The 45,279-nt window shown below is 70.9% G+C and carries 40 protein-coding genes; 26 read left to right on the top strand and 14 right to left on the bottom strand.

Going from position 1 to position 45,279, the window contains the following annotated elements; translation table 11 throughout:
• Positions 1-109 precede the first annotated feature (109 nt).
• Positions 110-1,657 carry an MFS transporter gene (locus ACFWXQ_RS46695; protein ID WP_383953823.1) on the bottom strand — a complete coding sequence of 516 codons (1,548 nt, stop codon included), beginning with the start codon at positions 1,655-1,657 and terminating at the stop codon, positions 110-112.
• 417 nt (positions 1,658-2,074) lie between these two features.
• Entirely contained in the window at positions 2,075-2,560 is a 486-nt protein-coding gene (locus tag ACFWXQ_RS46690; RefSeq protein ID WP_383953825.1) for a hypothetical protein, read from the bottom strand.
• A gap of 418 nt (positions 2,561-2,978) precedes the next feature.
• Here ACFWXQ_RS46690 and ACFWXQ_RS46685 point away from each other — a divergent pair, with 418 nt between their 5' ends.
• Complete coding sequence (locus ACFWXQ_RS46685) at positions 2,979-4,043, top strand: sugar ABC transporter substrate-binding protein (RefSeq protein ID WP_383953841.1); 1,065 nt, start codon at positions 2,979-2,981, stop codon at positions 4,041-4,043.
• On the opposite strand, the gene ACFWXQ_RS46680 is transcribed toward ACFWXQ_RS46685, so the two are convergent.
• Positions 3,961-4,473 carry a circularly permuted type 2 ATP-grasp protein gene (locus tag ACFWXQ_RS46680; protein WP_383953827.1) on the bottom strand — a complete coding sequence of 171 codons (513 nt, stop codon included), beginning with the start codon at positions 4,471-4,473 and terminating at the stop codon, positions 3,961-3,963. The genes ACFWXQ_RS46685 and ACFWXQ_RS46680 overlap by 83 nt on opposite strands.
• Complete coding sequence (locus tag ACFWXQ_RS46675; RefSeq protein WP_386270368.1) at positions 4,370-4,621, bottom strand: hypothetical protein; 252 nt, start codon at positions 4,619-4,621, stop codon at positions 4,370-4,372. Before ACFWXQ_RS46675 ends, ACFWXQ_RS46680 begins: the two co-directional genes overlap by 104 nt.
• A 489-nt stretch (positions 4,622-5,110) precedes the next feature.
• On the opposite strand from ACFWXQ_RS46675, the gene ACFWXQ_RS46670 reads away from it, so the two are divergent.
• Positions 5,111-6,154, top strand: coding sequence for a LuxR C-terminal-related transcriptional regulator (locus ACFWXQ_RS46670; RefSeq protein WP_383953831.1), 1,044 nt, complete (start codon positions 5,111-5,113; stop codon positions 6,152-6,154).
• Here ACFWXQ_RS46670 and ACFWXQ_RS46665 read toward each other — a convergent pair.
• Together ACFWXQ_RS46665 and ACFWXQ_RS46660 are read right to left on the bottom strand one after the other, a co-directional pair.
• Positions 6,108-7,103 (bottom strand): helix-turn-helix transcriptional regulator, encoded by a 996-nt coding sequence (locus ACFWXQ_RS46665; RefSeq protein WP_383953833.1) that lies wholly within the window; start codon positions 7,101-7,103, stop codon positions 6,108-6,110. The two genes, ACFWXQ_RS46670 and ACFWXQ_RS46665, sit on opposite strands and share 47 nt — an antisense overlap.
• Positions 7,104-8,114: a helix-turn-helix transcriptional regulator gene (locus ACFWXQ_RS46660; RefSeq protein ID WP_383953835.1), complete on the bottom strand. Its 1,011-nt coding sequence runs from the start codon at positions 8,112-8,114 to the stop codon at positions 7,104-7,106. It abuts the gene before it with no gap.
• 343 nt (positions 8,115-8,457) lie between these two features.
• On the opposite strand from ACFWXQ_RS46660, the gene ACFWXQ_RS46655 reads away from it, so the two are divergent.
• Positions 8,458-8,793: a hypothetical protein gene (locus ACFWXQ_RS46655; RefSeq protein ID WP_383953837.1), complete on the top strand. Its 336-nt coding sequence runs from the start codon at positions 8,458-8,460 to the stop codon at positions 8,791-8,793.
• 190 nt (positions 8,794-8,983) lie between these two features.
• On the opposite strand, the gene ACFWXQ_RS46650 is transcribed toward ACFWXQ_RS46655, so the two are convergent.
• A complete protein-coding gene (locus ACFWXQ_RS46650) occupies positions 8,984-9,397 on the bottom strand; it encodes a pyridoxamine 5'-phosphate oxidase family protein (protein ID WP_383953839.1) in 414 nt (137 codons plus the stop codon).
• A 113-nt stretch (positions 9,398-9,510) separates the two neighbouring features.
• Here ACFWXQ_RS46650 and clpB point away from each other — a divergent pair, with 113 nt between their 5' ends.
• Complete coding sequence (gene clpB / locus ACFWXQ_RS46645; protein ID WP_383953843.1) at positions 9,511-12,117, top strand: ATP-dependent chaperone ClpB; 2,607 nt, start codon at positions 9,511-9,513, stop codon at positions 12,115-12,117.
• Positions 12,118-12,323: 206 nt separating this feature from the next.
• Here clpB and ACFWXQ_RS46640 read toward each other — a convergent pair whose 3' ends face one another.
• Together ACFWXQ_RS46640 and ACFWXQ_RS46635 are read right to left on the bottom strand one after the other, a co-directional pair.
• A complete protein-coding gene (locus ACFWXQ_RS46640; protein WP_189843293.1) occupies positions 12,324-12,842 on the bottom strand; it encodes a DUF2617 family protein in 519 nt (172 codons plus the stop codon).
• Between the two features lie 520 nt (positions 12,843-13,362).
• Positions 13,363-13,620, bottom strand: a complete 258-nt coding sequence (locus ACFWXQ_RS46635) for a hypothetical protein (RefSeq protein ID WP_383952661.1) — start codon at positions 13,618-13,620, stop codon at positions 13,363-13,365.
• Between the two features lie 187 nt (positions 13,621-13,807).
• On the opposite strand from ACFWXQ_RS46635, the gene ACFWXQ_RS46630 reads away from it, so the two are divergent.
• Positions 13,808-15,025: a pyridoxal phosphate-dependent aminotransferase gene (locus tag ACFWXQ_RS46630; RefSeq protein ID WP_383952659.1), complete on the top strand. Its 1,218-nt coding sequence runs from the start codon at positions 13,808-13,810 to the stop codon at positions 15,023-15,025.
• Between the two features lie 142 nt (positions 15,026-15,167).
• On the top strand, positions 15,168-16,367 hold the full coding sequence (locus ACFWXQ_RS46625) for a hypothetical protein (protein WP_383952657.1): 1,200 nt from the start codon (positions 15,168-15,170) through the stop codon (positions 16,365-16,367).
• Positions 16,368-16,412: 45 nt separating this feature from the next.
• On the opposite strand, the gene ACFWXQ_RS46620 is transcribed toward ACFWXQ_RS46625, so the two are convergent.
• A complete protein-coding gene (locus tag ACFWXQ_RS46620) occupies positions 16,413-16,940 on the bottom strand; it encodes a YbjN domain-containing protein (protein ID WP_200397317.1) in 528 nt (175 codons plus the stop codon).
• Between the two features lie 299 nt (positions 16,941-17,239).
• Here ACFWXQ_RS46620 and ACFWXQ_RS46615 point away from each other — a divergent pair, with 299 nt between their 5' ends.
• From ACFWXQ_RS46615 to kynU, 9 genes are all read left to right on the top strand, one after another.
• Complete coding sequence (locus tag ACFWXQ_RS46615) at positions 17,240-18,907, top strand: polyamine aminopropyltransferase (protein ID WP_383952655.1); 1,668 nt, start codon at positions 17,240-17,242, stop codon at positions 18,905-18,907.
• Between the two features lie 87 nt (positions 18,908-18,994).
• Positions 18,995-19,837, top strand: a complete 843-nt coding sequence (locus ACFWXQ_RS46610) for an SRPBCC domain-containing protein (RefSeq protein WP_383952653.1) — start codon at positions 18,995-18,997, stop codon at positions 19,835-19,837.
• A 336-nt stretch (positions 19,838-20,173) separates the two neighbouring features.
• Complete coding sequence (locus ACFWXQ_RS46605) at positions 20,174-20,974, top strand: aldose 1-epimerase (protein WP_383952651.1); 801 nt, start codon at positions 20,174-20,176, stop codon at positions 20,972-20,974.
• Positions 20,975-20,984: 10 nt separating this feature from the next.
• Positions 20,985-21,533: an orotate phosphoribosyltransferase gene (gene pyrE / locus ACFWXQ_RS46600; protein WP_383952649.1), complete on the top strand. Its 549-nt coding sequence runs from the start codon at positions 20,985-20,987 to the stop codon at positions 21,531-21,533.
• A 195-nt stretch (positions 21,534-21,728) separates the two neighbouring features.
• Positions 21,729-22,751 carry a class II fructose-bisphosphate aldolase gene (gene fbaA / locus ACFWXQ_RS46595; protein WP_055618173.1) on the top strand — a complete coding sequence of 341 codons (1,023 nt, stop codon included), beginning with the start codon at positions 21,729-21,731 and terminating at the stop codon, positions 22,749-22,751.
• A gap of 76 nt (positions 22,752-22,827) precedes the next feature.
• A complete protein-coding gene (locus ACFWXQ_RS46590) occupies positions 22,828-24,321 on the top strand; it encodes an MFS transporter (protein WP_383952647.1) in 1,494 nt (497 codons plus the stop codon).
• Positions 24,322-24,466: 145 nt separating this feature from the next.
• Positions 24,467-24,880 carry a DUF3151 domain-containing protein gene (locus ACFWXQ_RS46585; protein WP_307523418.1) on the top strand — a complete coding sequence of 138 codons (414 nt, stop codon included), beginning with the start codon at positions 24,467-24,469 and terminating at the stop codon, positions 24,878-24,880.
• A gap of 232 nt (positions 24,881-25,112) precedes the next feature.
• Positions 25,113-25,958 carry a tryptophan 2,3-dioxygenase family protein gene (locus ACFWXQ_RS46580; RefSeq protein WP_383952645.1) on the top strand — a complete coding sequence of 282 codons (846 nt, stop codon included), beginning with the start codon at positions 25,113-25,115 and terminating at the stop codon, positions 25,956-25,958.
• Positions 25,951-27,156, top strand: a complete 1,206-nt coding sequence (gene kynU / locus ACFWXQ_RS46575) for a kynureninase (RefSeq protein WP_383952643.1) — start codon at positions 25,951-25,953, stop codon at positions 27,154-27,156. Before ACFWXQ_RS46580 ends, kynU begins: the two co-directional genes overlap by 8 nt.
• Before the next feature lie 293 nt (positions 27,157-27,449).
• On the opposite strand, the gene ACFWXQ_RS46570 is transcribed toward kynU, so the two are convergent.
• Complete coding sequence (locus ACFWXQ_RS46570; RefSeq protein ID WP_383951881.1) at positions 27,450-28,058, bottom strand: TetR/AcrR family transcriptional regulator; 609 nt, start codon at positions 28,056-28,058, stop codon at positions 27,450-27,452.
• A 247-nt stretch (positions 28,059-28,305) separates the two neighbouring features.
• Between ACFWXQ_RS46570 and ACFWXQ_RS46565 the strand changes: the two genes are divergently transcribed.
• The 8 genes from ACFWXQ_RS46565 to ACFWXQ_RS46530 all read left to right on the top strand — a co-directional run bounded on the left by ACFWXQ_RS46565 (position 28,306) and on the right by ACFWXQ_RS46530 (position 37,827).
• A complete protein-coding gene (locus ACFWXQ_RS46565; RefSeq protein WP_383951883.1) occupies positions 28,306-29,172 on the top strand; it encodes an alpha/beta hydrolase in 867 nt (288 codons plus the stop codon).
• Between the two features lie 815 nt (positions 29,173-29,987).
• On the top strand, positions 29,988-30,914 hold the full coding sequence (locus ACFWXQ_RS46560) for an alpha/beta hydrolase (RefSeq protein ID WP_383951906.1): 927 nt from the start codon (positions 29,988-29,990) through the stop codon (positions 30,912-30,914).
• Positions 30,907-32,124: an acyltransferase gene (locus tag ACFWXQ_RS46555; RefSeq protein WP_383951885.1), complete on the top strand. Its 1,218-nt coding sequence runs from the start codon at positions 30,907-30,909 to the stop codon at positions 32,122-32,124. Before ACFWXQ_RS46560 ends, ACFWXQ_RS46555 begins: the two co-directional genes overlap by 8 nt.
• Positions 32,125-32,407: 283 nt before the next feature.
• Complete coding sequence (locus ACFWXQ_RS46550) at positions 32,408-33,694, top strand: sensor histidine kinase (protein ID WP_383951908.1); 1,287 nt, start codon at positions 32,408-32,410, stop codon at positions 33,692-33,694.
• On the top strand, positions 33,691-34,365 hold the full coding sequence (locus tag ACFWXQ_RS46545) for a response regulator (RefSeq protein ID WP_383951887.1): 675 nt from the start codon (positions 33,691-33,693) through the stop codon (positions 34,363-34,365). Before ACFWXQ_RS46550 ends, ACFWXQ_RS46545 begins: the two co-directional genes overlap by 4 nt.
• A 131-nt stretch (positions 34,366-34,496) precedes the next feature.
• A complete protein-coding gene (locus ACFWXQ_RS46540) occupies positions 34,497-35,846 on the top strand; it encodes a sensor histidine kinase (RefSeq protein ID WP_383951890.1) in 1,350 nt (449 codons plus the stop codon).
• Positions 35,843-36,508 carry a response regulator gene (locus tag ACFWXQ_RS46535; RefSeq protein WP_383951892.1) on the top strand — a complete coding sequence of 222 codons (666 nt, stop codon included), beginning with the start codon at positions 35,843-35,845 and terminating at the stop codon, positions 36,506-36,508. Before ACFWXQ_RS46540 ends, ACFWXQ_RS46535 begins: the two co-directional genes overlap by 4 nt.
• A 98-nt stretch (positions 36,509-36,606) precedes the next feature.
• Positions 36,607-37,827 (top strand): cytochrome P450, encoded by a 1,221-nt coding sequence (locus ACFWXQ_RS46530; protein ID WP_383951894.1) that lies wholly within the window; start codon positions 36,607-36,609, stop codon positions 37,825-37,827.
• Between the two features lie 125 nt (positions 37,828-37,952).
• Here ACFWXQ_RS46530 and ACFWXQ_RS46525 read toward each other — a convergent pair whose 3' ends face one another.
• Both ACFWXQ_RS46525 and ACFWXQ_RS46520 read right to left on the bottom strand, forming a co-directional pair.
• Positions 37,953-39,572 carry an ABC transporter permease gene (locus ACFWXQ_RS46525; RefSeq protein WP_383951896.1) on the bottom strand — a complete coding sequence of 540 codons (1,620 nt, stop codon included), beginning with the start codon at positions 39,570-39,572 and terminating at the stop codon, positions 37,953-37,955.
• A complete protein-coding gene (locus tag ACFWXQ_RS46520; RefSeq protein ID WP_383951898.1) occupies positions 39,569-40,477 on the bottom strand; it encodes an ATP-binding cassette domain-containing protein in 909 nt (302 codons plus the stop codon). The genes ACFWXQ_RS46525 and ACFWXQ_RS46520 overlap by 4 nt, the downstream gene beginning before the upstream one ends.
• 104 nt (positions 40,478-40,581) lie before the next feature.
• Here ACFWXQ_RS46520 and ACFWXQ_RS46515 point away from each other — a divergent pair, with 104 nt between their 5' ends.
• Positions 40,582-41,079, top strand: coding sequence for a GbsR/MarR family transcriptional regulator (locus ACFWXQ_RS46515; RefSeq protein ID WP_383951900.1), 498 nt, complete (start codon positions 40,582-40,584; stop codon positions 41,077-41,079).
• 99 nt (positions 41,080-41,178) lie between these two features.
• Here ACFWXQ_RS46515 and ACFWXQ_RS46510 read toward each other — a convergent pair whose 3' ends face one another.
• The gene (locus ACFWXQ_RS46510) at positions 41,179-42,690 is read right to left on the bottom strand and encodes an APC family permease (RefSeq protein WP_383951902.1); all 1,512 of its coding nucleotides are present in this window, start codon (positions 42,688-42,690) and stop codon (positions 41,179-41,181) included.
• A gap of 263 nt (positions 42,691-42,953) precedes the next feature.
• Here ACFWXQ_RS46510 and ACFWXQ_RS46505 point away from each other — a divergent pair, with 263 nt between their 5' ends.
• Positions 42,954-44,348 (top strand): ethanolamine ammonia-lyase subunit EutB, encoded by a 1,395-nt coding sequence (locus ACFWXQ_RS46505; protein ID WP_383951904.1) that lies wholly within the window; start codon positions 42,954-42,956, stop codon positions 44,346-44,348.
• 35 nt (positions 44,349-44,383) lie between these two features.
• Positions 44,384-45,163, top strand: coding sequence for an ethanolamine ammonia-lyase subunit EutC (eutC, locus tag ACFWXQ_RS46500; RefSeq protein ID WP_383951910.1), 780 nt, complete (start codon positions 44,384-44,386; stop codon positions 45,161-45,163).
• Positions 45,164-45,279 lie beyond the last annotated feature (116 nt).

Raw genomic sequence — 45,279 nt, 5'->3', positions numbered from 1 at the left:
CCCCTTAAAGGGGCGCGGGGAACTGCGCAGTCTTTTGGGGGTTCGGGGGCGTAGCCCCTGAGTCAGGGACGGGAATGGGTAGGGGCGGCGGGGGCGAGGGACTTCTGGGTCAGCCCATGTGGGCCGGGGTCGTGTCCCCGGTGTGCTGGCGGCCCGCGTTGACGGCGAAGGCCATCACGACGAGGCCCGCGAGGAACATCGCCGCCGCGGCGACGAACGCCATCGCGTAGCCGTGCGTCAGCGCCTCCCCGGCCCGGGCCACAAGCCCGAAGTCCCCCGTGGCAAGCCCCCGATAGAGGGACGCAGCCGCATCGGGCAGCTCCCCGTCGGCAGCAGACGTGGAGATCGTGGACAGCACAGCCAGCCCCAACGCCCCACCGACCTGCTGCGCGGTGTTCAGCAGCGCGGACGCGACCCCGGTGTCCAGGTGGTCCACCCCGCTCACCGCCCCGAGCGTCATCGGCACGAAGCTCAGGCCAAGACCGAGCGCGGTGACGAACATCGCCGGCATGAGATGGGCCGCGTACGAAGAGTCCGCCTCCAGCGTCGCGAACCACCCCATGCCCACCGCGGCGACCAGCAGCCCCGGCCCGGCGATCAGCCGAGGGGCGAAGCGCGCGACCAGCTTGGAACTGACCCCCGCCGCGGCGGCCATACCGAAGCTGAACGGCAGATACGCGAAGCCGGTCTTCACGGGGCTGTAGCCCAGGATGAGCTGCATGTAGAGGGTCAGGAAGTAGAACGTGGCGAACATGCCCGCACCGATGAACAGCATGGTGGCGTACGAGCCGGTGCGGTTCCGGTCGCGGAACAGCCGCAGCGGCATCATCGGATGCGAGCTGCGGGCCTGCAGGACGAGGAAGACCGCCAGCAGGACGACGGCCGCGGCGAAGGACGCGAGGGTCGGCCCGTTCGCCCAGCCGTGCTCGCCGCCACGGGTGATGCCGTAGACGAGGGCGATCAGACCACCGGTGCCGGTGACGGCGCCGGGCACGTCGAGGCGGCCGGGGTGGCGTTCGGCCTCGACGAGCGTGCGGGTGCCGGCCAGGACGGCCAGGCCGATGGGGATGTTGACGAAGAACACCCAGCGCCAGTCCAGCAGGTCGGTGAGCGTGCCGCCGAGCAGGAGACCGACGGTGGCGCCGACGCCGCCCATGGCCGCGTACACGCCCATCGCGGTGTTGCGGGGCTTGCCCGCCGGGAACGTGGTGGTGATCAGGGCCAGCGCGCTGGGCGCGGCGAGCGCGGCGCCGACGCCCTGCAGGATTCGGGCGCCGATCAACAGTCCCTCGTTCGGGGCCAGTCCGCCCAGCAGGGAGGCCAGGGTGAAGACGATGACGCCCGCCTGGAACATGCGTCGGCGGCCGAAGAGGTCGCCCGCCTTGCCGCCGAGCAGGAGCAGTCCGCCGAAGGCCAGCGCGTACGAGTTGACGATCCAGGCGAGGTTCGCGTCGGAGACGCCGAGGTCGGTCTGGATGGCGGGCAGGGCGATGTTCGTGATGGTGGCGTCGAGTACGACCATCAGCTGGGCCGCCGCGATGACGACCAGGGCGAGGCCGAGGTGGCGGCCCGGGGGTGGGGCATCGGTGCCGGTGCCGGTGCCGGTGCCGGTTTCCGGGCGTGCGGGAGTGGTGACAGCTGTGCTGTCCGCAGACATGGAGGAACTCCAAAGGGATGGGCTGAGAACCGAAGCGAAAAGGGCGCGCCGTGTCGACGGTGAACGAGAACACCCGCGATGCAATCCGAGCGGGGCTGCCGTCTGCGGCACGCCTGCCTGACTCGGGACGAAGCCCAAACGTAGCAGTCGATTTCCGCCGGGAGGGGCGAGAATCCGCATTCTCAGAATGTGGTTCTTCTCCCCCTTGACGGGCGATCACAATTGTGGGCACCGGGGAAATTGAATTCCGCCGTCAGTGCCCACACTTCGAGCCGTCCTGTCAAATTCGGACAGGCTTCAGCGCGGTGTCGTCCCTGGCCGGAAGGGGTGGGCGTTTCTCCGGAGGGAAACACCGCCCACCCCTTCCGCGATTCACGAACCCCTTTGCCGTGAACCCCCTTGCCGTGAACCCCGTTGTCAGGGGGCCGGGTTGACAGGGGCGGGGCTGCACACCGTCGGCTCGTCGAAGATCTCGGCGAGGTCGCAGGCCAGGTCGTCCTCCCAGTCGGCGGCGTCGGCGCCGGTCCAGTCCTCCACGGGGGTGACGCCCTGCTCCTTCGTCTCCGACGGCGCCACCTGAGCCATCTGTGCGTCCTGCGCTGCCTGTGCCATCTGTTCCACGGACGGTTTCGGCGGGGCCTGGAGCCAGCTGTCGAGGGGACGTTCCGTGTAGCTCTCGACGCAGGCGACGATCGCCTCGCGCAGAGTGCCGGTATCGGTGAGCCCGGCGAGCGAGGGCCAGTCGGCGGCACACGGGTCGGGAGTGGGCTCGGGTACGGGCAGGGGTGCGGCCGGTGCCACGGCACCGGCGTCGACCGCCGCGGCCATCGCGGGCGTACCGGCGGTCACGGCCAGGCAGCCCGCCGCCAGAAGAGGTATGAGGCATCGGGAGAGGGTGCGCATGGGGACTCCAGAGTGGGTGTGGACACGAGCGGGACGAGCTGCCTGGTTCTGGCAACTGCTCCCGGCACCTCCTCCCAGCAACTTCCGAGAGCCGCGCCACCGCAATCCGTACGCGGCCGAACAGGTGCCCGCACTGACCCGGACGTGGTGTTCTGGCCGCTTCCGCCCAGGTCCGCACCACCCTCGACCCCCTCGTCCGACGAGCGGGTGTACGCCTGCCCGACGGATTTCCCCCACATCACCCCGGTCTCTCCACAGACTTCTGTTGCGATCTCGTTAGCAGCTACTCCTTGACGCACCGGGAACCCCGACGTTGGCTTTGGTCACCTGGGCCCGCACGGTTGCGCCCTCGTCCGGAAGGCACCCGAAAGTGAACAGCGCCATACGTCGTACCGCCGTAGCCGTCTCGGCTTCCACGATGACCCTCATGCTCGCCGCATGCGGAGCACTGGACGGGAGCAGTGACGGCGGCGAAGCGAGCCCGACCAAGGGCGACGACATCACGGTGGGGCTGCTGCTGCCGGAGAAGTCGAACTCGCGCTACGAGAAGTTCGACTACCCGATCATCAAGGACAAGGTCTCCACGCTGACCAACGGCAAGGGGAAGGTCGTCTACGAGAACGCCGAGCAGGACGCGGCCGAGCAGAACAAGCAGCTCGCGCGGATGGTGGAGGACAAGGTCGACGTACTCCTCGTGGACGCGGTGGACTCCAAGGCCATCGCCTCCGGGGTGAGGCAGGCCAAGGAGGCGGGGATTCCCGTCATCGCGTACGACAGGCTGGCCGAGGGGCCGATCGACGCGTACGTCTCGTTCGACAACGAGGCGGTCGGCCAGGTGCAGGGCCGGGCCCTCGTCGACGACCTCGACGGCGGCAAGTCACAGAAGATCGTCATGATGAACGGCGCGGTGACGGACCCGAACGCCGCCCAGTTCAAGGCCGGCGCCCTCACCGAGCTCACCGGCAAGGTGACCATCGCCAAGTCGTACGACACCAAGGACTGGAAGCCGGCCAACGCCCGGGCCAACATGATGGCGGCGATCTCCGCCATCGGCGCCGACAACATCGCCGGGGTGTACTCCGCCAACGACGGCATGGCCGGCGGCATCATCTCGGCGCTGAAGGCGGCCGGGGTCACCGACCTGCCGCCGATCACCGGCCAGGACGCGGAGCTGGACGCGGTGCAGCGCGTGGTCATCGGCGACCAGTTCATGAGCGTCTACAAGCCGTACCCGCAGGAGGCCGAGACCGCCGCCGAGATGGCCGTGGCCGTCGTCCGCGGGTTCGGCATCGAGTTCGACTCCCTGACCCCGGACAAGGCCAACAGCCCCACGAAGAAGAACATCCCGGCCAACCTCCTCCAGGTCTCCAAGCTGACCAGGGACACCATCAAGTCGACGGTCATCCAGGACGGCATCTACACGGCCGACCAGATCTGCACGGCCAAGTACAAGGCGGCCTGCGACTCCCTGGGCATCGAGTAACACCTCGTCGGATCCCGTCCTGCCCCGAGTCGACGCGCGTAACCGGGACGGTCCAGGAACTTTCCCACATCTGTGGAAAACTCCTGGATCTCCTGGATCTCTTGGTCGCGGCCCCGGCCCAGTACTCGATCCAGGCGTGGCTCTGGCCGGCGAGCTGCTTGAGCCGCTGGGGCCGAGCACCCAGGTGTCCTTGGAGCCGCCGACCTGGCTGGAACAGGGCCACCGGCCGCTGGGCGATCCACCCGCGAGGATCGACGACGACTTCTTTGCGTACGCGATCGAGCGTCTGTTGGTCCGCGTGCGGTCCGATTACTAGGCCCGGCCCGTCAACTGGCTTCACGACGAGCTGGTCGAGCTGGTCGAGCTGGTCGAGGGCCGCCTCCAACTGTCCTGGCTCGTCGGGGCGGAGCGACTCTACATAGGAGAGCACCGGTTCCTCGGACAGGTGGTAACCGGATGAGATCGGGAACGTACGTGTAGAGCAGCTTGCCGTCCGTCACGCCGTTGCCCGCAGTGTTCGCGAGTGTGACGTTCCCGGCCTGGGCGGAGTTCAAGATAGGCCTCAAGGGCCCTCCCATTCCAGCGCGTCCAGCACACGCGGCACGAGGTCCGGCGGCCAGGGACGCTCCTCGCCAGCGAAGGCGTACGTCACGGCGGTTCGTGGACGACCGGGCCATCTGATCGGCCCTGAACGGAAGTTCGGCCGGTTCCATCGGTGCGGTGGCCATGAGCCGTTGGGCGCCGGCTCATATGCGGTCCCTCTTCAAGGCTCATCCGGCCGCTCAAACATCTCGTCCCACGCGTTACGCAACGCGACGACCACTCGGTGATTGCCGGCGGCTCACGCGGGCCGCGCGTTTGCTCACCGTCCTCATGCGTCGCACATGCGCCCCGCCGTCCGATTCGCGACCGGCATCAGCTTGTTGCAACGAGCCATGCTGTGGTGGGGATAAATCGGTATTCACTAGGTCGATAGGGGGCGGGGACGCGGCGAAGCCGTGTTGCGGAGGCGGTGGCAGCCGCGCATAGTTGCGCTCCGGAAGAGGCTTGAACCGGGGGTTGAGGAGATGGCCGGGCACGGGAAGGAAGCGCATCCGCACGGTGCTGACCGCCTGTGCGAGGCAGGGGACCGGGTGTACTCCCGGGCGGTACGACGCGGCCGGGTGTCCCGCGAGGACGCGGGGACCGTGCCCTGTCTGGTCGAGCTGGCGCTGCTGCATCCCGACCCCGACGACATGGGCTGGCTGGTGCCGACCTCTCCGCAGGAGGTCATGACACGGCTGCTGCGGGAGATGCACGAGCACGTCGTCGCGACGCAGTCGCGCATGGGATCGGCGGTGTCCGCCTTCGAGTGGTACGCGGCCCTGGGCGGCAACGCCCACTCGCGCGCCGAGGGCGTGGCGATCCGGGTGCTCGACGGACTGCCCCGGATCCGGGCCGCGATGGACGAGGCGACCGAGGCGTGCGCGTCCGAGGTGCTGGCTGTCCAGCCGGGCGGCATCCGCCGCGAGGACGAGCTCTCCGAGGGCCTGCACCGGGCGATGGCGCTGCGCCGCCGGGGTGTGCGCATGCGGGACCTGTACACGCATGTGGCCCGGCACGGGCAGGGCCTGCTGAACTACATGGAGCTGATGGGCGACGCGGCCGAGGCCCGCACCCTGGACGAGGTCACCGAGCGGCTCATCGTCTTCGACCGCACGGTCGCCTTCATCCCCGCCAGCTCGGACCGCACGATCGCCCTCGAACTGCGGCATCCGGCGCTGGTGGACTACCTGGTCACCGTCTTCGAACGGCTCTGGCGCCTGGCGATCCCCCTCACGGCGCCGCTCCCGGACACGGGCATCGAGGGCATCACGCACCGCGAGCGCTCCATCGCGGCGCTGCTGGCGGAGGGCCACCAAGATGCGGTCGTCGCCGAACGCCTCGGCATCAGCGTCCGCACCTGCCGCGCCCACATCGCCCGCCTCTCGGAAACCCTGGGCGCCGCCAGCCGCACCCAACTCGGCGTCCGCATAGCCCAGGCCGGCCTGGACGGCCCACCCCGCTCCCCGGAACTCCAGCCCCTCACGGCTCCCGGTCCCGGGATTCCAGAATCCCCGACCGACCGATGAGGTAGCCGAGTTGGGCGCGGCTTTCGCTGCCGAGGGTGGCGGCGAGTTTGGCGATATGGACGCGGGCGGTACGGACGTTCATGCCGAGGCGCTCGGCGATGACCGTGTCCGTGTGCCCCTCGACGAGAAGGCCGGCGATGGCGAGCTGACGGGTGGTGACGCCGTTCACCGAGGGCTGTTGGGCGGCCTGGGGATACATCGGCGTGGCGAGGCGCCAGAGGCGGTCGAAGGTGGTGGCGAGGTGGGTGACGAGGGCTGGATGCCGGATCTCCAGGGCGATGCTGCGGTCCTTGGCCGCGGGGATGAAGGCGACGGTCCGGTCCATGACGAAGAGACGCTCGGTGACCTCGTCCAGGGTGCGGACCTCGACATCGCCGTCGAGCTGCTCGAAATGAGCCACGACCGCGGACGAGTAGCGCGAGGTGTGCTGGTAGAGCGTGCGCATCCGGGCTCCCCGGGAGAGCAGCGCTCGCTCCCGCGGCAGCGCGTCGGCCAGGATTTCGGGCGGCCGGTTTCCGCCGGGCTGGATGGTCAGCATTTCCTGCGACGACTCGGCCACCGCCCGGTTGACGGCGGCGTTGATCCGAGGGAGTCCCTGAAGCGCGGTGACCAGGGCGGAGCCGGAGGAATGCGCGCCATGGGCGTTCAGGTTCAGAAGAGGCTCGAACGTCTCGGCCAGCCTCGCCGCCCGGCGGCGCTGCCGCACGACTTCCTCGTCAAAGGTGCGGAGCAGCCTCGGGAGGGCGACGGCGGGCGCGGTGGGTCTCAGCCATCGAACGTCCTCCGGGTCGGGCTGCAGGAGGCCGAAGTCGATCAGACAAGGTGACTTCAGGGCGTCCTGCTGCCGTACACGTCCCTCGCTCAGCGCGCGGCCGTACAGCAGCGACCCCGCCTCGCACAGCTCCTCGACCTGGTGCGTCCGATGCTCGGGAATCTCGTCGGTGGACATTCAGTGATCCTGCTCCAGGAGCCCTGACTGCGCTATGAGGAAACCGAGTTGGGCCCGGCTGCCGCTGCCGAGGGCGGAGGCCAGCTTCGCTATGTGGGCGCGGCAGGTGCGGACGTTCATACCCAGACGGCGTGCTATGGCCTCGTCGACGTACCCCTCGATGAGGAGTTTGGCGATGGAGCGCTGGACAGGGGTGATGCCATTGGGGTCGACGTCGTTCGGGACGTCCTCGGTCAGCGGGACCGCGCGCTGCCAGAGCTGTTCGAAGACCTTGCTGAGGTACATGACGAGTCCGGGGTGCCGGAGTTCGAGAGCGACCCGCCGGTCGTCGCTGGCGGGGATGAAGGCGACGGTCCGGTCGAAGATGATCAGGCGCTCTATGAGCTCTTCCAGCGTGCGGACCTGGATCCTGCCGCCGGATATTCGCTCCACGTAGGCGAGTGTTCCCTGGCTGTGCCTCGCCGTGTGCTGGTACAGCGTGCGGATACTGACCCCGCGGTCCGTGAGGGGCCGGTCCCGCTCCAGGGCCTGCATGAGAGCGTCCGCGGGGCGACCGCCGCCGGGCTGGATCGTCAGCATCTCCGTGTTGCACTCGGCGGTAGCCGAATTGAGTGCGGCGTTGATCCGGTCGAATCCCTCCAGGACGGTGATCGCGTGGATGCTCGTCTGCCCCTGCGTGCTGATCGCGATGAACGGATCGAAGGAATCGGTCAGCTCGATCGCCTGCCGCCGCCGCTCCTGGATCTCGCGTTCCAGGGGGTGAAGACGTTGTGCGAGCGCGACGGACGGGGGAACTGGGCGCAGCCACTTCTCGTCGTCCGGATCGGGGTGGAGCAGTGCGAACTCCAGGAGACAGGGAGCCGCCTCCACCTCGACCCGGGTGATGCGCCCGGAGTGCAATGCGCTGGCGTAAAGGCGCGCTCCTTCGTCACACAACGTCGTGACAGCATGGGGATGTGTCGGTTGTGAGTTATTTGTAGGCAAATCTCCACCCCCCAGGGTCCTGAACATGCAGGAACATGATGCATCGCTCCTGTGGCATTGACGTGCCTGAATGAGCCATCGTCTTGTGACGACGGGGGAGAAGATTCCATCAAGTGAGGACGAAGCCGACTATGCGAGCGAGATTGCTTGGTTCAGTGCTTGCCGCAGTCTTCTCTGTCGCTGTGGCCTTCGGCACGTCGGGGGGCTCGGGCCTCGACGTTGTGCACGCCGAGCAGTCGGTCCCACCGGACAGCGGTTGGACCGATGCTGAGGCGGCGCCGGCGGACAGTGGCTGGACCAAGGTACTGGCCGGGGCGGCGGAGGTTCCGCCGGACAGCGGTTGGACGAGCAGCCCCGCGGACGCAGAAGCATGACCACCCCTCCCGACGACCGTTCCTTCCGCCGAGAAATGGCCACCGCGTACCGCTCCGGCTGGCACTTCATCGATCTGGCCACCGCTGTCCCCCACAGCGGTGACTCATTGATGGTGACGGTGTTCGGGGAGCCGGTCGTGGTGACCCGGGACGAGGACGACGAAGTACGGGCGTACCGGTGTCTGCGACGGCCTCGGGGGGCGCCGCAGCCGGTACGGTGCGCCATTCGGTACGGAATGATCTTTGTGAACCTCGACCAGCGCGACCACCGGCTGGTCGAGCCGGAAGCCCCGGACGTACGAGCCATCTCAGCCACCCCCCGCAGTGCCTGACGCGATTCCCCCGTCGTTGTAAATCGCTCAGGCGCTTCCCCCCGCAGCGGCGTCACCGTGACCTGAACACGGTGACGCCGCTGCAGTTTCCAGGCATATTTCAGGTCATCGACCGGTTTCCACAAGGGCTGAAACCAGCCTGGTACGCGACTGGTGTCCCGCTGTGCGCGCACCTCGCACCGGTTTCCCGTCAGCCGTGCCCCAGCGCCGACGTCAGGGTGATCTCGACGACCGCCCTGGATGGGTTGGGGGACGGGGTCCGGCCGTAGCGCTCGGCGTACCGGCGTTCCGCCTCCGCGACCCGCTCGGGGTCCATGGAAACCGTCGCGCGCCCCTCCAGCGTCGCCCACCGCCGTCCGTCCACCTGGCAGACCGCGACGGGGATGCCGTCGGGCCCGCCGGCCTGCACGTTCCGCACCTTCGTGCTGGACTTGTTCGCGATCACCCGAGCGAGACCGGCCTCCGGATCGTATGTAACCCCGACGGGCACCACATGCGGCGTGCCGTCGGGACGGAGGGTGGTCAGGGTGCACAGGTGACGTTCCCGCCAGAAACCGAGGTACGAGTCGTCGGGATCGCGCGGGTTCACGGGGTACGAGGCCATGGACCGGAACTTAGCCGCTGCCCCTCGCCCGCATCTTCTTGAGTGGAATAGACTCAACTTTGTGTACGTTGGTTGGGTCAGCCAACCTGGAGCACGAGGAGGAGAACGGACACGTGGACGCCGAGCTGACCAACAGGAGCCGGGACGCGATCAACGCGGCCAGCAACCGGGCCGTGACCGGGGGTCACGCCGATCTCACCCCCGCACATCTGCTCCTCGCGCTCCTTGAGGGGCAGGAGAACGAGAACATCACCGACCTGCTGGCCGCCGTCGAGGCCGACCAGGCCGGCGTGCGCACCGGCGCGGAGCGCGTACTGAGCGCGTTGCCCAGCGTGACGGGCTCCACCGTCGCCCCGCCGCAGCCCAACCGCGAGCTGCTCGCCGTCATCGCCGACGCCGCCGAGCGCGCCAAGGAACTGGGCGACGAATACCTCTCCACCGAGCACCTGCTCATCGGGATCGCGGCGAAGGGCGGCCAGAGCGGGGACGTACTCTCCCAGCAGGGGGCCAGTGCGAAAAAGCTGCTTGAGGCCTTTCAGAAGAGCAGGGGAGGGCGCCGGGTGACCACCCCGGATCCCGAGGGCCAGTACAAGGCACTCGAAAAGTTCGGTACGGACTTCACCGCGGCCGCGCGTGAGGGCAAGCTCGACCCCGTCATCGGACGGGACCAGGAAATCCGCCGCGTCGTGCAGGTGCTCAGCCGCCGCACCAAGAACAACCCCGTCCTCATCGGCGAGCCCGGCGTCGGCAAGACCGCCGTCGTCGAGGGGCTCGCCCAGCGGATCGTGAAGGGTGACGTCCCGGAGTCGCTCAAGAACAAGCGGCTCGTCTCGCTCGACCTGGGCGCGATGGTGGCCGGCGCCAAGTACCGCGGTGAGTTCGAGGAGCGCCTGAAGACCGTCCTGGCCGAGATCAAGGACTCCGACGGCCAGATCATCACGTTCATCGACGAGCTGCACACCGTCGTGGGCGCGGGCGCCGGCGGCGACTCCTCCATGGACGCCGGCAACATGCTGAAGCCGATGCTGGCACGTGGCGAGCTGCGTATGGTCGGCGCGACCACCCTCGACGAGTATCGCGAGCGGATCGAGAAGGACCCCGCCCTGGAGCGCCGCTTCCAGCAGGTGCTGGTCGCCGAGCCGACCGTCGAGGACACCATCGCGATCCTGCGCGGACTCAAGGGACGGTACGAGGCACACCACAAGGTCGTGATCGCGGACAGCGCGCTCGTCGCCGCCGCCACGCTCTCCGACCGGTACATCACCTCCCGCTTCCTGCCCGACAAGGCCATCGACCTCGTCGACGAGTCCGCGTCCCGGCTGCGCATGGAGATCGACTCCTCCCCCGTCGAGATCGACGAACTCCAGCGCGCCGTCGACCGGTTGCGCATGGAGGAGCTCGCGCTCGACAAGGAGACCGACCCCGCCTCCAAGCAGCGCCTTGAGAAGCTGCGCCGCGACCTCGCCGACAAGGAGGAGGAGCTGCGCGGCCTCACCGCTCGCTGGGAGAAGGAGAAGCAGTCCCTCAACCGCGTCGGTGAGCTGAAGGAGAAGCTCGACGAACTGCGCGGCCAGGCCGAACGGGCCCAGCGCGACGGCGACTTCGACACCGCCTCCAAGCTGCTGTACGGCGAGATCCCCACCCTGGAAAGGGACTTGGAGGAAGCCTCGGAGGCCGAGGAGGAGGCCGCGAAGGGCACGATGGTCAAGGAGGAGGTCGGCCCGGACGACATCGCGGACGTGGTCGGCGCCTGGACCGGCATCCCCGCCGGACGCCTCCTGGAGGGCGAGACCCAGAAACTCCTGCGCATGGAGGAGGAGTTGGGCCGCAGGCTGATCGGTCAGACGGAGGCGGTCCAGGCCGTCTCGGACGCCGTACGCCGCACCCGCGCGGGCATCGCCGACCCGGACCGCCCGACCGGCTCGTTCCTCTTCCTCGGCCCCACCGGTGTCGGCAAGACCGAACTCGCCAAGGCCCTCGCGGACTTCCTCTTCGACGACGAGCGGGCCATGATCCGCATCGACATGTCGGAGTACGGCGAGAAGCACAGCGTGGCTCGGCTGGTCGGCGCGCCGCCCGGTTACATCGGCTACGAGGAGGGCGGCCAGCTGACCGAGGCGGTCCGCCGCCGCCCGTACAGCGTGGTGCTCCTCGACGAGGTGGAGAAGGCGCACCCGGAGGTCTTCGACATCCTGCTCCAGGTGCTGGACGACGGGCGCCTGACGGACGGCCAGGGGCGGACGGTCGACTTCCGCAACACCATCCTGGTCCTCACCTCGAACCTCGGCAGTCAGTACCTGGTCGAGCCGCTGACGTCCGAGGAGGAGAAGAAGCAGCAGGTTCTCGAAGTCGTACGGGCCTCCTTCAAGCCGGAGTTCCTGAACCGGCTCGACGATCTGGTGGTCTTCTCCGCGCTGAACAAGACGGAGCTTGAGCGGATCGCCAGGCTCCAGGTCGACCGGCTCGCGAAGCGGCTGGCCGAGCGGCGGCTGACCCTGGAGGTCACCGACGCGGCGCTGGCCTGGCTCGCCGACGAGGGCAACGACCCGGCGTACGGGGCGCGGCCGTTGCGGCGGCTCGTCCAGACCGCCATCGGTGACCGGCTCGCCAAGGAGATCCTCTCCGGCGAGGTCAACGACGGCGACACGGTTCGCGTCGACGCGTTCGGTGACGGCCTGATCGTCGGCCCGACGCCGGCTGCCTCCGGCAAGGAGCTGTAGGGGGGTTGCGGCCTGGTTTCGTCTGCGGCCCGGTGGGGGCTGATCGCGCAGTTCCCCGCGCCCCTTAACAGCAAGGGCTACCGCCCCCTGAAGACGAAAGCGCGGGGGCGCAGCCCCTGCCTTTCGTCTTCAGGGGCGCGGGGAACTGCGCGACAAGCCCCCACCGGGCCCGCACCCGCACAACCGAACCCCACCCACCCCTCACGTCACGCCGGCGCAGCCACCCGTACGCCAACCCGCGTGCGGGTGGCCACCAGCTGCCCGTCCTGCGGATACGCATGCCACGTGCGCCAGTGCACTTGCCCCTCGTGCCGCTGGGCGAGCATCGCCGTGAAGGCGTGCGGGCTGCCGGGGAAGACCCCCGCCAGACCGTTCGGATGGTCGGCCACCAGCGCGAGCAACTCCTGCGCGCGCCCCGCGAACGAGCCCCGCGACAACGTCTCCACCCGCGCGGCGAACTCGTACTCCCAGTCGCCCACCCGCTTGGCGACGCCGAGCGGCAACGGCGTGCTGCTGCCCGGAATGCAGGCGACCGTCTCCGAACAACTGCCCCGCTCCTCCTCCAATAGCACCTGGTGGGACGCCCCGAGCAGTCTCAACTGGAGCTTCGAACCCGAGAGTTCGAGATCGAGCGTGGCGAGCGCGGGCAGCGGTTCGCGACCGAGGGCCCAGGCGAGATCGGCCGCACGCGTGTCGGTGTAGGCGGTGTTGAGGGTCGTGAGCATGGGTCGGCTCCGCTGCACGCAAAAGGGTGGGGTTGGTGTCTGTGAAGGGTGACGGTGAGTCGGTCCGTCGCACCCCGGTCGGCGCCGGGCGGGAATTGGGCCCGGGCGGCCAGGTCAGAAGGATGTTCCGGGGTCTGCGTCGGCGATTACGAGGGAATCATGAACGGCGCGTCCGCCACAGCGTTTTTACCCAACTTCGTAGGGTTTCCATCCCCCCGAGGGCTCCTCAGCTCAACTGTTCAGCCAAGAAGTGCGCCATTGGCTCACACGTGCGCCTTCACGCCCCCCGCTCTCTCAACGCCCCTCAACGTCCCTCAACACTCCTCGACACCCGCTCGGCTCTCCTCGCACGCCGAAGCGCCCCGCCAGGCAGAGGAATCCCGGCACACGGCGAAGCGCCCCCGCGGGCGGCGAATCCCGGCACGCGGCGAAGCGCCCGCCGGGAGACGACTCCCGACGGGCGCTCGTGGTGCCGGACGGTCCGGACGCGGTTCCCCGTCCGGAGCTCGGCTGCCCCGTGTCAGCTGCCTCCGCCGCATCCGCCCCCACCGCCCCCGCCCCCGCAGGACGACGACCCGCCTCCGCAGGACGAGCCGCCACTGCAGGAAGAACTCCCCGTCGAACAGCCGCCGCCCGCGCCCGAACCCGAACCCGAGCCGCCGGCCCACCAGCTGTGCCTGGACCGGCGCGAACGCCGCCTGCTGCCGCTCGTCGCGACGGACACGACTCCGATGACGACCAGTACGACGAACACCGCCAGGATGATGCCTACGATCATGGCGCCACCCTCCTTCCGTTCCCCCGAAGCGGCCCCCCGTGGGCTCTGCTTCTAGCCAGTACTTTTGTCTGCGTTTCTGCCTGTTCCTCTTGCTGCTTTCCCGTGTGTGCTTCTTGTGTGAAAGGGGGATGCCCCCGCGTCTCGCGGACCAAAGCAGAGTTGAGCAACTCCAGAGGTTGAGCGCAGGATGGCGGTCATGACCTCCAGCGCACGCCGCCCGCTTCTCAACCGCCGCCTCGCAGAGTTCGGCACGACGATCTTCGCCGAGATGTCGGCCCTGGCCCTGAGTACCGGCTCGATCAACCTCGGCCAGGGCTTCCCCGACACCGACGGCCCCGAGGAGATCCGCGAGGCGGCGGTGCGGGCGCTGCGCGACGGCCGCGGCAACCAGTACCCGCCGGGCCCCGGCGTGCCCGAGCTGCGCACCGCGATCACCGCCCACCAGGAGCGCCGCTACGGCCTCACCTTCGACCCGGACACCGAGGTCCTGGTCACGGCGGGCGCCACGGAGGCCATCGCCGCGGCCCTGCTGGCCCTCGTCGAACCGGGCGACGAGGTGATCGCCCTGGAGCCGTACTACGACTCGTACGCCGCCTGTATCGCGATGGCGGGCGGTACGCGCGTACCGGTCACCCTGCGCCCGCACGAGGACGTCCACGACGGGGTCGTACGCCGGCGCTTCCGTCTGGACCTGGACGAGCTGCGCGACGCGGTCACCGACAACACCCGGCTGCTGCTGATCAACACCCCGCACAACCCGACCGGTACGGTCCTCACCCGCGAGGAGCTCACCGCGATCGCCGAGCTGGCCGTCGAGCGGGACCTGCTGGTCGTCACCGACGAGGTGTACGAGCACCTGGTCTTCGACGAGGCCGAGCACATCCCGCTCGCGACACTGCCCGGCATGCGCGGGCGCACGGTCACCATCGGGAGCGCGGGCAAGAGCTTCTCGTTCACCGGCTGGAAGGTCGGCTGGGTGACGGCCGCGCCCGAACTGGTGGCGGCGGTGCGCTCGGCCAAGCAGTTCCTGACGTACGTGGCCTCGGGGCCCTTCCAGTACGCGGTCGCCGAGGCGCTGGCGCTGCCCGACACGTACTTCGAGGCATTCGGTGCGGACATGCGGGCCAAGCGGGACCTGCTCGGCGCGGGGCTGGCGGAGGCGGGCTTCACGGTGTTCAGGCCGGCCGGAACGTACTTCATCACCACCGACATCCGGCCGCTCGGCGAGAGCGACGGGTTCGCGTTCTGCCGCGCGCTGCCCGAACGCGCGGGCGTGGTCGCCATCCCGAACGCCGTCTTCTACGACCACCGCGAGGCCGGGGCACCCTTCGTCCGCTTCGCCTTCTGCAAGCAGACGTCGGTCCTGGAGGAGGCGGTGAAGCGCCTCAAGACGTTCGCCGGCTGAGGCATCGGCACCCGGCGCTGTCGCAGCGGGGCCCGGGCGCTGTCACGGTGACGCGCCCGGAACGACGGAGAAGCGGGGGAATTCGCGCTCGCCCAGCCGCGCGTTGCTCGCAAATGATACGAATTGCCAGCAATCTTCCAGTGTGACCCAAGCAAGTACCCTCGCGCCCCCGCCCCCCGCCGTCACGGAGCCCGCCACCGAGGGCCGTGCCCGTCCGCGTCCGTCCCCGGCGGCCGCGATGGGCACGGCCCTCGGACTGTTCGCCGCCGCCCGGCTGCTGGGCGCCGCCGCGGTGGCCATGGCCGCCTGGGCGACCGGCGGGCACCCGGTGCTGCTGCTCGGCCGGTCCTGGGACTCCGTCTGGTATCTGCGGATCGCGGGCGACGGCTACGGGCGCAGCCTGCACTTCCGCCCCACCGTCGTCCACAGCGACCTGGCGTTCTTCCCGCTCTACCCGGGGCTGCTGCGGTCCGTCACCGAGCTGACCCCGCTCAGCGGCCCCGGCGCCGGCCTGCTGATCTCGTGGACGGCCGCCGCGGTCGCCGCCTGCGGGATCTACGCGATCGGCGCCCGGCTGCACGACCGTGCCGTCGGCACCGCCCTGGTCCTCCTGTGGGGCCTGCTGCCGCACTCCGTCGTGCTCTCGATGGCGTACACGGAACCGGTCCTCACCGCCTTCGCCGCCTGGTCGCTGTACGCCGTCCTCACCGGCCGCTGGGTGTGGGCGGGCGCCCTCGCGGCCTGCGCGGGACTGGCCCGGCCGAACGGCTTCGCCGTGGCGGCGGCGGTGCTCGCGGCGGCGGCGTACGAGATCTTCAGGCGGCGCGGAAAGGTTTCCCACAGGCTGTGGACGGGCGCGGCGCTCGCACCCCTCGGGTGGGCGGGGTTCTTCCTGTGGGTCGGGCGACGCAAGGGTGATCTGCTCGGCGGGTACTTCGAGGTGCAGCGGCTGTGGGGCTCACGTTTCGACTTCGGCCTCGGCGCCCTGCGCTTCGTCAAGCATCTGCTGCTGCACGGCGACCGGCTGGTCTTCCCCATGTCGATGGTGATCGTGGCGGCCGGTCTGCTGCTGTACGGGCTGCTGATCGCCGACCGCGCGCCCCTGCCGCTGCTGGTCTACGCGGGCGCGCTGCTGCTCGTCGCGGTCGGCGGCGCCGGCTTCTTCGAGTGCAAGCCGCGGTTCCTGCTGCCCGCGTTCCCGCTGCTGCTGCCGCTGGCGTGCGCGCTGGTACGGACGGCGAGAGCCCGACCATGGCACGCGACCCTGGTGGTCGGCGCCCTGGCCGGGCTCTCGTTCGCGTACGGGGCGTACCTCGTCGTGCTCGCCCACAAGCCGCTGTGAGCCGCCGCGGGGCCGTGGCCCGCGGGGCTCGTGCCCGAGTGAGTCCTACTCGTCCTCTTCGGGCTTGTCGGCCTCGTCGATCTCCTGCTCAAGGCCGAGCTGCTCGACGAGCCACTTGTCGAACTCGATGGCGGCCCGCACCCAGCTGACCGTGGACGACACGAAGTGCTCCAGGCTGACGCCCGTGCCGATCAGCATCTGCGCCTCGCCGATCAGGCGGACGGTGCCGTCGTCGTGCGTGTGGCTGTAGACCTTCGGCCACAGGGTGCGCCGGTTCCAGTCGTCGATCGACTCGAGGATCTGGGGCTTCTCCTCGATCTGGTGCGGCCGGTCGTAGAACGTCCGCACCGAGAAGACCTGCTGGTCACCTTCGCCGCGGAACATGAAATACGTGCGGAACTGCTCCCACGGCGCCGCGAGGTCACCCTCGTCGTCGACGACATACTTCAGCTCCATTTGGTCCAGGAGCTGCTTCACAAGGTCCTGATCAGGGACGACGGGGCCCGCCGGTCCGCCGGGGTTCGGCTCGGGCTGGCCCCCGAAGTTCGGAATCGAGGACGGGTCGATAGACATTCGGTGGGTACTCCTGAGGATTGCACGTGGTTACCTGACTTCGACCCTAGCTCTGATCGGCGTTCAGTAGTCCTTTGGCCCCAGGAGAATCGGACAGAGCGGCGAGGCAAGCCCCCGTAAGGGGCGCGGGGAACTGCGCGCTCAGCCCAAACGGACCCGCAGCCGAAAACGCGACCGGGAAAGACGGAACCACCCCGTTCACGGCCCGTACGCGCCCTGGCCAAAGTATGCGTTCAGGCCCGAGTTTCCACACGTGTGGGTGACAGGACGCAGTTGTTCGGTGACGTACCGTTCGCTGGGTGATCGAGCCGCACGCCACCGCCCAGCCCGGCACGGCCACGGCCCCCGCCCAGCCAGGCACGGCCACGGACCGGGCGGGCACGGCCAAGGCCCCGCCGCCCCGGAGCGGCCAGGGCCCGGCGCGCCTGCCGGTCAGCACGGCCACCGGGCGGTTCCTCGTCCTGGCCGGCGTCTTCATCTGCGCGGCCTGCGGACTCGTGTACGAACTCGAACTCGTCGCCCTCGCCTCGTACCTGATCGGCGACTCGGTCACCCAGGCCTCCGTCGTGCTGTCCGTGATGGTCTTCGCGATGGGCCTCGGCTCGCTCGTCGCCAAGCGCCTGCGCGGACGCGCCGCGGCCGGCTTCGGCGCCGTCGAGGCCCTGCTCGCGCTCGTCGGCGGCTGCAGCGCGATGGCCCTGTACGCCGTCTTCGCCTGGACCGGCGACTGGGGCGGCGCCTGGGAGGGCGGCTCCAGCTACGTCCTGGTCGCCTTCTCCCTGGCCATTGGACTGCTCATCGGCGCCGAGGTCCCCCTGCTGATGGAGCTGATCCAGCGCATCCGCAGACAGGACGCGGGCGGCGCGGTCGCGGACCTGTTCGCCGCGGACTACGTGGGCGCGCTGGTCGGCGGACTCGCCTTCCCCTTCCTTCTCCTGCCCCTGCTCGGCCAGTTGACCGCGACCCTCATCACCGGAACCGTCAACGCCATCGCGGGCGGCGCCCTCGTCCTCGGCCTGTTCCGGCACGACCTGACCAGGCGCGCCCGCTGGCTGCTGGTCGTAGCCAACCTCGTCGTGCTCGCGCTGCTCGCCTCCGCCGCCGTCCTGGTCGACGACTTCGAACGGGCCGCGCGGCACGCGGTGTACGGCAAGGACGTACGCGTGGCGATGCACACCGACGTCCAGGAGGTCGTCCTCACCGGCGGCACGGACGGCCGCCCCCTCGACCTCTACCTCGACGGACGCCTGCGGGTCAGCGGCAGCGACGAACACCGCTACCACGCGGCCCTCGTCCACCCCGCGATGAACGGCCCGCACGCGCGCGTGCTCGTCCTCGGCGGCGGCGACGGGCTCGCCGTGCGCGAGGTGCTGCGGCACGGCGGCGTACGGCGGGTCGACGTCGTCGAACTCGACACCCGGCTCGTGGAACTGGCCCGCACCGACCGGGCGCTGTCCGAACTGAACGGACACGTCTACGGGGACCCGAGGGTGCGGGTGGTCGCCGCGGACGCCTTCGGCTGGCTGCGCCGGGCCCCGCGTGGCGCGTACGACGTCGTGGTCTCCGATCTGCCCGATCCCGGGATCACGTCCAGTACGAAGCTGTACTCGCAGGAGTTCTACGGGCTCGCGCGGGGCGTGCTCGCGGGAGGCGGGCGGCTCGTCGTGCACGCCGGGCCCGTGGCGTCGCGGCCGCGCGCCTTCTGGACGGTCGACACGACCGTACGGGCGGCCGGCCTGCGGACCGTTCCGTACTCCGTGGCCGGACGCGACCCGGCGGCGGCGAGCCGGTCCCGGGCCCCGCAGGACTGGGGGTTCGTCCTCGCCTCCCGTGCCCGGCCGCAGCTGCGTACGCCGGCGGGCACCCCGTACGTACCGTCCCTGCGCGCGGGCGTGCGGGAGGCCGAACGCAGCCGGCTCACCGGCCTTCCGCCGTCCACGCTGGTGCATCCGAGGTACGCGGACTGACTCCGACCGAGTCCTCTGCCGGGGGATACGGGGGAATCCCCTCATAGAGAGGTGCGGTGCGGGCCGTGCTGGGTAGGCTCGGCCGACATGGAGCATGAGGTGTTCGTTCCGGTTCCCGTCGAGTCGCTGCGCGAGGCTCTCGCCGATCCCGCGCGGGTGGCCCGGGCGGTGCCCGGGCTCCAGCAGGACGCGGGGACACCGCCCGTCTCCGGCCGCCTGAAGGTGCGCGTCGGCGGGCACGCCATCACGTATCGCGGGACGCTCACCGTCTCCCCGCAGGACGACGGCACGTACGCCCTCGGGGCCGACGCCACCGAGGCCCGCGGCAGCGGCACGGTGAAGCTGGCCCTCACGTTGTCGCTGCGCGCGCGGGAGAACGACCCGGGCGGCGCGGCCGTCACCTTCACCGGTACGGCGTCGGCCGACGGCCGGGTCGCGGAACTTCCGGCGGACGCGGTGACCTCGGCGGCGACCCGTCTGCTGAACCGGTTCGCGGAGGGGTTGGCGGCGCCGGCTGCGACTGCCTCCGGCGGTGAGCCGAGGACGACGGAGACGGCCCCCGAGCCGGAGCCGGAGCCCGAGGCGTCCGCCCCCGAGTCTCCGTCGGCCGAGGAGACCTCCTCCGTCCACGAGGCCGAGGTTCCGCCTCCCTCGCTCGAACCGTTCGCCGAGGAGGACTTCGAGGGTGGCTTCGAGGACGACGCGGTCCCGGCGCCGGACACTCCCGCCGAGGCGGCGCACGCCCGGCGCACGATGATCGGCCGCAGCGCGGAGGAGGTGGACCACGCTCCTCCGCGGGGGCGTTACGCCCCGGTCCCCGCGCCCGAGGCGACGGGCCCCAGTGCGACCCTCCGCTGGGCGGCCCCGGCGGCGGCCCTCCTCCTGGCCTCAGCAGTCGTCCTGGGCAGAGCCCTCCGAAAGCGCCGCTAGCCGACTGCGGCCCGGCGGGGGTCGCCCGCGCAGTTCCCCGCGCCCCTGAAGGGGCCCACCCCCGGGAAGTCGTCTGCGGGTCGTCGTGGGCTGGTCGCGCAGTTCCCCGCGCCCCTAAAAGACAAAAGCCAGGCCCGCAGCCCCGCTTTCAGGGGCCCCGCTCTAAGGGGCGCGGGGAACTGCGCGCTCAGCCACAACGCACCCGCACCCAACACACCACACCGAACCCCCACCCACCCAGGGGCGCGGGGAACTGCGCGACCAGCCCCCACCAAGCCGCAGGCAACGAACGACCCAAGTACCCCAACCCCGCGGAGCGCCACGTAGGGTTCGCGCGTGAGTAACGAAGACATCACGCTGACCGCGGCCGACGCGGAGGTGACCGTCCAGCCCGGCAACGGCGGACGAATCGGCGGACTGAAGGTCGACGGAGTCGAACTGCTCCGCCAGGGCAAGAAGTTCGGCTGCTTCCCGATGGTCCCCTGGTGCGGCCGCACCAGGGACGGCCGCTTCCTGAACGGCGCCACCCCCCACCAGCTCCCCCTCAACTCCCCGCCCCACGCCATCCACGGCACCGCCAGGGACGCCGCCTGGCGCACCGCCCGCAGGAGCGAGAACGAGGCCGTCATCACGTACGACCTCGTCGACCCCTGGCCGTACGCCGGCCGGGTCACCCAGGTCGTGGCGCTGACCGCGGACACCCTGACGCTGACCATGTCGGTGGAGACGTACGACGACTCCTTCCCGGCACAGATCGGCTGGCACCCCTGGTTCAACCGCAACCTGGGCGGCGCCGAGGGCGCAGAAGACGTACGCGTCGACTTCACCGCCGCCTGGCAGGAGGAGCGCGGCGAAGACCACCTGCCCACCGGCCGCCGTGTCGACCCGAAGCCCGGCCCCTGGGACGACTGCTTCGGGATGCCCGACGGAGTCGACGTCACCCTCACCTGGCCCGGACAGCTGGAGCTGAACGTCGCGAGCCGCGAGCACTGGGTCGTCGTGTACGACGAGCAGGAGGCCGCGGTCTGCGTGGAGCCGCAGACCGGGCCGCCCAACGGGCTCAACACCCTGCCGCGCCTGGTCACCCCCATCGATCCCCTGGAAGCCACCACCACCTGGACCTGGCGGCGCCTCTAAGCTGACCCGCATGAGTGACGTACGCGGCGAGCTGCTGCAGCAGATCAAGGACAAGGCCGTGGTGCACGGCAAGGTGACCCTCTCCTCGGGCCTGGAGGCGGACTACTACGTCGACCTGCGGCGGGTCACCCTGGACGGCGAGGCCGCCCCGCTGGTCGGCCAGGTGCTCCTCGACCTGACGGCGGACCTGGAGTTCGACGCGGTCGGCGGCCTCACCATGGGCGCCGACCCGGTGGCCGGCGCCATGCTGCACGCCGCCGCCGCGCGGGGCCGCCGCCTCGACGCCTTCGTCGTACGCAAGGCCGCCAAGGCGCACGGCATGCAGCGGCGCGTGGAGGGCCCGGACATCGCGGGCCGCCGCGTGCTCGTCGTCGAGGACACCTCCACCACCGGCGGCTCCCCGCTCACCGCCGTCGAGGCCGTGCGCGAGGCCGGTGCCGAGGTGGTCGGCGTCGCGACCATCGTCGACCGCGCCACCGGTGCCGCCGAGAAGATCCAGGAAGGCGCGGGCGTCCCGTACCTCTTCGCGTACTCGAAGGACGAACTCGGCCTGGACTGAGCCCGGTTCCGGGCCGCGGTCCCGTCCCCGGTCCGAACGCGGGTCCGAGCCCGCGCCGGGAGTTGTCCACAGGCTGGGCACGGGGGCCGGAGCATCCGGGCAAGTCTGGAAAGATGGGGCCGACGATGACGTCACCCCCTAGGTCAGGGCCGTAAGCAGCAGAACGCCACCCGCACATACACAAGGAGCGGACAGATGCCGATCGCAACCCCCGAGGTCTACAACGAGATGCTCGACCGGGCGAAGGCAGGCAAGTTCGCCTACCCGGCCATCAACGTGACCTCGTCCCAGACCCTGCACGCTGCCCTGCGCGGCTTCGCGGAGGCCGAGAGCGACGGCATCATCCAGATCTCCACCGGTGGTGCGGAGTTCCTGGGCGGCCAGCACAACAAGGACATGGTGACCGGCTCGGTCGCCCTGGCCGAGTTCGCGCACATCGTCGCCAAGAAGTACGACATCACGGTCGCCCTGCACACGGACCACTGCCCCAAGGACAAGCTCGACGGGTACGTACGTCCGCTGATCGCGGTCTCCGAGGAGCGCGTCGCCCGCGGCGAGAACCCCCTCTTCCAGTCCCACATGTGGGACGGCTCCGCGGAGACGCTGGCCGACAACCTGGCCATCGGCCAGGAGCTGCTCGCCCGCGCCGTCGCCGCGAAGATCATCCTTGAGGTCGAGATCACCCCGACCGGCGGCGAGGAGGACGGCGTCTCGCACGAGATCAACGACTCCCTCTACACGACGGTCGACGACGCCATTCGTACGGCGGAGGCCCTGGGCCTCGGTGAGAAGGGCCGCTACCTGCTGGCCGCGTCCTTCGGCAACGTGCACGGCGTCTACAAGCCGGGCAACGTCGTCCTGCGCCCCGAGCTCCTCAAGGAGCTGAACGAGGGCGTGGGCGCCAAGTACGGCAAGCCCTCCCCGTTCGACTTCGTCTTCCACGGCGGCTCCGGCTCCACGGCCGAGGAGATCGCCACCGCGCTGGAGAACGGCGTCGTGAAGATGAACCTGGACACGGACACGCAGTACGCGTTCACGCGCCCGGTCGCGGACCACATGTTCCGCAACTACGACGGCGTCCTGAAGGTCGACGGTGAGGTCGGCAACAAGAAGACGTACGACCCCCGCACCTGGGGCAAGCTCGCCGAGGCGTCGATGGCCGCCCGCGTCACGGAGGCCTGCGCCAACCTGCGCTCCACGGGCACGAAGATCAAGTAACCCCGTTTCGTACGGCTCGGGCCCGGTTCTCCCTTCGGAGGGCCGGGCCCCGCCGTATGTCCGTATGCTCCGGTGTATGGCTGCCCCGCCCAAGGAGTCCCCGGCCGTCAGAATGTCGTCCCCCGCCGGGAAGTGGATCCTGCTGACCACCGTGCTCGGGTCGAGCATGGCGATGCTGGACTCGACCGTCGTGAACGTCGCGCTGCCGACGATCGGCCGCGACCTCGACGCGGATCTGGCGGGCCTCCAGTGGACCGTCAACGCGTACATGCTGACCCTCGCGGGCCTGATCCTGCTGGGCGGAGCCCTCGGCGACCGCTTCGGGCGGCGGAAGGTGTTCGTCGTCGGCGTGGTGTGGTTCGCGGCGGCATCCCTGCTCTGCGGGCTCGCGCCCAGCGCGGGCGTCCTCGTCGCGGCCCGCGCGCTGCAGGGCATCGGCGGCGCGCTGCTCACGCCCGGTTCGCTCGCGCTGATCCAGGCGTCGTTCCACCCGGACGACCGGGCGCGGGCCGTCGGCCTGTGGTCGGGCTTCGGCGGTATCGGCGCGGCGGTCGGCCCGTTCCTGGGCGGCTGGCTGGTAGACGGTCCCGGCTGGCGCTGGGTGTTCCTCCTCAACGTCCCGCTCGCGCTGCTCTGCGCCCCGATCGCCCTGCGCCACGTACCGGAGTCGAAGGACGACCGGGTCCACGGGCGCGGCTTCGACGTGCTCGGCGCGGCCCTCGGCGCGCTGGCGCTGGCCCTGGTGACGTACGCCCTCATCGAGGCGTCCGCCGGATCGATGACCGTCGTCGCCGTGACGGCGGCCGCGGGGGTCGCGGCGGGCGTGGCCTTCGTGATGGTGGAGCGGCGGCGGGACGACCCGATGATGCCGCTCGACATCTTCGCGTCCCGCCAGTTCACGGCGGTCAACGTCGTCACCCTCTGCGTGTACGCGGCCTTCAGCGGCTTCTTCTTCCTCTCCGCGCTCCAGCTCCAGGTCGTGGCGGGATACTCGGCCCTCGCCGCCGGCACGGCCCTGCTGCCGACGACGGTCCTGATGCTGTTCCTGTCGGCCCGCTCCGGCGAACTCGCCCAGCGCATCGGCCCGCGCATCCCGCTCACCGTGGGCCCGCTGCTGTGCGCGGCCGGGATGCTGCTGATGCTGCGGGTGGGCACCGACGCCTCGTACGCGCTCGACGTGCTGCCCGCCATCCTGGTGCTGGGCCTCGGCATGGTGACGCTGGTCGCGCCCCTCACCGCGACCGTGCTCGCCTCGGTGGACACCGGCCGGGCGGGCCTGGCCAGCGGCATCAACAACGCGGCGGCCCGCGCGGCAGGCCTCGTCGCCGTGGCCGCGCTGCCGCTGCTCGCCGGGATGGGCGAGGAGGCGTACCGGTCGGCGGACGCCTTCAACGACGCGTTCCGGCGGGCGATGCCCCTGTGCGCGGGCATCCTGGTCGTGGGCGCGGTGATCGCCTACGCGACCGTACGCAAGCCTCCGCCGGGCTGTCTGCGCCCGGAATGCCTTACGCATGGCAGCGTGACGGCCCCGCCGCTGGAGCCGAACCAGTCGCGCGGGCGGCTGGAGTAGAGCGGCTGGAGCGGACGGGCCGGTCGCGAAGGCGCCCCGGACGGGTGTATCGGGTGGGTACATCGGGTGGCCGGCGCGTTCGCCGGGGGAGTAAAGCGGGCCCGCGGTGCTCGCGCGGGCGTCGGGGCCAGGCAAACTGGAACCCATGGCCATCAACGAGAACCTCCTCGGGGGACCGCCCCCGACCCACCTGCCCGACGACCCGGAGCCGCGCGAGCTCCTGGCGAACGGCACACCGCCCGCCGATGTCGCCGCCAAGTACCCCACCTCCTCGCTCGCCTGGGCCCAGCTGGCCGACGAGGCGTACGAGCGCGGCAGCGTCGTCGAGTCGTACGCGTACGCCCGTACCGGCTACCACCGCGGTCTGGACTCCCTGCGGCGCAACGGCTGGAAGGGCCACGGCCCGGTGCCCTGGGAGCACGAGCCGAACCGCGGCTTCCTGCGCGCCCTGCACGGTCTCGCCCGCGCCGCGCAGGCGATCGGCGAGCAGGAGGAGTACGAGCGCTGCTCGCAGTTCCTGAAGGACTCCTCCCCGGCGGCGGCCCAGACCCTCGGCTGATCCGGCTGATCCGGCTGATCCGGCTGATTCGGCTGATCCGGCTGATTCGGCTGAGCCGGCAGGGCCGGTGACCGGCCCAGAACGGTCGCGTTTGTGCAGGTCCGCCTGGTGTGACCAGGCGGACCTTGCGGATTCGGGGCACGATTGTGGAGGATGCCCGTGGGGACCGGGGCCACCGTGTCGAATTCGGCAGGGGCGGACCGCTACCCGGAGTACACAACAGGAGACAGCGATGTCCCACCAGGCTCAGCCCCAAGAGGCTTCGGAGCCCGAGACCCCGCATCTCGACTTCCAGGGCACGACCCCGTACGAGGACTACGTCCAGGCGGACGTCCTCACCCACCTCCAGCACACCCTCTCCGACGATCCCGGAGAGATGGTCTTCCTGGTGACGACCCAGGTCATGGAGCTGTGGTTCACCGTCATCGTCCACGAGTGGGAGACCGCGGCGAAGGCGCTGCGCGAGGACCGGGTGCCGGTCGCGGTGGCGGCCCTGAAGCGGTCGGTGAGGGAACTGGAGGCGCTGAACGCCTCCTGGAGGCCCCTCGGCCAGCTCACTCCGGCCCAGTTCAACTCGTACCGCAGCGCCCTCGGCGAGGGTTCCGGCTTCCAGTCGGCCATGTACCGCCGTATGGAGTTCCTGCTCGGCGAGAAGTCCTCGTCCATGCTCGTACCGCACCGGGGCGCGCCCCGCGTGCACGCCGAGCTGGAGAAGGCCCTGCACGAACCGAGCCTGTACGACGAGGTGTTGAGGCTGCTCGCGAGGCGCGGCCACGCGATTCCTCCGTCGGTCGTCGACCGTGACGTGTCCCTGCGCTACGACCCGTCGCCCGAGGTCGAGACGGTCTGGACCGACCTGTACTCGGGTGAGGAGAGTGCCGAACTCGCCCGGCTCGGCGAGGCGTTGACCGATGTCGCCGAGCTCGTGTGGCGCTGGCGCAACGACCACCTGGTGGCCACGCGGCGGGCCATGGGCGCGAAGACGGGCACGGGCGGCTCCGCCGGGGTGGCCTGGCTGGAGAAGCGGGCCCAGAAGAACGTGTTCCCCGAGCTGTGGACGGCGCGGTCCCATGTCTGAGCCCGAGCTGCGGCCGAAGGCCGAAAAACTGGACGCGACGGACGAACTGGCCGGACTGCGAGCCCAGTTCGTCCTCGACGACGCGGTGTACCTGGACGGCAACTCCCTGGGCGCGCTGCCGCGCTCGGTCCCCGGACGCGTCGAGGACGTCGTACGCCGCCAGTGGGGCTCGCTGCGGATCCGGTCCTGGGACGAGAGCGGCTGGTGGACCGCGCCGGAGCGGATCGGCGACCGGATCGCTCCGCTGGTGGGCGCGGCGGCGGGCCAGATCGTGGTCGGCGACTCGACAAGTGTCAACGTCTTCAAGGCGGTTGTGGGCGCGGTGCGCCTGGCGGGGGGAGGCACGGAGGGGTCGGCCGGCCGGGACGAGGTCCTGGTGGACGCGACGACGTTCCCCACGGACGGCTACATCGCCGCCTCCGCCGCCCGCCTCACCGGCTGCACGCTGCGTCCGGTGACGCCGGAGGAGGTCCGGGGCGCCCTGAGCGAGCGTACGGCGGCGGTACTGCTGAACCACGTCGACTACCGCACGGGCCGCCTGCACGACCTGCCGTCCCTGACGGCGGCGATCCATGCGGTGGGAGCGGTCGCGATCTGGGACCTGTGCCACAGCGCGGGCGCCCTGCCGGTGGGCCTCGACGAACACAGCGTGGACCTGGCGGTCGGCTGCACCTACAAGTACCTGAACGGCGGCCCGGGTTCACCGGCGTACCTCTACGTCCGCGAGGACCACCAACCGCGCTTCGACTCACCCCTGCCCGGCTGGAACTCCCACGCCGACCCTTTCGGCATGACCCCGGACTACACCCCGGCCCCCGGCGCCCTCCGCGGCCGCGTCGGCACCCCCGACATCCTCTCCATGCTCGCCCTGGAGGCGGCACTGGAGGTCTGGGACGACGTATCGATCGACACGGTCCGCACCAAGTCCCTCGCCCTGACGGACTTCTTCCTGGAATGCGTCGAGTCATACGTCCCCGAGGGCGAGGTGGAGTCCGTGACCCCCTCCGCCCACCCGGAACGCGGCAGCCAGATCGCCCTCCGCTGCACCGACGCGGGCAACGTCATGCGCCGCCTGATCGACAGAGGCGTCATCGGCGACTTCCGAGAACCGGACACCCTCCGCTTCGGCTTCACCCCGCTGTACGTGGGCTTCGGGGATGTGGAGAGGGCGGCGCGGGTTTTGGGGGAGATGTTTTAGGGGGTTTGGGGGGTGGGTTTTCGGTTGGTTGGGCGTTCGGGCTTTCGGCTGGGCCGGCGCTTGATCTTTCAGCCTGTCCGGCGTTTGAGGACGAGGACGTTCAGGCCGATTTCCCACCCACCCACCCACCCACCCACCCTCTCTGGCCCCCACCCACCCACCCAGCCCGTCCGGCGTTTGAGGACGAGCGCGGCAGCGTGATGCGGGGGTCTGGGGGCGCAGCCCCCAGAAAGGGACGGGAATGGGTAGGGGCGGCGGGGGCGAAGAAACGCCCAAGCCGCCCCGCCGCCGACTCACGCCCCCACAACAAACACCCCGGCCCGCGCAGCGGCAACCGCGGCCTCCGCCGCCCGATCAGCCGCGACCACACCGGGCGCCACCCCCGTCGTGAGCAACGTGTAATAGAGCGGCGCCGAGACAGCCCGTACAACCTCGGCCGCATCCGTCCCCACCGGCAACTCCCCCCGAACAACCCCCTGTTCAACACAAGGCGCCCACTCGGCAACCCGCACCTCATAGAACCGCCGCAACGCGTCCGCCGTACGCCCGTCCCCCGTAGCCGCAGCGATCACCGCCCGAAACAACGCCCCCTGCCGAGGATCGGCCAACGTCCCCCGAACAAGCCGCGCATTGGCCCGAAGATCACCGAGCACAGCCCCCGTCTCCGTACGCGGCAACGACTCCTCGGCCATCTCGGCAAGCAGATCCGCGACAAGCCCCGTCACGCTCCCCCACCGCCGGTACACCGTGGTCTTGCCCACCTCGGCCCGCCGCGCGACATCCGCCAGATCGAGATGGGCGAACCCCTGCTCGGCGAGCACGTCCCCGGCGGCCCGCAGCACGGCGGCCCGCACCCGCGCGGTACGCCCCCCGGGACGAACGGTGCCGGGCTCAGCGGACATGACGGGCTCCTTCACGGACGTACGGCGGCCACGCCCGAGGCGTTTCGCCGAGGCGCTTGGTCGAGGCACGAGGTCCACCACCAGCGTAACGAAACAATAGAACCATTTGCCCCTCACTGAGGGTCACAGCCGCGTGTTGAGGCACGTCACCGGCCTGATACCGTCCCGCCAACGGTCCGCCCGCCGGAGCGTGTTGACAGGCGGGCCGCGCAGGTGAACACACACCGCACCGCTGAGAGGTTGGAGCATGCCGGACGACGCCCGCGACGCCGCGGAGGAGGAGTCGGCCTTCTCGCATCCGCCCGTCGACCCCGACAGCACCACCGCGTACGGCGATCACCCCGACCAGGTCGTCGACTTCTACGCGCCGCGCGGCGGCGAGGAACGCGCCCCGCTCGTCGTCGTATTGCACGGCGGCGCCTGGCGGGCACGGTACGACCGGCGGCACATCACGCCGTTCGCGGACTTCCTGGCCAGACGGGGCTTCGCCGTGGCCAACGTCGAGTACAGGCGCGGCGGCACCATCCCGGCGCAGGCCGGCCAGGTCCCGGTCGCGGGCCGCTGGCCGGACACGCTCGACGACGTGGCGGCGGCGCTCGACGCGATGCCGGGATTCGTACGAGCGGCCCTGCCGCAGGCCGACGCGCGCCGCATGGTGGTCACCGGGCACTCGGCGGGCGGCCAGCTGGCGCTCTGGGCGGCGGCCCGCCACCTGCTGCCGGCCGACGCACCGTGGCGCACGGACCGCCCCGCCCCGCTGCGCGGCGTCGTCGCACTCGCCCCGATCGCCGACTTCACGGTCGCGGAGAAGCTGGACGTCTGCTCCGGCGCGTCCCGCCAACTCCTGGGCGGGGAGGCGAAGTTCGGCGAACGCCAGCCGTACGCCGACCCGGCCCTGCTCCTCCCGACGGGCATCGCCACGACCCTGGTCCAGGGCCGCGAGGACGTCGTCGTACCGCAGGCGGTCGCCGAGGCGTACGCGGACGCGGCGGCCAAGGCCGGCGAGGTGGTCGGCCTGACGCTCCTGGAGGACGTGGGCCACTTCCCCCTGATCGACCCGGCGGCGGACGCGTGCGCGGTGGTGGCGGAGGAGATCGCCCAGCTGGCCTGGTAGGGGCACTCCCGCCCCCTGGGAGCGCCCCCTAGGGGCGCGGGGAACTGCGCGCTCAGCTCCCACGCTCCCGCAGTCGCGTCGGCGAGAGTCGGTGAATCGATGGGTGCGGTGCTGGTACCGGAACGGACCCGGTGCGGAGCTCGCGGGACGGCGCCTGTGCCGGATCCGGGCCCGTGCCGGGGCGGTCCCCGTGCCGGAGCCGGGCCCGTGCTGGCTCCGAGCCCACGCCGGGGAGGCGCCCGTGCCGGAGCGGAGCCGGTGCCCGTGCGGAGCCAAGCCGCCCCGGTGATACCCGTAATACCTGAGAGCTACCTCGCAGGTGAGCTCCCAGGTGGGACGCCGACCACGAGCCCAGATCCGTAACTTCCTTCTCAGTTGGGCCCGATGGACGGGCGAACCGAGACGGGGGCACGAGGATGGAGCTACGGGGGAGGGCGACCGCGGGACGGGCCGCACCGCAACCGAAACGGACGCAGCGATCGGGCCGACAGGTTCAGGCAGACCAGCCGAGCCAGGCAGGCCGACCGGTCCAAACAGACCAGCCGAGCCAGACAGACCGACCGGTTCAGGCAGGCCGGCCGAGTCAGGCAGACCGGTTGGTCCAGGCAGGCCGGCTGAGTCGGACGGACCGGCCGGTTAAAACAGACCAGCAGGGCCATCCAGATCAGCCGAGCCAGCCAGGCCAGCCAGACCAGCCAGATCAACCGGGCCATCCCGACCATCCCGACCAGCCAGGCCAGCCAGACCGGCCAAGCCCTCCGGACCAGCCAGGCCCTCCGGGCAAACGCCCCCGGTGGCCCCGCGCCCGCCGCGCCCTGCTCGCCGCCCTGATCACAGGCGCAGTCGTCGCCCCGATCTCCGCCGCGGCCGCACACCCGGAAATACCGGCCCCCGCCCCGGCGCACATCGCCACGCCGACCCCCGCCACGCTGGACAGCGCCTACGCGGCGAACCGCGCGAACGCCGCCAAGGCCTCGCGCATGGCCGCGGCCCACGGCGACCGCAGCCGGGCGGCAGCCGTCCGTGCCATGGCGGCCCCGTCGCGCCACTTCCTCACCTTCGACGCCCGCGGCCCCGGCCGAGCCGCCGAGGTCTTCGGCGACCTGGCGAAGGCCGACCACGTGGCGGTCCTCGTGCCCGGCTCCGACACGAGCCTGGACACATACGGCCGCTTCCGGGCCGGCGCCCTGGCCCTGCACCAGCGGCTCGGCTCGCGGCTCGGCCCACGCGCCGCGGTGATCGCCTGGCTCGGCTACGACACGCCCGGCACGATCAGCCCAGACGTCCTCACCACGGGCCTGGCCAAGGAAGCGGCACCTGAACTCCGGGATTTCATAGGCAAGTTGAGGAAGGTGAACGGGCACGCCCGGCTCACCCTGCTGTGCCACTCGTACGGGACGGTCGTGGGCGCCCGCGCGGCCGGCGGCCTCGACATCTCGGACCTGGTGCTCATAGGCAGCCCCGGCACGGGCGTGGATTCAGTCGCAGGCATGCACACGAAGGCACGCGTCTGGGCCGGCCGCGGCGGAGACGACTGGATCGCGGACGTCCCGCACACCAGCGCCGACCTCTTCGGCACGACGGTCGGCTTCGGCACCGACCCCGTGTCCCCGGCCTTCGGCGCCCGTGTCTTCGCGGCGGGCGACGGCGGCCACAGCGACTACCTCAAACCGGGTTCGGTGTCCCTGGCCAACCTCGCCCGGATCGTGCTCGGCGAGACACCGGAGATGACGCATGGCTGACGTGGCTGACGTGGATGAGGTGATACGCCGACTGCGCCGCAGTGCCGAGCGGATCGACGCGGCAACACCGCCCGGCCGGGACCGTTCCGTCGACGCCCTGCGCGCGTTCGCGATACTCGGCGTCGTGCTCGGCCACTGGCTCGTCACGGCCCTGGTCGCGGACGGCGGCAGGCTGCGCACGTCGAGCCCGCTGGCGCACATGCCCTGGCTGGCGCCGATCTCGTGGGTCTTCCAGACGCTCGCCGTGTTCTTCCTGGTGGGCGGGCATGTGGCGACGAAGAGCTACGCGTCGGCCCGGTCGCGCGGGACGACGTACGGACGCTGGCTCGGTACGCGCCTGTCCCGCCTCTTCCGGCCGGTGGCGGCGGTCCTCGGGCTGTGGACCGTGGCCACGGTCGGCCTGCTCGTGACGGGCGCGGACCTGAAGACGGTCCACGCGTTGCTGAAGCTGGTCCTGTCCCCTCTCTGGTTCCTGCTGGTCTTCGCCGCGCTGACGGCGGTGACTCCACTGGTGACCCGGATCAACCCGTTGTGGCCGCTGGCCGTCGTTCTCCATGTGGACCTCATCCGCTTCGGGTTCGGCGGCCCGGCCTGGCTGGGCTGGGTCAATGTGGCGGCGGGCTGGCTCGTGCCGTACACGCTGGGCGCGGCCTGGACGCGAGGCGAGCTGACCCGGCGTTCGGGCCGGGTGCTGCTCGCGGGCGGCGCGGCGGTGACCGCCGGGCTCGTCGCGTGGGGCGGCTATCCGGCGTCCATGGTCGGCGTCCCCGGCTCCTCGGTCTCCAACCTCAACCCGCCGACCCTGGCCGCGGTCACCTTCGGCCTGGCCCAGTGCGGTCTGGCGCTGCTGCTGCGCGAGCGTCTGCGCCGGGCGATGCGCCGACCGGTGCTCTGGGCCTGGGTCGCCCTCGTCAACCTCTCCGCGATGACGATCTTCCTGTGGCACCAGACGGCGCTGATGTCGGTCACCGCGACGGGCCTCCTCGCGGGCAGGCTCCCCGGCCTGCACACCACCCCGGACGGCCTCGTGTGGGTGGCGTTCCGACTCGCCTGGCTGCCGGTCTTCGTCCTCGCCCTGGCCGTGTGCTGGGCGGCCTTTCGTTCCTACGAGCAGGGGCATCGCGGCCGCGGTCGTCGTACCCGTCGCCCGTCACGCGTCGTCCGCACCCACCGCGTCGCCGTGGAAGCGAACGAGGCCCGGCGTGCCTAGGGTTGACGGCGTGGACGACGCCAATGACGCCCGGAAAGAGGACGACACCACCTCGGCCCCGTTCCCGCCCCCACCCCCACCCCCGTACCCGCCCCGGGATGTCCGCCCCGCCGTGCCTCTGCCCGCTCACTCCGAGCACGCAACCGACCTGACCAGCCTCACCGGTCCGGCCAGCCCCAACGGTCCGGCCGGTCCGGCCGGTCCCGCCCAGGTGCGTAGCGCCCGCCTCTCCCTGTCGGCGCTCCTCGCGGGCCTCTCGTCCGGCAGCGCGCCCCTGCCGCCCATGTCCCGGCCCCGTTGGCTGCGCCGGCTGCCACATGTCGTGATCTGCCTGATCGCTGTCGCCGCCGCAATCGGCAGCATCGACGGGGTGAGCACCAGCTACCGGCTGGGCATCGAGTTCGGTCTGCTGGCGGGGGCGGCGCAGGGCGTGGCGCTCGTACTCGCCCTGTGGCGGCCCTTTCCGGCGTGGTGGCTGTCGCTGTCCGCGGCGTTCATCGCCGCCGTGGCCGCGCGGTCGAACATGACGGACATGGTGCCCCCGGGCCCCAACTGGCCGTGGATCGGGCCCACGACCGTCGTGCACGCCCTCATCCTCTTCCTGCTCGCCCTGCGGATGCCCGCCCGCGTGGCCCTCGCGGTGCTGGCGGTGACCGGGCTGGTCACGGCCTTCGTGCAAGGCGTCCTGGGCGGCGGTCCGTACTCGGGGACGGGCGTGCTGGCCGTCTCCGTGTTCGCCGTCGCCGTCCTCCTCGGCACCGCTCTGCGCGGCAGCCGCGAGGCGCGAACCCAGCTGGTCGAGCAGGAGTACCTGACGGCGGAGGAGCGTTCCCGCCGCACCCTGCTGGAGGAGCGCAACCGCATCGCCCGCGAGCTGCACGACGTGGTCGCCCACCACATGTCGGTCATCTCCATCCAGGCCCAAGTGGCCCCGCACCTCGTGGACAGCCCCTCCGACGAGCTGAAGGAGAACCTCGACGGCATCCGGCAGAACGCGTTGGAGGCGCTCACCGAGCTGCGCAGGGTCCTCGGCGTGCTGCGCTCGGAGAACCCCGAGGACGCGTACGGCCTCGGCGCAGGCACCGGTGCCGCGCCCGACGCTCCCCAGCCCACCCTCGACCGCCTCGACGCGCTCGTCGAGAACACCCGCGCCGCCGGGCTGACGGTGACCACGGAGATCACCGGCGAGCAGCTCCCGTTGCCGCCGGGCGTGGAGCTGTCCGCGTACCGGATCGTCCAGGAGGCGCTGAGCAACGCGCTGCGGCACGCGCCTGGTTCCGTGGTGCGGGTGGAGCTGACGCACTTCCCGCGCGGCCTGCAGATCCGGGTCGTCAACTCCTCGCCGAGCCGCCCCGCCCCGCCGTCGCCGGGCGCCGGACACGGTCTGCTCGGGATGCGGGAGCGGGCGATGATGCTCGGTGGGACGCTCATGGCCATGGAGACGGCCTGCGGCGGTTTCACCGTGGCCGCGTTCCTGCCGCGTTCGGCGGCCACCGCCTCCCGCACTCCCCGTCCCGACAACTCGACCGGCCCCAAGGGCCCGCCGGACCCCACAGGAGACACTTCATGACGAGCGGCAGCATCCGCGTACTCATCGCCGACGACCAGCAGATGGTCAGGCAGGGCTTCACGGTGCTGCTCAACACCCAGCCCGACATCGACGTGGTCGGCCAGGCGGTCGACGGTCTGGACGCCATCGCGAAGGTCGCCGAACTCGCCCCGGACGTCGTCCTGATGGACATCCGCATGCCCGAACTCGGCGGCATCGAGGCCACCCGCCGCATCACCGAAGAGACCCCGCAGATCAGAGTCCTGGTGCTGACCACCTTCGACCTCGACGAGTACGTGTACGAGGCGCTGCGCGCAGGTGCCTCCGGCTTTCTGCTGAAGGACGCGTCCGCCGACCAGCTCGCCGAGGCGGTCCGGGTGGTGGCCGCCGGCGACGCGCTGCTCGCGCCCGGCATCACCCGTCGCCTCATCGCGGAGTTCTCCCGGCTGGACTCCACGCCCCGCGCCCCGCTCAAGCAGCGCGTCGGCGAGCTGACCGAGCGCGAGACGGAGGTCCTCGCCCTCATCGCGCAGGGCCTGTCGAACGCGGAGATCGCCGAGCGGCTCTTCGTCGCCGAGCAGACCGTGAAGACCCACGTGGGCCGCATCCTCGTGAAGCTGGGCCTGCGGGACCGCACCCAGGCCGCGGTGTTCGCGTACGAGTGCGGGCTGGTGCGTCCCAGTGGCTACTGAGCGCCCCGGCGGCCACGGGCGGCGCCGGCCCCGAGGACACCCGGTCGTACCCGTAGTACCTGAGAGGGAGGCTGAATGACCCTTCTCACTGGTGACGACCGCTGCACCGGTCTCCGCCTACCGTTCTTTATGTGACCGAGACGACCCAGACGCAGACGACGCCGGCGGGCGGCGGGGCCCAGCCGCGCAGCCCGGAGTTCCGGCTGGCCCTGGACGCCCTGCGCGGCCTGCGGCAGGACCTGATCCATGATGCCTTCGCCTATCGCCCGCTGCCCCGCATGCGCGTGGACGGCCCGCTGACCAGGCTGCTGCCCCAGCGGCTGCGGGAGTACGCGGGCTGGACGCCGCATGTCCTGGTGGTGGCGGCCGGACTGCTGTCGATGTCCATCGCCGCCATGGCGGACGGCTCGGACAGCGGGCTCGAAGAGCTGTTGACCGCGGCCCTCGTGCTGTGCCCGATCCTGCTCACCCTGGTCCGGCCTGTCGGCGCCTTCTGGATGTCGCTGGCGGCGACCCCGGTCACGGCGGTGTTCGCCGACTTCTGGAGCGACTGGCCGTGGCCGACCGGCAGCTTCGCCTGCCATCTGGTGGTGCTGACGGTCGTGGCGCTGCGGACGAGGCCACGCACGGCCGCGTGGATGTGGGCGCTGACCGCGACCTACGGAATATTCGTCGAGACCATACTGGGCGGCGGGCACTACGCGTCGAACACCGCACCGCTGCTGGTCGTCTCCGCCATGGCCCTGCTGGCCGTCACCGTGTTCCAGGTGCGCAGCACGGCCAAGCAGGAGGTGACCGCTCAGCAGACGGTGACGGCGCACGAGCGTTCCAAGCGCACCCTTCTCGAGGAGCGCACGACGATCGCCCGCGAGCTGCACGACGTGGTCGCCCACCACATGTCGGTGGTCGCGATCCAGGCGGAGGCGGCCCCCTACCGCGTGGAGAATCCACCGCCGGAGCTGGAGTACGCCTTCGCGGTGATCAGGGAGAACGCGGTCATAGCCCTCTCCGAGCTGCGCCGGGTCCTCGGTGTCGTACGGGCCGAGGACTACGAGGCCCCGGACGCCCCGCAGCCCACACTCGCGGACCTGGACCGGCTCCTGGAGAACGTGCGGGGCGCGGGACTGGCCGTGGACAAGACGGTCACCGGGGCGGTGCGCGAGCTCCCGCAGGGCGTCGAGTTGTCCGCGTACCGAATAGTCCAGGAGGCGCTGAGCAACAGCCTGCGGCACGCGCCGGGCGCCGCGGCCAAGGTGGAGATCGGCTATGTGCTCGGCGGCCTCGGACTGCGCATCGTGAACGGTCCTGCGACCGGCCTGGTCAAGCCCTCACCGGGCGCCGGGCACGGCATCACGGGCATGAGGGAGAGAGTGTCGATGCTGGACGGGGAGATGACGGCGGCGACGACGGACGACGGGGGCTACGAGGTCACGGTCTTCCTCCCCGTCCCGGCGACCGCACCGACGGAGGACTCCGCATGACCATCCGCGTACTGATCGCCGACGACCAGATGATGGTCCGCGAGGGCTTCTCGGTGCTGCTCGGCGCGATGCCGGACATCGAGGTCGTCGGCGAGGCGGTCAACGGCCGCGAGGCCGTGGACCGGGTCCGGGAGCTGAGGCCGGACGTCGTCCTGATGGACATCCGGATGCCCGAGATGAACGGCATAGAGGCAACCCGCGAGATCGTGGCGGCGAACGGCGCGTCGAAGGTGCTCGTCCTGACGACGTTCGACCTCGACGAGTACGTGTATCAGGCGCTGCGCGCCGGAGCGTCCGGCTTCCTCCTGAAGGACGCCTCCGCCCGGCAGCTCGCGGACGGGGTGCGCGTGGTAGCGGCCGGCGAGGCACTGCTGGCGCCCTCGGTGACGAAGCGGCTGATCACGGAGTTCTCGAAGCTGGCCGAGGAGCCCCGCCTGTCGCCCACCGCCCAGGCGGCCTACGGAGACCTGACAGAGCGAGAGACGGAGGTCCTGGTCCTCATAGCCCAGGGCCTTTCCAACGCCGAGATAGCCGCCCGCCTGGTGGTGGCCGAGTCCACCATCAAGACCCACGTGAGCCGCATCCTGGTCAAACTGGGCCTGCGGGACCGCACCCAGGCAGCGGTATTCGCCTACGAGGCGCGCTTGGTGACCCCGGGCTGATTCTTTTTGGGGCGCGGGGCCGTGACACATGCGGCTCCGACGCGGGGGAAGAGGGACGCCCCTGGTCAGACAGGGACACCTCCGGCTAGCGTCCGTTCATGGCAGCTACCAAGACCCCGCCGACCTTCGACCCCTGGGACCAGGCCTTCCTGGCCAACCCCTACCCGGCGTACGCCGAACTGCGTGCCCAGGGCCGGGTCCACTACTACGAGCCCACCAACCAGTGGCTGGTCCCGCACCACGCGGACGTGTCGGCGCTGCTCAGGGACCGGCGCCTGGGCCGGACGTACCAGCACCGGTTCACGCACGAGGACTTCGGGCGTACGGCCCCGCCGGCCGAGCACGAGCCGTTCCACGTGCTGAACGACCACGGGATGCTCGACCTGGAGCCCCCGGACCACACCCGGATCCGGCGGCTGGTGTCGAAGGCGTTCACCCCGCGGACGGTCGAGCGGCTGCGGCCGTACGTGGACCGGCTGGCGTCAGAGCTGGTCGGCGAACTGGTCGCGGCCGGCGGCGGTGACCTGCTGACGGTCGTCGCCGAACCCCTCCCGGTGGCGGTCATCGCGGAGATGCTGGGGATCCCGGAGTGCGAGCGGGCGCAGTTGCGGCCCTGGTCGGCGGACATCTGCGGGATGTACGAGCTGAACCCGTCGGAGGAGACGGCGGGGAAGGCGGTGCGGGCGTCGGTCGAGTTCACCGAGTTCCTGCGGGAGCTGATCGCGGTCCGGCGCAAGGAGCCGGGGGACGACCTGGTCTCGGGTCTGATCGCGGCGTACGACGAGGGGGACCGGCTCAGTGAGCAGGAGATGATCTCGACGTGCGTGCTCCTGCTGAACGCGGGCCACGAGGCGACGGTGAACGCCACGGTGAACGGGTGGTGGGCGCTGTTCCGGAACCCCGACCAGCTGGCGGCGCTCCGGGCGGACCGGGGTCTGGTGGGTACGGCGGTGGAGGAGCTGATGCGGTACGACACGCCGTTGCAGCTGTTCGAGCGGTGGGTGCTCGACGAGATCGAAGTGGACGGGACGGTGATTCCGCGGGGGAGCGAGGTGGCGTTGCTGTTCGGCTCCGCCAACCATGACCCGGCGGTGTTCGCCGAGCCGGAGGCGCTGGATCTGTCCCGGCCGGAGAATCCCCACATCTCCTTCAGCGCGGGGATCCACTACTGCATCGGGGCGCCGCTCGCCCGGCTCGAACTGGCCGCGTCCATGGGGGCGTTGCTGGACCAGGCTCCTGCGCTCAGGCTCGCTGCCGAGCCCGAGCGGAAGCCGAACTTTGTGATTCGGGGGTTGGAGGGACTGCTTGTCGAGGTGTGACGGGGCCCGTGCCTCCCTCAGGGGTGCGGGGGTGCAGTCTTTGGGGGCGCGGGGAACGGCGCAGTCTTTTAGGGGCGCGGGGAACTGCGCGACCAGCCCCCACCCACCCGCAGCCAACCACCGCGTCAACCCGTGGTCAGGTCCCGGCGCCGAAGCGCAGCCAATCCCACCCCCACCAGAACCACCGCGATCCCCGTAAGGACCAGTACCGGTGTCCACGTCATGTCCCCGCCCGGGAGCTTCGGGAGGTGGCCGAAGGGGGAGAGGTCCAGGACGGTGTCCGGGAGTTCGAGGGCCGGGCCGATCCAGCCCAGGAGGAGGACCGCGCCCGCCACACCCCACGCGGCCGGAGCCACCCGCGTCGACACTCCATGGAGGAGGACCGCCAGGCCGCCGATGGTCCAGATCGCGGGGAGTTGGACCAGGCAGGCGCCCAGGATGGTGGGGAGGTCCTGGCCGTAGCCGAGGGCCAGACCCAGGCCGCCGACCAGCATGATCAGCACGGCCCCGCCGAAGGCGATCAGCAGGTGGCCGGAGGCCCAGCGCAGGCGGCCCACGGCGTTCGCGAGGACGGGTTCCGCACGCTGGGAGGTCTCCTCGGCGTGCAGCCGCAGCACGGACTGGACGACATACAGCGCGGCGATCATCCCGAGCATGCCGACCATCGTGGCGAGGAACGCGTCCGTGATCCCGGACTGGCCGCCCATGCGCTCGATGATCTCGCGGGTGCGTTCGTTGTCGCCGACCAGGTCCGTGGCACCTGTGGTGATCCCGCCGAAGGCGGCCCCGGCGGCGAGGAAGCCGAGGCTCCAGCCGAGCACGCTGCCGCGCTGCAGCCGCCAGGCCAGCGAGCCCGCCGTACCGAGGCGGCCGGCCGCGGGTCCCGGCCGGGTCGGCAGGAAGCTCATGCCGACGTCACGGCGGCCGGTCAGGTCGTACGCGATCAGGCCCTGGACTGCCACGGCGGCGACGAAGAGGAGCAGCACCCACCACCGTTCGCCGGCGAAGGACCGCAGGTTCTCCAGCCAGCCGACGGGGGACAGCCAGGTCAGTACCGACGAGCCGTCGCTCACCGACGAGTCGCCGGCCGCCCGCAGCACGAACGCCGCGCCCAGCAGCCCGCCCGTCAGCCCCTTCGCGAGCCGTGCGCTCTCCGTGAGCTGGGCGACGATCGCCGCCATCGTCGCGAAGACCATCCCGACCCCGGCCGTGCCCAGCCCGAGCGCCAGCGCGCCCGAGGAGCCCTGTCCCGCGAGGCCGCCCGTGATGATCAGCGCGAGGGCCGCGTTCGCGACGAGGGCGGCGAGGAGCGCTGCGGTCAGCGGGGCGCGACGGCCCACCATCCCCGCCGAGACCATCTCCTGGCGGCCGCTCTCCTCCTCGTCCCGGGTGTGCCGCACGACGATGAGCAGGCTCATGATCCCGGCGAACACCCCCGCGTACGCCCCGATGCGCCACGCCACGAGGCCACCGAGCGAGTCGCTGAACACCGGCCCGTACATGGCTCGCAGGGAGCTGTTGGTCAGCATCTGGCGGGCCACGTCGGCACGTTCGGCGGCCGTGGAGTAGACGCTCTCCAGCGAGCCGGGCAGGGAGACCACCATCAGCCCGATCACCGCGACCCACTGCGGGATCATCAGCCGGTCGCGGCGCAGTGCGAGCCTCAGCAGGGTCCACGTACCGGCCAGTTGACGCGATCCACCGGACCGTACGGTGAAGCGCGCGCCCGAAGCCACGGCGGTCATCGCGACACCGCCTCCGCCCGCGCGTCGTCCTGGTAGTGCCGCAGGAACAGCTCCTCCAGGGTCGGCGGCATCGAGGTCAGGGACCGTACGCCGGACTCGGTGAGTGAGCGCAGTACGGCGTTCAGCTTGTCGCTCTCCACCTGGAGTTTGACCCTGCTGCCCTGGATGTCGAGGTCATGGACGCCGGGCAGGGCGGCCAACCCGTTGGGCGGGCCCGCGAGTTCGGCGGTGACGCTCGTACGGGTCAGATGGCGCAGCTGGGTGAGCGAGCCGCTCTCCACGGTCCGGCCCTTGCGGATGATGCTGACGCGGTCGCACAACTCCTCCACCTCGCTGAGGATGTGCGAGGAGAGAAGGATGGTGCGGCCCCGGTCGCGTTCCTCCTCGACGCAGGACTGGAAGACCTCCTCCATGAGCGGGTCGAGGCCCGAGGTCGGCTCGTCCAGGATCAGCAGGTCGACGTCCGAGGCGAAGGCGGCGACGAGGGCGACCTTCTGCCGGTTGCCCTTGGAGTACGTACGCCCCTTCTTGGTCGGGTCGAGTTCGAACCGCTCGACCAGGTCCGCCCGGCGCGCTTTGTCGAGTCCCCCGCGCAGACGGCCGTACAGGTCGATGACCTCGCCGCCGGAGAGGTTGCGCCAGAGGGTCACGTCGCCGGGGACGTACGCGATCCGGCGGTGCAGTTCGACCGCGTCGGTCCACGGGTCCCCGCCCAGCAGCTGGGCGGCGCCGGAGTCGGCGCGCAGCAGGCCCAGCAGGACGCGGATGGTGGTGGACTTCCCGGAGCCGTTCGGGCCGAGGAAGCCGTGGACCTCGCCGGTCTCGACGGCGAGGTCGAGACCGTCCAGGGCGTGCGTGCTGCCGAACGACTTGTGCAGTCCGGAGACGGTGATTGCCTTCGTCATGGTTCAGAACGTACACTTCTTTCACAAATTTGTGAAGTTAAGGAAACGTAAAAAGGACCGATACACTCGGGGGTCAGCGCGCGAGCAGGGGAGATGATCGAACGATGACGGAGCCGAGTGCGGCGGGGCGGGACCCGGAGGCGGTGTCGAAGTTCGTGGAGGCCTTCGCGGCCCAGCTCGTCGAGGCGGGCATGCAGCGGATGGCGGCCCGGGTGTTCGCCGCGCTGCTCGCGTCCGACTCCGGCACCATGACCTCCGCCGAACTCGGCGAACAGCTCCAGGTCAGCCCGGCCGCCGTCTCGGGGGCGGTGCGCTATCTCGCGCAGGTGCACATGGTCTCGCGCGAGCGTGAACCGGGCTCGCGGCGCGAGCGGTACCGCGTGCACAGCGACCAGTGGTACGAGGCGCTGACCAACCGGGACGCGGTCCTCAAGCGCTGGGGACACACCCTGCGCGACGGCGTCGACAGCCTCGGCGTCGCGACCCCGGGCGGGCAGCGGATCGCCGAGACGCTCGCCTTCTTCGAGTATCTGGAGGGCGAGATAGGGAAGCTGATGGAGCGGTGGCGGGAACACCGCGACAAGACGTTCGGCCAAGGCTGACGTCCGGCCAGGGCTGACGTTCGCCCGGGATCAACGTCTCGGCCGGGGGCCGACACGCAGCCCCCGGCCGAAGATCCACCACCGCCGACTCCCCTGCGGCTACCGCTCCTTCGTCTCCTCCAGAACCGTCCGCCCCAGCAGCGCGTACCCCTCCGGCCGTCGCCTCTTCAGATACTGCGCGTACGCCACTCCGCCCACGCCGATCAGCGCGACGATCCATGGGGTGGCCTTCAGGACGATCGAGCCGGACTCGGGGCCGGCCGCGACGCCCATGTTGGACACCAGCAGGACCACCACCGCGAGCATCGCGAGGCCGCCGACGAGCGGGGCGGTGAAGGTCCTGAACCAGTGCCGGGACTCGGGGTGGTTCTTGCGGAAGTACGCAAGCACCGCGAACGAACACACCGCCTGCACCACCAGGATGGCCATCGTGCCGAGGATGGCGAGCAGGACGTACGTACCGGTGTACGGGTCCTTGCCGGCCGCCCAGAACGCGCCGAGCAGCACCGCGCTGACGACCGTCTGGACGAGCCCCGCGACATGCGGGGAACCGTGCTCGGGGTGGGTGCGCCCGATCGTGCGCTGCAGTGACGGCAGCACCCCTTCGCGGCCGAGGGCGTAGAGATAGCGGGCGGCGCAGTTGTGGAAGGCCATGCCGCAGGCCAGCGAGCCGGTGATCATCAGCCACTGCATGACGATGACGGCCCAGTGGCCGAGGTACTGCTCGGTGGGGTTGAAGAAGAGCGCGAGTGGGTTGGCGGACGAGGCGGCCTCGACGGCCGCCGTCTCGCCGTTGCCCGTGATGGCCATCCAGGACACGAAGACGTAGAAGACACCGACGCCGAGCACCGAGATCATCGTGGCCTTGGGGATGATCTTCTTCGGGTCGCGGGACTCCTCGCCGTACATGGCCGTCGACTCGAAGCCGACCCACGACCAGAAGGCGAAGAAGAGTCCGAGTCCGGCCGAGGTCCCCTGGAAGGCGTTGACCGGGTTGACCGGGCCGAACGTGAAGCCGTCCGGGCCGCCGCCGTGCAGTGCGACGGAGATCGCCATCGCCGCGAGGATCGTGACCTCGGTGGCCAGCAGCACCACGAGCAGCTTCTCGGCGACCGACACCCCGAACCACGTGCCCGTCGCGTTGATCGCGAGCATCAGGATCGCGAACGCCCACCACGGGACGTCCACCCCCGTCTGGTCGTGCAGGGTCGTCGTGGCGAAGGTCGAGAAGATACCGATCAGGGCCGGCTCGAAGACCACGTACGCGAAGGTCGCGAGGAGTCCGGAGGCGAGGCCGACGGTCCGGCCGAGGCCGAACGAGATGAAGCCGTAGAAGGCACCCGTGGACGTGATGTGCTTCGCCATCGAGGTGAAGCCGACCGCAAAGATCGCCAGGACGACCATTGCGACGAGATAGCTCGCGGGGGCTCCGATGCCGTTTCCGGAGGAGACCATGAAGGGCACATTGCCCGTCATCGCGGTGATCGGCGCGGCCGTGGCGACGGCCATGAAGACCACGCCCAGCAGGCCGATCGCGTTCGGCTTCAGCCGGTGGACGGTGGCGTCCTCGCCGGTCGCCGCCTCGGGGGCTGCGCCCTCCTGTACTGCCATCGGGTGGCCCCTCTCCATGGTCGTCCGCGGTCGCCCGCTCATCTTCGTGCCCGGGTTCGCGCATGTCCTCGCGCTTGTCCCCGCGCTCGTCCTCGGTCGACCGGAATGCTGCACGGAAAATGAGTCGTGTCGCCGGTCCGGGCGTTAAATATTTGTCAACCAGACCTTTAGAACGCCTGTGGATCGCCGCGGCAGCGAACGTCTGCGTTAACTCTCCGCCCGGCCATGGACCCCGTACGCCCGCGCTTCGTACCGTCCCCGGCATGAGCACGTACACATCGACCCTCGGCGGCCGCACCCACCGCTTCGACGGCCTCGCCCGGCTGCTCGCCGCCGCGAGCCCCGAACGCTCCGGCGACCGACTCGCCGGGCTCGCCGCCGAGTCGGCGCAGGCGCGGGTCGCGGCCCGCTGGGCGCTGGCGGACGTGCCGCTCGCACAGTTCCTCGCCGAGCCGGTGATCCCGTACGAGGACGACGACGTCACCCGGCTCATCGTGGACACCCATGACGCGGTGGCCTTCGCACCGGTCGCCGGTCTCACGGTCGGGGAGTTCCGGGAGTGGCTGCTCTCGGACGCGGCGGACGCGAGCGCCCTGGCCGCGCTGGCGCCCGGTCTGACCCCGGAGATGACGGCGGCCGTCTCCAAGCTCATGGGCAACGCCGACCTGGTCGCGGTCGCCCGCAAGGTCCGGGTCGTCACGGCCTTCCGCTCCACGATCGGCCTGCCCGGCCGCCTCGCGACCCGCCTCCAGCCCAACCACCCCACCGACGACCCGGCGGGCGTCGCCGCGGCGCTCCTCGACGGACTCCTCCTCGGCTCCGGCGACGCGGTCATCGGCATCAACCCGGCGACGGACAGCCCCAAGGCCGTACGCGACCTGCTGGAACTCCTCGACGGCGTGATCCGGCGGTACGCGATCCCCACCCAGTCCTGTGTGCTCAGCCACGTCACGACGAGCATCGACCTGATGGCCGCCGGGGCACCCGTCGACCTCGTCTTCCAGTCCATCGCCGGTACGCAGGCCGCGAACGCGTCCTTCGGCGTCACCCTCGGCCTCCTCGACGAGGCGTACGAGGCGGCCCGCGCCCTCGGCCGTGGCACGGTCGGGTCCAACGCCCTCTACTTCGAGACCGGCCAGGGCAGCGCGCTCTCGGCCGACGCGCACCACGGCGTCGACCAGCAGACGGTCGAGGCACGCGCGTACGCGGTGGCCCGCCGCTACGAGCCGCTCCTTGTCAACACGGTGGTGGGCTTCATCGGCCCGGAGTACCTGTACGACGGCCGCCAGATCCTCCGCGCCGCCCTGGAGGACCACTTCTGCGGCAAGCTGCTCGGCCTGCCCATGGGCCTGGACATCTGCTACACGAACCACGCCGACGCGGACGACGACGACATCGCCACCATGCTGACCATGCTGGGCGTGGCCGGGGCGTCCTTCGTCATCTGCACGCCCGGCGGCGACGACATCATGCTCAACTACCAATCCGCCTCCTTCCACGACGTGTTGTACCTGCGCGAGGTCCTGGGGCTGCGCCCGGCACCGGAGTTCGAGGCATGGCTGGACGGCATCGGCCTCCTGGACGAACGAGGCGGAATACGGCCCGTCGCCGGCACCGCCCACCCCCTGATGGCCATCGGCAAGGAGCTGGCAGCATGACGGACCGTCAACTGGCGTTGCTTGTAAGGGCATTGATGGACGGGGCGGCGGCTCCCGAGCCGTCGGACGCCGCGCTGTGGGCGGGGCTGCGGCGGCACACCCAGGCGCGGATCGGGCTGGGCCGCGCCGGCTCCGCCCTGCCGACGCGCCACCGCCTCGAACTCCAGGCCGCGCACGCGGCGGCGCGGGACGCGGTGCACTCGCCGTTCGACCCGGACGTGGTGGCGTCCGCGCTGCCGGGTGTGCCGACGGTACGGGTCCGGAGTGCGGCTCCCGACCGGTTGACGTACCTGCAGCGCCCGGACCTGGGCCGCAGGCTGGACGCCGTGGACCGGGCGCACCTTCCGCGCGATACCTGCGGCGCCTGGGACGTTGTCTTCGTGGTCGCGGACGGGCTGTCGAGCCGGGCCGTCCATGAGCACGCGGCGCCGGTGATCCGCGCGACGACTTCACGGCTGCCCGCCGGGTGGCGGGTGGCGCCGGTCGTCCTTGCCGAGCAGGCCCGGGTGGCGCTCGGTGACGATGTCGCCCACGCGGTGGGTGCCGCCATGGTCGTCGTCCTTGTCGGCGAGCGGCCCGGGATGTCGGCGGCGGACTCCCTGGGCGCGTACCTCACGTACGGGCCTCGCCCCGGCCGCACCACGGACGCCGACCGCAACTGCCTCTCCAACATCCGGCCTCCCCTTGGCCTGTCCTACGACGCGGCTGCCGCCAAGCTGACGTCCCTGATGACCCGGGCGCGGGAACTGGGGCGGACGGGGGTGTCCTTGAAGGACGACTTGGATGACGGGGTGGGGCGGTTGGCGGTGGGGTAGGGGCCTTTTTTCGCCCCCGCCGCCCCTACCCATTCCCGTCCCTTACTCAGGGGCTTCGCCCCCGAACCCCCAAAAGATTGCGCAGTTCCCCGCGCCCCCAAAAGGGGCGCGGGGAC

The sequence above is a fragment of the Streptomyces sp. NPDC058697 genome (genome assembly GCF_042715345.1).
GTDB classification, from domain to species: Bacteria; Actinomycetota; Actinomycetes; order Streptomycetales; family Streptomycetaceae; genus Streptomyces; species Streptomyces liliifuscus.
The sequence above is the reverse complement of the archived record's forward strand: the minus strand, read 5'-3'. Positions and strand labels throughout refer to the sequence as shown.

Bases quoted from the DNA above. Each gene is read 5' to 3' on its own strand.
- ACFWXQ_RS46695 (WP_383953823.1), bottom strand. From the start codon at position 1,657: ATGTCTGCGGACAGCACAGCTGTCACCACTCCCGCACGCCCGGAAACC.
- ACFWXQ_RS46690 (WP_383953825.1), bottom strand. From the start codon at position 2,560: ATGCGCACCCTCTCCCGATGCCTCATACCTCTTCTGGCGGCGGGCTGC.
- ACFWXQ_RS46685 (WP_383953841.1), top strand. From the start codon at position 2,979: ATGACCCTCATGCTCGCCGCATGCGGAGCACTGGACGGGAGCAGTGAC.
- ACFWXQ_RS46675 (WP_386270368.1), bottom strand. From the start codon at position 4,621: ATGGGAGGGCCCTTGAGGCCTATCTTGAACTCCGCCCAGGCCGGGAAC.
- ACFWXQ_RS46670 (WP_383953831.1), top strand. From the start codon at position 5,111: ATGGCCGGGCACGGGAAGGAAGCGCATCCGCACGGTGCTGACCGCCTG.
- ACFWXQ_RS46665 (WP_383953833.1), bottom strand. From the start codon at position 7,103: ATGTCCACCGACGAGATTCCCGAGCATCGGACGCACCAGGTCGAGGAG.
- ACFWXQ_RS46660 (WP_383953835.1), bottom strand. From the start codon at position 8,114: ATGTTCAGGACCCTGGGGGGTGGAGATTTGCCTACAAATAACTCACAA.
- ACFWXQ_RS46655 (WP_383953837.1), top strand. From the start codon at position 8,458: ATGACCACCCCTCCCGACGACCGTTCCTTCCGCCGAGAAATGGCCACC.
- ACFWXQ_RS46650 (WP_383953839.1), bottom strand. From the start codon at position 9,397: ATGGCCTCGTACCCCGTGAACCCGCGCGATCCCGACGACTCGTACCTC.
- ACFWXQ_RS46640 (WP_189843293.1), bottom strand. From the start codon at position 12,842: ATGCTCACGACCCTCAACACCGCCTACACCGACACGCGTGCGGCCGAT.
- ACFWXQ_RS46635 (WP_383952661.1), bottom strand. From the start codon at position 13,620: ATGATCGTAGGCATCATCCTGGCGGTGTTCGTCGTACTGGTCGTCATC.
- ACFWXQ_RS46630 (WP_383952659.1), top strand. From the start codon at position 13,808: ATGGCGGTCATGACCTCCAGCGCACGCCGCCCGCTTCTCAACCGCCGC.
- ACFWXQ_RS46620 (WP_200397317.1), bottom strand. From the start codon at position 16,940: ATGTCTATCGACCCGTCCTCGATTCCGAACTTCGGGGGCCAGCCCGAG.
- ACFWXQ_RS46610 (WP_383952653.1), top strand. From the start codon at position 18,995: ATGGAGCATGAGGTGTTCGTTCCGGTTCCCGTCGAGTCGCTGCGCGAG.
- pyrE (WP_383952649.1), top strand. From the start codon at position 20,985: ATGAGTGACGTACGCGGCGAGCTGCTGCAGCAGATCAAGGACAAGGCC.
- fbaA (WP_055618173.1), top strand. From the start codon at position 21,729: ATGCCGATCGCAACCCCCGAGGTCTACAACGAGATGCTCGACCGGGCG.
- ACFWXQ_RS46590 (WP_383952647.1), top strand. From the start codon at position 22,828: ATGGCTGCCCCGCCCAAGGAGTCCCCGGCCGTCAGAATGTCGTCCCCC.
- ACFWXQ_RS46585 (WP_307523418.1), top strand. From the start codon at position 24,467: ATGGCCATCAACGAGAACCTCCTCGGGGGACCGCCCCCGACCCACCTG.
- ACFWXQ_RS46580 (WP_383952645.1), top strand. From the start codon at position 25,113: ATGTCCCACCAGGCTCAGCCCCAAGAGGCTTCGGAGCCCGAGACCCCG.
- kynU (WP_383952643.1), top strand. From the start codon at position 25,951: ATGTCTGAGCCCGAGCTGCGGCCGAAGGCCGAAAAACTGGACGCGACG.
- ACFWXQ_RS46570 (WP_383951881.1), bottom strand. From the start codon at position 28,058: ATGTCCGCTGAGCCCGGCACCGTTCGTCCCGGGGGGCGTACCGCGCGG.
- ACFWXQ_RS46565 (WP_383951883.1), top strand. From the start codon at position 28,306: ATGCCGGACGACGCCCGCGACGCCGCGGAGGAGGAGTCGGCCTTCTCG.
- ACFWXQ_RS46555 (WP_383951885.1), top strand. From the start codon at position 30,907: ATGGCTGACGTGGCTGACGTGGATGAGGTGATACGCCGACTGCGCCGC.
- ACFWXQ_RS46550 (WP_383951908.1), top strand. From the start codon at position 32,408: ATGTCCCGGCCCCGTTGGCTGCGCCGGCTGCCACATGTCGTGATCTGC.
- ACFWXQ_RS46545 (WP_383951887.1), top strand. From the start codon at position 33,691: ATGACGAGCGGCAGCATCCGCGTACTCATCGCCGACGACCAGCAGATG.
- ACFWXQ_RS46535 (WP_383951892.1), top strand. From the start codon at position 35,843: ATGACCATCCGCGTACTGATCGCCGACGACCAGATGATGGTCCGCGAG.
- ACFWXQ_RS46530 (WP_383951894.1), top strand. From the start codon at position 36,607: ATGGCAGCTACCAAGACCCCGCCGACCTTCGACCCCTGGGACCAGGCC.
- ACFWXQ_RS46525 (WP_383951896.1), bottom strand. From the start codon at position 39,572: ATGACCGCCGTGGCTTCGGGCGCGCGCTTCACCGTACGGTCCGGTGGA.
- ACFWXQ_RS46520 (WP_383951898.1), bottom strand. From the start codon at position 40,477: ATGACGAAGGCAATCACCGTCTCCGGACTGCACAAGTCGTTCGGCAGC.
- ACFWXQ_RS46515 (WP_383951900.1), top strand. From the start codon at position 40,582: ATGACGGAGCCGAGTGCGGCGGGGCGGGACCCGGAGGCGGTGTCGAAG.
- ACFWXQ_RS46510 (WP_383951902.1), bottom strand. From the start codon at position 42,690: ATGGCAGTACAGGAGGGCGCAGCCCCCGAGGCGGCGACCGGCGAGGAC.
- ACFWXQ_RS46505 (WP_383951904.1), top strand. From the start codon at position 42,954: ATGAGCACGTACACATCGACCCTCGGCGGCCGCACCCACCGCTTCGAC.
- eutC (WP_383951910.1), top strand. From the start codon at position 44,384: ATGGACGGGGCGGCGGCTCCCGAGCCGTCGGACGCCGCGCTGTGGGCG.